This is a genomic window from Acholeplasma equifetale ATCC 29724, assembly GCF_000687735.1.
Lineage (GTDB): Bacteria > Bacillota_I > Bacilli_A > Acholeplasmatales > Acholeplasmataceae > Acholeplasma > Acholeplasma equifetale.
Genome location: NZ_JHXL01000010.1, coordinates 1 through 55,544 on the forward strand (window position 1 = coordinate 1; position 55,544 = coordinate 55,544).

A 55,544-nucleotide genomic window follows, 5' to 3' on the forward strand; every position below is an offset into this window, starting at 1 on the left:
CCTAAGGTAGCGAAATTCCTTGGCGGGTAAGTTCCGTCCCGCACGAAAAGCGTAACGATTTGGGCGCTGTCTCAACAACAGACTCGGTGAAATCAAGCTGCCGGTGAAAACGCCGGCTACCCGCGATTAGACGAAAAGACCCCATGGAGCTTCACTGTAACTTGATATTGGAACTGGGTGTAAGATGTACAGGATAGGTAGGAGACTTGGAAGTTGGTACGCTAGTATCGATGGAGTCAGCGTTGGGATACTACCCTTCGTGCATCTAGTTTCTAACTCGCCAGAGTGGATCTGGGAGGACAGTGTCTGGTGGGCAGTTTGACTGGGGCGGTCGCCTCCCAAAGAGTAACGGAGGCGCTCGAAGGTTCCCTCAGAATGGTTGGAAATCATTCTAAAGAGTGTAATGGCAGAAGGGAGCTTGACTGCGAGACCAACAAGTCGAGCAGGGACGAAAGTCGGACATAGTGATCTTACGGTACCGAATGGAAGGGCCGTGACTCAACGGATAAAAGTTACCCTGGGGATAACAGGCTTATCGCTTCCAAGCGTTCACAGCGACGAAGCGGTTTGGCACCTCGATGTCGGCTCGTCGCATCCTGGAGCTGGAGTAGGTTCCAAGGGTTGGGCTGTTCGCCCATTAAAGCGGCACGCGAGCTGGGTTCAGAACGTCGTGAGACAGTTCGGTCTCTATCTGTCGTGGGCGTTGGAAATTTGAAGGGAGCTGTCCTTAGTATGAGAAGACCGGGATGGACGCACCTCTGGTGCACCAGTTGGCCAGCCTTGGCCACAGCTGGGTAGCTATGTGCGGAAGGGATAAACGCTGAAAGCATCTAAGCGTGAAGCCCCCCTTAAGATGAGATTTCCCAATTAGTAAGACCCCTTATAGACGATGAGGTTGATAGGCTAGGTGTGTAAGCACAGCGATGTGTTGAGCTAACTAGTACTAATAGGTCGAGGACTTAACCTTTATAAAAAATATTAAACCTTAAACATCATTTATCTAGTTTTGAGAGTTTTGTCTGGTGACGATGGCGAAGTGGATCCACCTGTTCCCATCCCGAACACAGAAGTTAAGCACTTCAGCGCCGAAAATAGTTAATACAAATAGCGAAGATAGGTCGTTGCCAGGCAAATTATCTCATGAATGGAGACTTAGCTCAGCTGGGAGAGCATCTGCCTTACAAGCAGAGGGTCGGCGGTTCGATCCCGTCAGTCTCCACCACTCGTATATCTTTGAAATCATGTGCCGAAATAGCTCAACTGGCAGAGCAACTGATTTGTAATCAGTAGGTTGCGGGTTCAATTCCTGTTTTCGGCACCATTCTTTTATGTCCCGTTAGCTCAGTCGGTAGAGCACTTGACTTTTAATCAAGGTGTCAATGGTTCGATTCCATTACGGGACACCATTTAAATGCCCGGGTGGTGAAATCGGTAAACACGCAGGACTTAAAATCCTGTGAGTGAAAACTCTTGTCGGTTCAAGTCCGACCCCGGGCACCATATTTATTAAGATTCGGGGCTTTAGCTCAGCTGGGAGAGCGCCTGCTTTGCACGCAGGAGGTCAGCGGTTCGATCCCGCTAAGCTCCACCAATTCAATTAACATCAAATGGATTTCCATTGGATTCAACCACATATGGCGGTGTAGCTCAGCTGGCTAGAGCGTGCGGTTCATACCCGCAAGGTCGAGGGTTCAAGCCCCCCCGCCGCTACCAAAATTGGACCCGTAGCTCAGTTGGTTAGAGCTACCGGCTCATAACCGGTCGGTCGTTGGTTCGAGTCCAACCGGGTCCACCACCAAAGAACCCTAATTAAACGCTGTACGAAACACGGAGGAATACCCAAGAGGCTGAAGGGATCGGTCTTGAAAACCGACAGGGTGTAAAAGCCGCGGGGGTTCAAATCCCTCTTCCTCCGCCATTTCTAATATACCGCGGGATAGAGCAGTCTGGTAGCTCGTCGGGCTCATAACCCGAAGGTCGATGGTTCAAATCCATCTCCCGCAACCAAATAATTTAACGGTCCAGTGGTGTAGTGGTTAACATATCTGCCTGTCACGCAGGGGATCGCGGGTTCGAGTCCCGTCTGGACCGCCACTTAATAGGCTCTGTAGCTCAGTTGGTAGAGCAGTGGCCTGAAGAGCCTCGTGTCGGCGGTTCAATTCCGTCCGGAGCCACCACTTAAGTCTATTAAGAAGCCCAGTTTATACTGGGCTGTTTTTTTTATCTATAATAAGGTATAATAAAACTTACTTGAAAAAAGGGGTGAAAAAATGAGATTACTTGGAAATTTAGTTTGGTTTATTTTTGGAGGATTTTTTGCTGCGATAGTTTGGTTTTTAGCAGGGCTCATACTATGTATAACTATAATAGGTATTCCGTTAGGATTACAAATGTTTAAATTTTCTGGTTTAATGTTATGGCCAATGGGAAAAGAAGTATTTATTAATTTTGATAAACATCCAATATTAAATATTTTATGGTTAATCTTTTTCGGTTGGGAAACAGCAATTGGTTATTTAATTATAACTGCTTTCTTTTTTATAACAATTATAGGTATTCCATGGGGATTACAATGGTTTAAATTAACACGTTTAGCTTTATTTCCTTTCGGAGCTACTGTTCAATAATATATTTTGAGGTGATAAAATGAAAATTGCTTGGTTAGGTACAGGCATTATGGGTGCTCCAATGGCACGTCATATTGCTCTTGGTGGATATGAAGTTCATGTATATAATAGAACATATGAAAAAGCTTTAAAATTACAAGACGTAGCTTTTGTACATGAATCATTAGGTATTTGGATTAGTGACATGGATGTTATTTTCACAATGTTAGGCTATCCAAAAGATGTTGAAGAAGTAACTAAAGAAGTTTTCAAATATGCTAAAAAAGATACGATTATAATTGATATGACAACATCAGATCCAAGAATTGCCATCAAATTATATGAATTAGGACAAAGACTTGGATTGCATCTATTAGATGCACCTGTAACTGGTAGTCAAGATGGTGCAATTCATCAAACCTTATCAATTATGGTTGGTGGAGAACAGGAGATATTTAATCAAATGATGCCAATATTTAGTTTGCTTGGTAAAACAATTACTTATATGGGTAAAGCCGGTAATGGACAACTCACTAAATTATCAAATCAATTAGCTATTGCTGGGGCATTGAGTGGTGTTGTTGAAGCGTTTTATTTTGCTACATTAAAAGGATTAGATTTAGAAAAAGTTTATCAAGTTTTAAATGGCGGTAGTGCACAAAGTCAACAACTTAAAATCAATGGGTTAAAGATGATACAAAAAAATTACGAACCAGGGTTTTATGTTAAACATTTTTTAAAAGATCTTCGTTTAGCAAAAGAATCATTAGGAAAAGATCTCCATATAGCAAACAAAGTGATTCATATGCTTGAGACATTGGTTGAAAAAGGGTATGAAAATTTAGGGACACAAAGTTTAATTTTATATTATTTAGATTCATTAGTAACTATTGAATAAATTACATAAAATTGGTAAAATATCAATTGTGGTCCAGTGGTGTAGTGGTTAACATATCTGCCTGTCACGCAGGGGATCGCGGGTTCGAGTCCCGTCTGGACCGCCACTTTTTACCTTGCAAAGCATAATAACCATCCAATATGGATGGTTTTTAATTGGTTTAATATGTTAAAATGAAATTATATAATCCAAAATAGTGAAAAAGTTATAATAAATTACTTAAAAATTATAGATTTTATAGTATTTTTGCAGATTTACCTATAGAATAATGTATGGTAAGTGCTTTTTTATATCATAATATGTTACACTTATAATAAATACTTTGATTATCAAACTATTTATCATTTAAAGGGAGAAAACATATTATGAATAAAATTAAAATACTTATCACATCAACATCTGGTGTGGATTATTATGAAGCAAAAGATGATTTTAAGGTTGCACGTTTAACTGTATCATTTGATCAAAAAGAATATGTGGATTATGAAGAAATAAAAGCTGAAGACTTTTATCAACTTATGTTATCAAAGCCAAATGCTGATATACATACTTCGCAAGTTTCAACAGGTATGTTTCAACAACTTTATGAAGAAATAAAAGCTGAAGGTTATGATAGTGTATTAGTCATTACAATTTCATCAAAATTAAGTGGTACATATCAAAGTGCGATGATTGCTAAAGATATGGTTGAAGGAATAGATGTTCGTGTGTTTGATTCTAAAAGTGTATCTTATGGTGAATTAGCATTAGCAATAAAAGCAAAAGAACTTATTGATGAAGGTAAATCTTTAGATGAAGTCATTTACAATTTAGAACGTGTTAGAGATAAAACAAATATTTATGTGTTAGTTGATACGCTTAAATATTTAGTTAAAAACGGTCGTCTATCAGCAACAAGTGGTTTACTCGGTATGTTACTAAAAATAAAACCATTATTAAAAATAGAACAAGATGGATCATTAAAACCACACGAAAAAATACGCACTTCAAGTAAAGCTCAAAAACGTATTTTAGAAATAGTATTATCTGAAACAGAAAATAAAAAAGCAGATTACTTTATTGCATATACAACTAACGAATCATTAGCTTATTATTTTAGAGATGAAATTTTAAAAGCAAGACCAAACGCTAAAGTGACATTGTATCCGTTAACACCTGTTGTTGGAGCTCATGCCGGACCTGGAACTTTAGGTATCGGTTATTCTTTACATTAAGGAGGAATATCATTGTTAACACCCAAAGAAATCATCAATCAATTATTAGTTGATGTATTTAATCAAATATTAAGCATCGAAGAAGCGACCCTTAAAGAACGAGGGGTTAAGTTGTCTATGACTGAAGTACATGTTTTAGAGGCTATTCGTGATACAAAAATACCTACAATGGGCGAAGTTGCAAGAAAGCTTAGAGTTACTTTAGGCACTTTAACAACCTCAGTAAATATATTAGTTCGTAAGAAATTTGTTTATCGCTACTCAGATGATAAAGATCGTCGCAAAGTATATCTAAAACTAACGGATAGTGCGATTGAAGTACTTAAAATACACGATCAATTCCATGATGAAATGATTGAAGCGGTGTTTAAAGATTTAGAATTAGATAAAGATGTTATTCTTTTAAAATCACTTGAAAACATCATGAATTACTTTAAAGAAAAATACTAAAAAAAGAATTTTTAACCAAATTCTTTTTTTATTTTTCATGAAATTGTAACATTAAATAAAATTTATGAAGTTATAAATTGTATCTATATAAATATGGCAAATTTGTCGTAAAAAAACCATAATATGAGTTAAAAATTTATAAATTCAATCTAAAAAACATTCATTTTTAATAAAAAAACACAAGAAAACATCATTTTTTTATAAAAAGTAAAAGAAACTTTATAAAATTTGGAATAATCATAAAAAAGATCTCTAAATATATAATATTTAGTATAAAAATAAGCGAAAAATGTTGCATTAAAATATGTTTTCTAATATAATATAAGGGCTTGCGTATATACAAGTAAAGCGTTGATCTGGGAGGTTGTTGATACACGGACTGCCGTTGTCGATGTATCGGGTTTTCTCAGGGAGTAAATGTCTATGCAAGGATTATAGGCGAAAGGAGATTTAACAATGGCAAAAGAAATCATTAAAATCAGTTTAAAGGCTTATGATCATCGTTTAATTGATCAAGCTGCAAAGAAAATTGTTGAAAGTGTTGAAAAGACTGGGGCTCAAGTTTTAGGTCCAATTCCACTTCCAACTAAGAAAGAAGTCTTCACTGTGTTAAGAAGTCCTCACGTTAACAAAGATTCACGTGAACAATTTGAAAGAAGAACACACAAGAGACTTATCCAAATCATCGAACCAAATTCAAAAACAATCGATGCATTAATGAGAATTGATTTACCATCTGGTATTGATATTGTTTTAAAGAAATAAAGAAAATTAAAAAGAAAGAGGAATAACAATGGCCAAAGGAATCTTAGGTAGAAAAATTGGAATGACTCAAGTTTTCGATGAAAACGGAACACTCATTCCAGTCACTGTCATTTCCGTTGAAAACAACGTAGTGTTACAACAAAAGACTGTTGAAACAGACGGATACGTTGCAACTCAATTAGGATTTGAAGACAAACGTGACAAATTAAGTAACAAGCCTGAAATGGGGCATGTGAAAAAAGCTAATACAGCACCTAAGCGCTTCGTTAGAGAAATCAGATTTGAAGCACTAGAAAATGAATTAGCAAATTTAGAAGTGGGAGCATCTGTAAAAGCGGATTTATTCCAAGTTGGAGAAATCGTTGATGTTACAGGTACTTCAAAAGGTAAAGGATACGCTGGTGCTATTAAGAGACATAATCAATCACGCGGACCTATGGGTCACGGTTCTGGATACCACCGCGGTGCCGGTTCAATGGGTGCTATCAAAGGCAACATGAAAGGTAAAAACATGGCTGGTCAATTAGGTTTTGAAAAAGTAACTATCCAAAACCTAAAAGTTGTGATGGTTGATCCAGAAAAAGAAGTCATCTTAGTTTCTGGTTCAGTACCTGGACCAAATAAAGGTTATGTAATTGTAAAGACATCAGTAAAGAAAGGTAACTAAGGGAAAGAACTATGCCAAAAGTAAATTTATTTAATCAAGCTGGTGAAATTATTTCTGAAGTTGCTTTAAATGATGCAATCTTTGGAATTACACCAAACCAACAAGTTATTTATGACGTAGTTAATGCTCAATTAGCTGCATTACGTCAAGGAACACACAAGGTTAAAAACCGTTCAGAAGTTAGAGGTGGTGGTAAAAAACCTTGGAGACAAAAAGGTACAGGTAGAGCACGTCAAGGTTCAATCCGTTCACCACAATGGAGAGGTGGAGGCGTTGTCTTCGGTCCAACTCCAAGAAGTTATGCTGTTAAAGTTAATAAGAAAGTTAAACAATTAGCTTTAAAGAGTGCATTATCACACCACGTATTAAACAATCAACTCATCTTATTAGATGGTATTAAATTAGAACAACCAAAAACTAAATTATTTGTTGAAGTAATCAACAACTTAAAATTAGAAGGAAAAACTTTAGTATTAGGAACAAACTTTGAAGATAACGTTGTTTTAGCTTCAAATAACATTCCAAATGCAGAAGTTAGATTAGCATCACAAGTTTCAGTATACGAAATCTTAAAATTCAAGAATGTCGTATTATTACAAGATGCTGTCAACTACTTTGAGGAGGTATTAGGCTAATGGCTAAGACAATTGAAACTAAATACTATGATGTAATCTTAAGTCCAATTATTACTGAAAACTCAATGAAGTTAGTTGAAGAAGCAAATAGATATACATTCAAAGTTGCAAAGACTGCAAATAAAGTTGAAATCAAAAAAGCGGTTGAAGCAATCTTCGATGTAACTGTATTAAATGTTCATACAATTACAGTTAGCCCAAAAGCTAAACGTGTAGGTCGTTATGAAGGTTTCAAATCAGGATACAAAAAAGCTATCGTCCAATTAAAAGAAGGCGATAAGATTGCTGCATTTGCAATTTAATAAAAAAGTGAAAGATATAGGAGATTTAACTTATGGCAGTTAAAATTTATAAGAGAACGACAAATGGTCGTCGTAACATGAGTGTTTTAACATTCGATGAAATTACAACATCTACTCCTGAAAAATCACTACTTGCGCCAATTATTAAAACCGGTGGTCGTAATAACCAAGGTAAAATTACTGTGCGTCATATCGGTGGTGGGGTAAAGAGAAAATATCGTATCATCGATTTCAAACGTGATAAATTTGATATTCCTGGTCGTGTTGCAACAATTGAATATGATCCAAACAGATCAGCGAACATTGCACTCATTAATTATTTAGATGGTGAAAAGAGATATATCTTAGCACCTAAAGGATTAACAGTTGGACTAGAAGTTATTTCTGGTGACAATGTTGACATTAAAGTTGGTAACTCATTACCAATCGCAAACATTCCAGTTGGTACATTAGTACATAACGTTGAATTACACCCAGGTAAAGGTGGACAATTAGCAAGAAGTGCTGGTACATCTGCTCAAATCTTAGGTCGTGAAGATAAATATGTATTAATTCGCTTACAATCAGGTGAAGTTCGTAAAGTGTTAGGAACTTGCCGTGCAACTGTTGGTGTTGTAGGTAATGAATCACATGAGTTAGTAAGAATTGGTAAAGCTGGTAGAACTCGTTTATTAGGTATTCGCCCAACTGTTCGTGGTTCTGTTATGAACCCAGTTGATCACCCACACGGTGGTGGTGAAGGTAGACAACCTATCGGTAGAAAATCACCAATGACTCCATGGGGCAAGAAAGCTTATGGAATTAAGACTCGTGATACTAAGAAAGCGTCTAACAAATTAATCGTAAGACGTAGAAACGGATAAGGAGGAAAAATAATGGCACGTTCACTTAAAAAAGGTCCTTTTGCAGATTACCATCTCTTAGAGAAAATTGCAAAACAAAAAAATACAACTGACAAGAAAGTCATTCAAACTTGGAGCCGTCGTTCTACTATTTTCCCAGAATTTATCGGTTTCACAATTGCGGTCTATAATGGACGCGAACATGTTCCAGTTTATATCACAGAAGATATGGTTGGACATAAACTTGGTGAGTTTGCTCCTACGCGTACTTACTACGGACACAAAAAAGAAGATAAGAAAGTTTCTAAGAAATAGGGAGTGTGAATCATGGAAGCTAAAGCAATTGCAAGAACTGTGAGAATCGCTCCTAGAAAAGCGAGACTCGTTATTGATTTAATTCGCGGTAAAAACGTTAAAGAAGCTAAAGCTATCTTAATGTTTACACCAAAAGCAGGGTCACCAATTATTTCTAAAGTATTAGACTCTGCAGTTGCAAACGCAACAAACAATTTAAGCATGAATGAAGAAAAATTATATGTTAAAGAAGCATATGTAAACGAATCAGTGACAATGAAGAGAATGATGCCTAGAGCTAAAGGTTCAGGGTACGTTATCAATAAGAGAACATCACATATCACTGTAGTGGTTGCGGAAAGGGAGTAAAGACATGGGACAAAAGACAAATCCAAATGGCTTACGATTAGGTATAATTCGTACTTGGGAATCTAAATGGTATGCAAATCCTAAAGACGTACCTATGTTAGTCAAAGAAGATGCTTTAATTCGTGAGTATCTCCAAAGTACTTTCAAAAAAGCAGGTGTTGCTCAAATTGAAATCGAACGTATCAAGGCTAAAAATAAAGATCGTGTTACAATTCGTCTTCATGTAGCTAAACCTGGTATCGCTTTAGGCAAAGAAGGCGCAACTAAAAATGAAGCTGTTTCAACTTTAGAATATTTAACTAAGAAAGAAATCGTATTAAATATTATTGAAGTTAAGAGACCTGAAAAAGTTGCTGCATTAGTTGCTCAAAGCATCGCAGAACAATTAGAACAACGTGCGTCATTTAGACGTGCTCAAAAAATGGCTATTCAAAGAGCATTAAAAGCTGGTGTTAAAGGTATCAAAACTTCAGTATCTGGCCGTTTAGGCGGAGCTGAAATTGCACGTAGCGAAGGATACTCTGAAGGTAGAGTTCCATTACATACATTAAGAGCTGATGTTGATTATGCTACAGCTGAAGCATCAACAACTTACGGTATCTTAGGTGTTAAAGTATGGATCTATCATGGCGAAGTATTACCTGGACAATCAATTCTTGATACAAGAAAACCTTTTGAACAAGATCAAAAGAGAGGGGATAGAAGACGTGCTAAACAATCCCCAAAAAATAACAAGGAGGACTAATGACCTATGTTAATGCCTAAAAGAACTAAATATCGTCGTCCTCATCGTGTAAGTTACGAAGGAAAAGCTAAAGGTAGAAACGAAATCGTTAACGGCGAATTCGCTTTAGTTGCAAAAGAAGGCGCTTGGGTTAATGCTAGACAAATCGAAGCAGCTCGTATTGCAATGACTCGTCATATGAAACGTGTTGGTAAAGTATGGATCAACATCTTCCCACACTTAGCAAAAACTAAAAAACCTCTTGAAGTTCGTATGGGATCCGGTAAAGGTGCTCCAGACTCATGGGTTGCGGTAGTTAAAAACGGAAAAATTATGTTTGAAATTGCAGGTGTTTCAGAAGAAGTTGCTGTTGAAGCTTTAAGATTAGCATCTCATAAGCTTCCAGTCAAAACTAAAATTGTAAGAAAGGGTGAAGAAGCGTGAATACAGCTGAAATTAGAAATTTAAAAACTCCAGAAATTGAAAAGAAAATTGCTGAATTAAAAGCTGAACTGTTTAACTTACGCTTTCAACTCGCAGTAGGACAATTAGAAAACACAGCACAAATCAAAAAGGTTAAGAAAACAATCGCTCGTATGAAAACAATTCTTGCTGAGCGAGGCAATCAATAAGGGAGGATATGACGATGGAAAGAGTAAATAATAAAAAAGTTTATACTGGAAAAGTCGTATCCGACAAAATGGATAAGACAATTACCGTTTTAGTAGAAACATACAAAACTCATAGCCTATATGGTAAGAGAGTAAAACAATCTAAAAAATTCTACGCTCATGATGAAAACAATGATGCTAAAGTTGGCGACATTGTAACAATTATTGAGTCAAGACCAACATCTAAATTAAAACGTTTCCGTTTATTAGAAGTTGTTCAAAAAGTGGAAGAAATTGTATAGAGGGGCGGAATTAGAATATGATACAGCAAGAATCAAGATTAGTCGTTGCTGACAATTCAGGTGCACGTGAAGTTCTAGTTATTAGAGTTTTAGGTGGTACCCGTCGCCGTTATGCAAATATTGGTGATATTGTCACTGTAACAGTTAAAAAAGCAAGCCCAACAGGCATCGTTAAAAAAGGTGATGTTGTCAAAGCAGTTATTGTTAGAACTAAACAAGGTGTTAGAAGACCAGATGGTTCATTAATTAAATTTGACGACAACGCAGTTGTAATCATCAAAGATGATTTAAACCCAAGAGGTACTCGTATCTTTGGTCCAGTCGCAAGAGAATTAAGAGATAAAAACTTTATGAAGATTTTATCACTTGCGCCTGAAGTATTGTAAGGAGGTGGCCAACATATGAAAATCAAAACTGGAGACACAGTTGTAGTGATTGCTGGTCGCGATCAATTTACAGTCGATAAAAAAGGTGTCAAAACTCGAAAAACTGGCCGTGTATTAAAAGTATTACATGATGAAAATAAAGTTATCGTTGAAGGTGTTAACATGGTTAAGAAACATGAAAGACCTAAAACACAAAACGATAAAGGCGGTATTGTTGAAGTACCTGCTCCAATTCATGTATCAAATGTAGCTATTTTAGATCCAAAAACAAACAAACCTACTCGCGTTGGTTACCGTATTGAAAATGGTGTTAAAGTTCGCTACGCTAAAAAATCAGGAAGTCTATTAGACAAAGTTGAAAAAACTAAGAAAGAAAATAAAAAGGAAGGAGCTAAAGCATGAGTAACTTTAAAGAATTATACCAAGCAACAATCGTACCTAAACTCATGGAAGAATTTAAATACGATTCTGTAATGGAAGCTCCTAAAATTGAAAAGATTGTCGTAAATATGGGTGTAGGTGACGCAGTTGCTAACTCTAAATTATTAGATGCAGCAGTTGAAGAACTAACAGCGTTCACTGGTCAAAAACCTGTCGTTACAAAAGCGAAGAAATCTATTTCAAACTTCAAACTTCGTGAAGGACAAGCTATTGGTGCTAAAGTCACTTTACGTGGTGAACGTATGTATTACTTTTTAGAAAAATTAGTTTCAGTTGCATTACCACGTGTACGTGACTTCCGTGGGGTTTCAAAAGATGCATTTGATGGTCGTGGTAACTATACATTAGGTGTTAAAGAACAAATCATCTTCCCAGAAATCAATATTGACAAAGTTAACAAAGTTCGTGGTATGGACATTATCATTGTAACAACAGCGAAAACCGATGAAGAAGCAAAGAGCCTTCTTACACACTTTGGTTTTCCGTTTAAGAAGTAAGGAGACGATCCCATGGCTAAAAAATCAAAAATTGCAAAAGATAAAAAGCAACGTCAATTAGTTGCATTATATGCTGAAAAAAGACGTCAACTCAAAGAAGCGGGAGATTACGAAGGCTTATCTAAACTACCTAGAAATGCTTCTCCAGTAAGACTTAAAAATAGAGACGCTCTTGACGGTAGACCAAGAGGATATATGAGAAAATTCGGAATTTCTCGTATTACATTCAGAGAGCTTGCACACAAAGGTGAAATTCCTGGTGTCAAGAAAGCAAGCTGGTAGGAAGGAGAAGAACTATGGTTATGACAGATCCAATTGCGGACTTACTAACACGTATCCGTAACGCAAATAAAGAACGTCTTCCTAAAATTGAGGTTCCTGCATCAAAGATTAAAGTAGAAATCTTATCAGTTTTAAAACGTGAAGGCTACATTAAAGATTTTGCTGTAACTAACGATAAATTTTCAAAAATCGTTGTTACATTAAAATATACAGAAAACAATGAACGTGTTATCAAAGGTTTAAAGAGAATATCAAAACCAGGTCTTCGTGTTTATGCTTCCTTAGATAAATTACCTAAAGTTTTAAATGGTTTAGGAATTGCATTAATTTCTACATCAAAAGGTATCTTAACTGATAGAGAAGCACGTTTACAACAAGTCGGTGGCGAAGTACTCGCTTACGTATGGTAATAAGGAGGGAATAAAATTATGAGCCGTATAGGTAATAAATCAATTTTAGTTCCTTCAGGAGTTACTGTAACAATCAGCGATGCAAACATCGTCACAGTAAAAGGACCTAAAGGAACTTTAGAACAACAATTCAATGAAGTTTTAGATATCAAACTTGAAGACAATCAAATTGTCGTTAAGAGACCTGATAACGAAATCTTTACAAGAAAAATCCATGGTACAACTCGTGCATTATTACAAAATATGATCACAGGTGTTACTGAAGGGTTCAAAAAACAATTAGAAATCCGTGGGGTTGGTTATAGAGCACAACTTCAAGGTAAAAAGTTAGTATTACAATTAGGTTTTTCACATAACGTAGAAGTTGAAATTCCTGCAAATATTAACGTTGAAGTACCAAAAAATACTGATATTATTATTTCAGGTATTGACAAAGCAGCTGTTGGTCAATTTGCTGCTGAAATTAGAGCGTTCAAGAAACCAGAACCTTATAAAGGAAAAGGTATTCGTTATGTTGACGAATTCGTATTCCGTAAGGCTGGTAAGACTGCTAAGTAAGGAGTATAACGTATGATTAAGAAAATTTCTTCAAACGAATCAAGACAAAAACGTCACTTACGTATCAGAAAACATGTAGTTGGTACTAGCGAACGTCCTCGCTTAAATGTATTCCGCTCTAATACAGGTTTATATGTACAAATTATTGATGACCAAGCTGGCCACACACTCGTAAGTGCAAGCACTAAAGAATTAAAATTAGGTAAAAACCTTGAAGCCGCAGAAAGCCTTGGAAAATTAGTTGCTGAAAAAGCATTAAAACAAGGCATTACAAAAGTTGTCTTCGATCGTGGTGGTTATTTATACCATGGACGTATCAAGGCATTAGCTGATGCAGCAAGAGCTGCTGGCTTAGAGTTTTAAGGAAAGGAGTCTATCATGGCAGAAAAAGTATTTGAAAAACAAGAAGAAATGGCTTTTGAAGAAAAAGTTGTTGCTTTAAACCGTGTTACTAAAGTTGTTAAAGGTGGACGTCGTTTCCGTTTTGCGGCACTCGTAGTTGTTGGTAATAAACAAGGTTTAGTTGGATTTGGAACAGGTAAAGCATCCGAAGTTCCTGATGCAATTAAAAAAGCAGTAGAAAATGCTAAAAAGAATTTAATTCAAGTTCCAATCGTAGGACAAACAATTCCTCACGAAATCGTTGGACAATTCGGAGCTGGACAAATCGTTATGAAACCAGCTTCAGCCGGTACTGGGGTTAAAGCAGGTGGTGCTTCTCGTATCATCTTCGAATTAGCCGGTATCAATGACATCTTATCTAAAAACTTAGGTTCAAGAACAGCAATTAATGTTGTGCGTGCAACATTTGCTGGATTAAAAGAACTAAGAACTACTGAACAAGTTGCTAAAGTTCGTGGTGTATCATTAGAAAACGTGGTGTAAAAATATGGCAGTACAAATTACATTAAAAAAATCATTAATTGGTCGTCGTCCTAACCAAATTAAGACTGCACACGCATTAGGTCTTAAAAAAATTGGACAATCAGTTGTTAAAGAACAAAATGATGCAATCAACGGGATGATCCAAACTATCCAACATCTTGTTGAAGTAAAAGAAATTTAAGGAGGCCTGACATTATGATTTTAAGTAACTTAAAACCAGTGCCTGGTGCAAGAACTAACAGAAAACGTATTGGTCGTGGTCCTGGTAGTGGCACAGGTAAAACTGCAGGTAAAGGTCATAAAGGCCAAAATGCGAGATCAGGTGGAGGTGTTCGCCCTGGATTTGAAGGGGGACAAATTCCATTCTTCCAACGCATTCCAAAACGTGGATTCACAAATCATACACGTAAAGAGTATATTGTTGTTAATGTTGGTAGTTTAAATGACTTTGAAGACGGATCAGTAATTACTCCTGAAGTATTATTAGCAAATGGAATTATCTCTAAAGTTTTATCAGGCGTTAAGATTTTAGGGCAAGGCGAGTTAACTAAAAAATTAACAATCAAGGCTCATAAATTCTCAGAAAGTGCCATAAAAGCAATTGAAAAAGCTGGTGGAACAATAGAGGTGATCTAACGTGTGGACCCGATTAAAGAATGTATTAGCAAATCGAACAGTAATGCTTCGATTAGGAATCACTTTATTATTAATATTAGTCTATAGAATCGCAAGTTTTATTCCGATTCCACTCTTTAACGTGAAACTTTTCCAAAGTCAATCACAATGGGGTGAAGGCTTTTTAGGGATTTTAAATAGCTATACAGGTCAAGCGTTAGCACGTTTCTCTATTTTATCTTTAGGTATTTCACCTTATATTACAGCATCTATTGCTGTACAAATTCTTCAAATGATTATTCCTCAAATGAAAGAATGGAATGAAGAAGGTGAAGCCGGTAAACTTAAAGTTAATCGCTTAACAAAATATTTTGCATTAGTTTTAGGTTTGGCTCAAGCATTATTACTTATTTTAGGTACTGGTGTGAGAGGATCTCAAATCCAAGTGGGTGTTGAAGCTTCATTCTTCACATACCTATATATGGCTTTAGCAGTAACTGCTGGTACAGCTTTAACTATTTGGTTAGCTGACATGATTACTGCAAAAGGTATTGGAAATGGATCAAGTATTTTAATTGGTGTTGGTGTGTTAACATCAATTCCAATCATGATTTCAACACTTAATGACAAGTACTTAGGTACTGGTAATGGTTTAGACATTGCAACTTATGTATTTATCTTATTCTTATATGTTCTAATCTTACTCGGTGTTGTATACATGAACATTGCAAAAAGAAAAATTCCTATTTCATATTCAAACCGTCAAGGTTCAATGGGAAGAAGCGATTCAAATATCCCATTAAAGATTAACTCTGCTGGGGTATTACCAGTTATCTTTGCATCAACATTACTTTCTATTCCACTAACAATTGTTGGATTCTTAGAAGGATCAGTTGATTCAAATACACAAAGCTGGATTAGTTCAATCTTCTCATATAACCAACCAGTCGGTTTCATTCTCTACATTATATTAATTGTTATCTTCTCATTCTTCTATACATTTATGATGACTAATCCTCATCAAATGGCAGAAAACTTATCTAAGTCAAATGCTTATATTCCAGGTGTTAGACCAGGGGAAGATACCAAAAACTATATCGCTCGTATTTTATTTAAAGTCACAGTAATCGGTACAATCTATTTAGTTGTATTAGCAGCTTTACCAATTGTAACTGCTGCAATCTTCGGATTCACAGGTCAAGAAGCAGCTAATATTACATTAGGTGGTACAGGTTTATTAATCGTTGTTGGTGTTGCATCAGACACAACTCAACAAATGGAAGCTATGGCAAATCAGGAAACTTACCAAGGATTGTTCTAAAATGAAAACTCGTATGATATTTGTTGGTCCTCCAGGTGCTGGTAAAGGATCACAAGCTAAAATTCTATCTGAAAAACTCAATGTGCCACATATTTCAACAGGAGATATGTTCCGTGCACATTTGAAGAATGATACGAAGTTAGGCCTTTTAGCAAAGCAATATATCAACCAAGGGTTATTAGTTCCTGATGATGTTACGAACGACATGGTGAAAGAACGTTTTAATGAAAAAGATGTTCAAAATGGATTTATCTTAGATGGATATCCAAGAAATCCATTACAAGCTCAATTCCTTGATACGTTGTTGAAAGAACATGGAATGAGCTTAGATATCATCATCAATGTCACATCTGATGATGAGATTATTATTAAACGTATTACAGGTAGAAGATCTTGTCCCACATGTGGTGCAGTTTATCACATAGAAAATAATCCTCCGAAAGTTTTTGGCATTTGTGATAAAGACCAAACCCCTTTAGTACAACGTAAAGATGATACTGAAGAAACTGTGGTTAAGAGATTAAAAGTATATTATGAAGAAACATTCCCTTTAATTGAATACTACAAAAATAAAGGGTTGTTAGTTGATATTGACGGTAATGGCGAAATCTTAGAAATTACTGAAAAAATATTAGAAATTCTTGGAGCATAAATGGTTACAATTAAAAGCACAAGAGAAATAGAGCTCATGAGAAAGGCTGGTAGCATCTTAGCTGATACAAGAAAGTTCTTAGAACCTTATATCAAACCCGGTGTTACCACCTTAGAGCTTGATATCCTCGCAGATAAGTTCATTAGAGATCAAGGCGCAATTCCTTCGTTTAAAAACTATGAAGGATTCCCTGGCTCAATTTGTACTTCCGTAAATGAAGTCGTTATACATGGTATACCTTCTAAAACAAAAGTTTTAAAAGAAGGTGATATTATATCTATCGACTTAGGTGTAAATTATAAGGGTTATCATGCAGATTCTGCTTGGACATATCCAGTAGGCAATATTAGCCCAAAAGTTCAAAAGTTACTTGATGTAACTAAGGAAGCATTATATCGTGGTATAGAAATGGTTAAACCAGGAAATACTGTCAATGATGTTTCAAGAGCAATTGAATCTTATATAAGACCATTTGGTTTTGGAATCGTTGAAGAATTTACAGGTCACGGTATAGGAAAAAGTTTACATGAAGAACCTTACATTCCTAATTACGGAGAAGAGCCATTCCCAGTGATATTCAAACCAGGCATGACTTTTTGTATCGAACCAATGGTCAACATTGGAACAAAAAGAATTCGAATTTTACAAGATAACTGGACTACAGTTACCCAAGATAAATCTAAAAGCGCACATTTCGAACATACAGTATTAGTAACTGAGACCGGATTTGAAATATTAACTAAAAACGATAAGGAGATTATATGGCCAGAGAAGACTTAATTGAAGTTGAAGCCAAAGTGGTTGAAATTCTACCCAATACAAAATTTAAAGTAGAGCTTGATAATGGGCACATTGTTATTGCTCATGTTTCTGGTAAAATCCGTATCAACAACATACGCATTTTACCTGGTGATAAAGTAACTGTTGAATTATCACCATATGATTTGACACGCGGACGTATTACGTACCGTAAAAAGTAAGGAGAAGCTATATGAAAGTAAGAGCATCAGTTAAAAAACGTAGCGCAGATGACATTATCGTGCGTCGTAAAGGTCGCGTTTACGTGATCAATAAGAAAAATAGAAGACATAATCAAAGACAAGGTTAAGGAGAAAAACTATGGCAAGAATTGCAGGGGTTGACATTCCATCCCAAAAACGCGTTGTAATTTCACTTCAATACATCTATGGTATTGGTGAACCAACTGCTAAGAAAATTTTAGAAGATGCAAATGTGTCAGAAGACGTTAGAGTTAAAGATTTAACAGAAGAACAATTAAACGCTATCCGTAACGAAGTCTTAAAATACACAACTGAAGGTGATTTAAGACGTGAAGTTACATTAAACATTAAGCGTTTAATGGAAATTGGTTCTTATCGCGGTATTAGACACCGTAAAGGTTTACCTGTTCGTGGTCAAAATACTAGAAATAATGCACGTACAAGAAAAGGTAAGGCTAAACCAATTGCCAATAAGAAGACAGGTGGTAAATAATCATGGCAACTAAAAAGAAAACTACAAAAAGAAAAGTTAAAAAGAATATTCCAGTAGGAATCGCACATATTCATACAACTTTCAATAATACAATCGTTACCATTACCGATCCTGCAGGAAACGCTGTTTCTTGGTCAAGTGCCGGAGCATTAGGTATTAAAGGTTCAAGAAAATCTACACCATTCGCTGCTCAATTAGCTTCAGAAGCTGCTGCTAAAGGTGCTATCGACAATGGTATGTTAAAAGTTGAAGTCAATATCAAAGGACCTGGTCCTGGTAGAGAAGCTGCTATTAGAAGTTTACAAGCAGCTGGATTAGAAATTACTGCGATTAAAGACGTGACACCTGTGCCTCATAATGGTTGCCGTCCTCCAAAACGTCCACGTAATTAATCATTAAACCAAATTAAGGAGGTACACTTGTGAAAGACTTAAAATTTGAAAGACCAACATCAGTCGAAGAAATTTCAAAAGATGGAAATCTTGGGAAATTTAAAATAGGACCACTTGAACGTGGTTATGGCATTACATTAGGCAATGCATTAAGAAGAGTTTTATTATCTTCATTACCGGGTACTGCTATTGTTAATGTCAAAATTGAAGGTGTTGAGCACGAGTTTACTACAATCCCTGGTGTTTACGAAGACGTTATGGGTATCGTATTAAACTTAAAGAAGATTGTATTTAAAACTGATTCACAAGACCCGCAATATGAACAAAAGTTAGAATTATATGCTGAAGGTCCAATGGATGTTAAAGCTTCTAACTTTAACTTAGTAGATGATTTAGATATTGTGAATAAAGAACAACATATCGCTACATTAGCTGAAGGTGCAAAATTAGCAATGACTGTGACAGTACGTCGTGGTATTGGTTATGTATCTGCAGATAAAAACAAACAATATTCAAAATATGAAGTAGGATATATTCCAATTGATGCAATCTACACACCAGTAGAACGCGTTATGTATCATGTTGAATCACAACGTAACGATAAAGAAGAATTAACTCTAGAAATCGAAACTAACGGTTCAATTGATACAAAAGATGCTTTAGGTTTAGCATCAAAAATCTTAGTTAACTATTTTGAAACAGTTGTTGAGATTTCTGACAAAGCTAAAGAAGCAAATTTCATTCGTGATGTCGAAGAAGAACCTGCTAGCAAGAAATCAGATACTAAAATTGAACAACTTGATCTATCAGTTAGATTATTCAACTCACTTAAACGTTCTGGTATTACAACTGTAGGAGAACTCTTAAAGTTATCTGAAGAAGAAGTAATGCGCTTAAGAAGTTTAGGTAGAAAATCATTCAAAGAACTTAAAGAGAAATTAGCAGAACATGGACTTGAATTTGAACATTCATCAAGCAAAGATAATAAGTTCGAATTAGAGTCTGATGAAGATAAGGAGTAATAAACATGGCAACACCATCAAAACTTCGTCGTACAACCGATCAAAGAAAAGCGTTATTACGCGATTTAATCACTGATTTAATCATCAATGATCGTATTATGACTACTGAAGCAAAAGCAAAATCATTACAACGTTTAGCTGATGAAATGGTTACACTTGCTAAAGAAAATACTTTAGCATCTCGTAGAAAAGCAGCTCAAACAGTTCGTTTTGAAGAAGTTAAAGACGGACAAAATGCTTTACAAAAATTATTTAATGAAATCGCGCCTCGTTATGCAGATCGTAATGGTGGATACACAAGAATTATTAAAACTGTGCCTCGCCGTGGTGATGCTGCTCCAATGGCAATCATTGAATTTATTTAATTTTATAAAAACGAAACCATCCTATAAGGATGGTTTTTTTTGTTTATGTGATTAAGTTCAATATTTTTTTTATTGTCTTAAAATAACCTTATACCATGTTATAATAGGCGTGATTAGTTTTTATGATTTTTTAGGGGAGCATATATGAAAAAACAACTTATCTTTTTAAATTTTGTATTTCTTATTTTTCTTACAGCGTGTACAATACCAGAATTACCCTTTTTAACGAAAGAAACATACGAAATTACACTTAAATATAATGACACAATCATTGATACTTATACATATGAAGAAGGTTCTATTCATAATTTTAATGAAAGTCATAAATATGAATTAGATGGATATACATTTAAAGGTTATTATTATGATTTAGAATATAAAAATTCTTATCAAAACAGTGATGTGATTCAAAAATCATTGACACTTTATGCATGGATGGAAAAAAATGTTGAAGTCATTGAATTTGATGTAACATTTGAAGTTATAGATTCAATGTTAACTTGGAATACATTAGAAAATGTTACAGAATATAAATATCAGATTGGAGATCTTGATTTTGTTTCAACTCATCATACATCAATTGATTTATCAAATTATTTAGAAGCACTCATCGATGAAAAACAAATTTTAGTCTATGCTGTATATAACAATACGGATTATTTAATAATTGATGAAAAATTTCAATTCAAAAATTTAAATTTAATATATTCCAATGATTTTGAAGCAGAAACAAATACACATACAACTTACAACAATAATTCAACACCAAGAATCATTGGAACTGAGCCATTCAGTTTTCAAATATATAATGGGGCTGTTTCTACATCAAATCCAGTTAATGGTTTAAAAAGTGTTCAATTAAGACACTATCAAACAACGACACAAACACCAAGATTAGAGTCATTATTTACATTAGAAAATGTTGATTATATGACTTTGAATGCTTTAAGTGAAAGACATTATTTAAAGATTTATACGATAACATCAACTGATAAAATATTAATTGATACGCTTACTTTAAGTAAAGAATTAAAAACATATGAAATTAAATTTCATATCAATGAACCATTTAAATTAAGTTTTGAACTTGATGCACAATCGAATGATTATGGTATACCTGTTTTTATTGATGATATTAAAATATATCAAAATACAGATCAATATACGTTAATTCATTATCCAAAACAAGATGAAGGATTTATTACAGATCCAGAAGAATTACTCAAAATTAAACAAAAATTCCAAAATCAAAGAAGCAAATTAGGCGCACCTACATTTACTAACGCATTATCAGATGAAGGTTTAATTGAATATTATGCATCACTCAATGGATTAAATGGAGAAGACTTTAAAAAAGAGTTACAAAATATTTTAAAGAATACACATCAACGTTTAATCTCATATGATGAAGCAAGATTTGTATTAGAACTATCTGATTTAGTGGAAGAAAATAATATATTATATTTAGATGGTATTTATTCAGGACATAAAATCATCCCTTATTGGGATGGTGGTGCAACTTGGGCAAGAGAACACGTATGGCCTAACTCAAGATTGGGTATTCCAAGAGTTCAAGGAAGTTCAAAAAACCAAGGTTCGGATGTTCATAATCTACGTGCAATTAATCCAAATGTGAATAGTAGTCGTTCAAATCGCTATTTTTCAGATGCTGTTGAAGGACACTTAAATCATACAGTTGGAAAAGATGCATATTATCCAGGAGATAATTATAAAGGAGACGTTGCAAGAATCATATTCTATATGGCAACTCGTTATCACGATATTTTAACACTTATAGACTCCAATATTGATGATGGTAATGCATATGAAAAAAGTGGCGCTAAAATGGGATTATTAAGCATTTTAATTCAGTGGCACGAAGAAGATCCAGTCAGTTTATTTGAGATAAATCGTAATAATATTATTTATTCTTATCAAGGTAATAGAAACCCTTACATTGATCATCCAGAATATGTACAACAATATTTTGTATCCTAATTGATAAAATCGTTTATAATAATATGTAGGTAGGAAAGGGAGATTATATATGACATTTAGTGAATATCCTTATGTTAGACCGAATATAGATGAAATTAAAGACCAATTAACAAAACTAGTGGATGCGTTTAAGGATGCGACAACACCATTTAGTCAAATTTTAATTGTTAAACAATTTCATGACATATACGATGAAGTTGATTCAATGAGTCAACTATGTTACATTCGTCACTCATTAAATACAAGTGATGATTTTTATAAAGCTGAACAAGAGTACCTTGATGAAGTCGGTCCACAAATTCAAGAGTTTGTTGTAAATTTTAAGCAAGTTTTACTTCAATCTAAATTTAGAAAAGACTTAGAAAAAGAATTTGGGACACTTTTATTTAAACAAGCAGAATTAGAAAATAAAGTTTTTAAACCAGACATTATTCCACTACTTCAACAAGAAAACAAATTAAATACTGAATATTCAAGATTAATTAGTTCAGCAAAAATTGAGTTTGAAGGTAATATCTATAACTTATCTCAAATGAGAAAATTTACGACAGATTTAAATCGCGATACGCGTAAACGTGCAAGTTTAGCTACTTCAAAATGGTTTGAGTCTCATGAAGCTGAATTTGATAAATTATATGACGATATGGTTAAGATTCGTCATGAAATAGCATTAAAACTTGGGTACAAAAATTTTATTCAATTAGCATATGATCGTTTCCAAAGAGTAGATTATGATGCAAAAGATGTTAAAGGTTATAGAGATCAAGTATATCAAGAAATTGTACCTTTTGTTGCAAGTTTAGTTGAACGTAAAAAAGCGCGTTTAGGATTGGATGAATTAAAACACTATGATTTAGGCTTAACGTTCTTATCTGGTAATCCAACACCTAAGGGAGATAAAGTTTTCCAAGTTGAAAAAGCACGTAAAATGTATGAAGAAATGAGTCCTGAAACACATAAATTTTTTGAGTTTATGGTACAAAACGAATTAATGGATTTAGATTCTAAACCAAATAAAGATGGTGGAGGATATTGCACATTTATTCCTAAATTTGATTCACCATTCATCTTTGCAAACTTCAATGGTACAAGTGGTGATGTTGACGTTTTAACACACGAAGCAGGACATGCTTTCCAAGTTTATATGTCAAAAGACTTATTACCTGAATACCGTTGGCCAACAATGGAAGCAGCAGAAATTCATTCAATGAGTATGGAATTCTTAGCGTGGCCATGGATTCACTATTTCTTTGAAGAAGATACACCAAAATATAAATTTGATCATTTATCAGGTGCGATTGAATTCTTACCTTATGGCGTATTAGTGGATGAATTTCAACATCAAGTATTTGAAAATCCAAATCGCACACCAGAGGAAAGAAAAGCATTATGGCGTGAACTAGAGAAAAAATATTTACCGTTTAAGGATTATAGTGAAGATCCATTCTTAGATAAAGGTACTTATTGGTTCCGCCAATCACATATCTTTACTGCACCATTCTATTATATTGACTATACATTAGCTCAAGTATTAGCATTCCAATTTTGGAATCTATCTCAAGAAAATTATGAAGAAGCATTCAATAAATATTTAGAATTATGTAAATTAGGAGGTTCATATAGTTTTGTTGGATTAGTTCAAAAAGCCAAACTGGATAATCCATTCCAATCAGGAACTATTAAACGTACTATGGAACCAATTAAAGCTTATTTAAATTCTATCGACGATAAAAAGTTATAAAAATAAGGCTCTATAAAAAAGATGGTGTACTACCACCACCTAATTGATAGGCATATAGATTACACCATCTATTTTATACATCTAAAAAAGACACGAGAGTGTCTTTTATTTTAAACATAAATTTAAATATTTCTAAGATAATCTAAAATGCCAATAGATGCCCCTAATGCGTCATTTAATGCTTTAGTAATTTGCATCATACCACCTATACAATCACCTGCAGCAAAAACACCTTTAATATTTGTTTCATAGTTATTATCAACGATAATATTTGAATTTTCTGTAATAATACCTAATTTTAAAGCTAAGTCATTAGCTTGTGGAAAACCTACTGCACAAAAAGCACCAAAAACCTCATATGTATTGTTGATCGTTTCAATTTTATTTAATCGTTTTTCTCCAATGAATTCAAGAATTTCTTCTTTAACAATTGGGTAATTTAATACATAATCAACATCAGCTCCATCTGTAAATATTGTGATGTCAGTTGTAAAATTTTCTAAAACTTTCAACTCTTCAAGCATATATGGCCCAGAGCCTATTAAAGCGATTTTTTTATTTTTATAGAAAAAACCATCACATGAAGAGCACATATGTATTCCACGACCTCTAAAACTTAAAAAACCTTTTTTCTTTAAAGGAATTCTAGGCTTTCCTGTTGCAAGTAAAACAGTCAAAGTTTCGTAAGTATTTTTTGTTGTAATAACTTTAAAGTGATTATTCATCTTTTCAATTGATAAAACAGATTCTATATTGACTAAAATACCTTGATTTTGTGCTGAAAGAATCCCACGGCGCATAAGTTCAGGACCACTAATTTCATCAAAACCATATAAATTTTTTATTAAGTCAAGATCGTTTAATCCGTTAGTCTCTTGTCCTAAAACTAATATATTTTTATGTTTTAGGTAAAGTGATGTCTGAATACCGGCAGGACCTGATCCGACAATTATACAATCAAACATGTAATATCCATTCCTTTATCGTATCGATTTTATGTAAACCTGTTTTTCGATCATATTCTTTACCATCTTTAAAAAGTATCATAGTTGGTAATGTGAATACGTCAAATTCATCTGCAACTGATGGTGTATTTTCAACATTAACTTCAAAAATTTTAACCAGATCGAACAAATCTTCAGAAAGTTCTTCTAATAAATCTTCTAATGCCTCACATGATCGACACCATGGCGCACCAAATTTAATAAGTACTAAATGATGTTTTTTAATGTGGTCATAAAATAATTTTTCATCTAATTCAAATAACATGATGTCTCACCTTTTCTTTCACTCCTATTATATCGTAAAGTTTATTAAAAATATCATTAATCAATGATATAATATGTAAGATAAGATAGGTGATTATATGATTAAGGTAGAAAATCTCAAATTTCAATATGATGATAAAAAGGAAGTTATTCAAGACATCTCTTTTTCTATTCCTAAGGGTTCTTGGGTTTCCATATTAGGTCATAATGGAAGTGGGAAGAGTACATTAGCTAAACTTTTAATAGGATTAGTTAAAGCTGAAAGTGGTACGATTGAAATTGATGGATTATTAATGAATGAAGAAAACATCAACGAAATTAGAAAAAAGGTTGGAATTGTATTTCAAAATCCAGATAACCAATTTGTTGGTGTTACTGTGCGTCATGATATCGCATTTGGTTTAGAAAATTTAAGATTACCACAAGAAGAAATTAAAAAACGTGTTGAACATTATGCAAAATTAGTAGGTATGGGCGAATATTTATATAAAGAACCTCAACAACTATCAGGCGGTCAGAAACAAAGGGTTGCTATTGCGGGGGCACTTGCAATGCATAAAGATATCATTATATTTGATGAGGCAACTTCAATGTTAGATCCAGAAGGTGTAAGAGAAGTATCTCAACTTATTAAACAATTAAATGAAACAACCAAACAAACCATTATTACAATTACACATGATTTAGATTTTGCATTAAAGAGTGACTATGCAATTATTTTAAAAGAAGGTCAAATTATAGGTGAAGGAAAGCCAGAAGAATTATTTTTAAATGAAGAACTTTTAAAATCTTCAAATTTAACAATACCTGAAGGCTTAAGAGTGTATTTAGACGTTTTAAATGATGAAAAACTAAAAGAAAACAAGAGATTGGTGGACGAATTATGGACATTCAATTTAAAAATGTAGGCTACAACTATTATGGGTTCAAGAAAGTTTATCCAGCCTTAAAAAATATTAATTTAAAAATAGAAAAAGAAGGCGAAATGGTAGCTATTCTTGGTCAAACAGGAAGTGGTAAATCAACACTTTTACAACATATGAATGCATTGATGCGTCCAAGTCGTGGAACAATCAATATTTTAGGTACTGAACTACCAAGTAAAAAGAAAATTAAGGTGAATCATTTAAGAAAACACGTAGGATTAGTATTCCAATTTCCTGAATATCAATTATTTGAGGTTGATATTTTAAAAGATGTTGAATTTGGACCTTCAAATTTTAAAGAGTTAAAAGATAAAAAAACAGAGCTCGCTAAAGAAGCATTAACACGTGTTGGTATTGATGAATCACTATATCATGAAAGTCCATTTAGAATATCTGGTGGACAAATGAGAAGGGTAGCAATTGCTGGTATACTTGCAATGAATCCTGATATTATAGTTCTTGATGAACCAACACGTGGATTAGATCCTCAAGGTAAAATTGATATCATGGATATTTTCTTAGATATTCACAAAAAAGAAAATAAATCGATTGTTATGATTTCACATGATATGGATGTTGTTTCTAAATATGCAAAACGAGTTGTTGTATTAAAAAATGGTGAAATTGTATTTGATGGTACTAAAGAGGATTTATTTAATCATCCAAATTTCAATGAATTCCATTTAGATTTTCCAACACCAATGAAAATTATGAATCATTTACATGAAACGCTCAATATACCTAAAAAATTAGTATTAACTAACGAAGAACTCCTTACTTATTTAAAGGAGGTCTTATCATGAATATTAAAATTGGACAATATATAGCAGGTGAATCTTTCTTACATAAGTTAGATCCGAGAATTAAGTTACTTTCTATGATGATTTTAATCATCTCAATTTTCTTAATTCCAATTGAGGTAAATGTATTTTATATTTCATGGATGATAGGATTATTTTTATTCACGATTGGATTAATTTATTTATCGGGTATTCCATTAGGTAAAGTATTAAGTGGAATTAAAGCAGTTGTCTTCTTATTAACATTTACGTTTATCATCCAGTTATTTACTATAAGACCTGCAAATGAAACACCAATTATAAATATACCAATGACTCTAAGTTTAGTGAGTGTTATTTTAATTATTATATTAACGGTTATTTATCAACTCGTTAAAGCCCGTATTAAAAAATTTAGAACAACATGGTTTTTCACATATGTTGTATTAATTTTTGTTTTACAATGGTTTTCATTTAAATATTTATCTATAAGTTTTATGAGTTTAGATTATGATTTTATCGTAATGCCATCGGGGTTGATTAGAGCTGGATTTATTTTCTTACGAATTATTTCTGTAATGATTGTTGCAAGTTTATTAACGTTTACAACATCAACGATAGAACTTAATGATGCATTAGAATCGCTATTAAAACCTTTACGTTTCATTGGTATTCCAACGTATATTTTCTCAATGATGATTTCATTAACATTAAGAAGTATTCCAACCTTATTAGAAGAAGCAGAAAAAATCTTAAAAGCTCAGACATCACGTGGTGCTGATTTTAATGAATCTAAATTAAAAGATAAAATTGGACAAGTAATCGCATTATTAATACCTGTTTTTGTGATTTCATTTAATAGAGCAGATGATCTATCAAATGCGATGGAAGCTAGAGGCTATGTCATTGGTCAAGAACGTACCAAAATAGATACATATCAAATCAAAGCAAGAGACTGGATTAGTTTAACATTTGTATGTGTCATAATGATTAGTTTTTTGGTGATGCGTTATGCGTTATAAAGCTATTATTGAATATGATGGCTTTAGTTATTTAGGTTACCAAAAACAACCCAACCATAAAGAGACTATTCAAGAATATGTTGAAAAAGCTTTAAGACTTATGACACAACTTGATATTAAAACCTTTGCAGCATCAAGAACAGATAAAGGTGTACACGCTAAGGGTCAAGTCATACATTTTGATACACATATTAATTTAGATAGTGATGCTTGGGTAGAGGCATTAAATCTTAGACTTCCAGGTGATATTCGATTTAAAAAAGTCATTAAAGTGAAAGAAAATTTTCATTCAAGATTAAGTTCTAAATCAAAAATTTATACATATCATATATCCAAAAAACCACTATCAGCATTTGAAGCAAGATATATGATTTATGATAAACACTTTAATTTTGACCTTATAAAGGATAAAATTAAAGTACTCGAAGGCACTCATGATTTTAGTGCGTTTAGCCCTAATAAAGAAAACAAACCACCCATTAAAACAATTTATGAATTTAGCGTAAAAGAATATAAAAATAAATATGTTTTTAAAATTCATGGAGATTCATTTTTACGTTATCAAGTTAGAAGTATGATGGGAAATATTATTGAAATTTCAAAAGGTAAAAAACCAATTAATCATTTGGAAACTTTATTAGAAACTAAGAATAGAAATTTCACAGCTAAAACAGCACCAGCTTCAGGGTTATATTTAGAAAAAATATTTTATTGAAAGGGCATAAGTATATGTTTATTACTTTTGAAGGCGGCGAAGGCAGCGGAAAAACAACATTGATCAAACGCCTCGCAGAAGCGTTAATTGAACGTGGATATGATATTGTTCAAACAAGAGAACCAGGGGGCTCTCGTATTGCAGAAAAGATTAGAGAAGTTCTATTAGATAAGAACAATACAGAGTTAAAACCCCATACAGAAGCTTTACTTTTTGCTGCATCACGTGCACAACATTTAGATGAAGTGATTATTCCAAATTGGGATAAAATAATTCTTTGCGATAGATATATTGATTCATCTTATGCCTATCAAGGTTATGCAAGAGATTTAGGTTATGATTATATATCAAAAATTAATGCCTACGCATTACGCTACATGCCAGATTTAACATTTTATATTGATATTGATCCGTCAATTGGTATGGGCCGTGTGAATTCAAAACGTGGACATAAAATTGATAGACTTGATTCTGAAACATTTAATTTCCATGAACGTGTAAGAGAAGGGTACTTAAAAATGAAAGAACTTGATCAAAAACGTTTTATTGTTGTTGATGGTAACAGAACAATTGATGAAATTTATAGTGAGGTAATGAATATTATTTTAGAGCGCTTATGAACCATATATTCGATATATTTAAACAAGCTATTTTACACCATCGCTTGTCACATCTTTATATATTAAGTGGTTCCAAAGGTCAAATCACAAAAGACCTCATTTTTGAACTTGTCTATTTATTGTTAGGTGACGGTAATGAGGATCCAATTTTAGAGTCTAAAATTAAAAACCAAAATCATCCTAACTTTTACTATATTGAAAAAGAAGGTCAAACTATCAAAAAAGAACAAGTTTTAGAACTTCAACGTGAGTTTTCAAAAACTTCATTAGTTGAAGGAAGAAGAGTTTTTATTGTTGAAGGTTCTGACACAATGAGCGTGAGTGCTCAAAACTCACTATTAAAATTTTTAGAAGAACCAAAAAATAATGAAACAATAGGTATTCTATTAACAGATAATGTGAATGCCTTATTACCAACGATATTATCTCGTGCACAAGTTGTACGTATATTTGATCAAGAATTGACAATTGAAAAACTTTTAGAAGAAAATTTAAGTTTAGAACATGCAACATTAGTATCCCTTATGACAAAAAACTTAAATGAAGCTAAAAGTTTAAGTCAAGATGTATTCTTTTTAGAAACATTAGAATGTATTCGTGATTGGATAGATTGGTTTAACAATCACAAATTAAGTTATATATACATTCAACAATCAATATTTAACATTCTTCAATATGATAAAAAATATTTAGAATTAATTTTTGAGACATTGTTGTATCTTTGTTTAGATATTATGTATTATCATATGAATCAAAAATTATTTTTATCATTTTATCGAGAAAAAATTCAGCTTATTTCAAATAATATATCAATTATAAAAGCCCAAAAGATGATGGATATTGTTAAAGAGTATTCAAATCGCTTAAAGTATCCAGTAAATACACAATTACTTATTACATCATTTTTAATTGAAATGGATGGTATCAAACATGCTTAAACGTGATTTACTTGGAACGAAACTTTCAATCGTATCTGAAATAGGAAAAGCGTTTAATATGGATACTATTCTTATTTCAGATTTTACAAGAATAAATAAAAATACCAAACGAATACTTGATATTGGTACTGGAAATGGTGCGATTTTACTTTATTTAAGTCAAAAATTTAAGGGTGAATTAATAGGCGTTGAAATCCAAGAAAATCGATATAAGGTTGCATTAGAAAATATCAAATTAAATGAATTAGAAGAGCAAATCAAAATATTTAATGAAGATGTTAAATCATTTAATTTAAAGAAGAAAGCGGATATCATTGTTTCAAATCCCCCATATTTTAAAGTGAATGAAGAAACGAAACAATCAATTGATTTAGATATGAGAATTGCTAAGCATGAGCTTACATTAACTTTAGAAGAATTAATTATCGCAGCAAGAAAAAACATTAAGCATGGTGGACAATTCTTTTTTGTACATAAAGCTGATCGATTAGATGAAATTATGCATTTACTTTATCAATATGATTTTAGTGTTAAAAGAATTCGTTTTGTTCATCCGAGAATTGATTTAAGTCCTAACCAAGTTTTAATTGAAGCGCATTTTAAAGGTAGACAACATCTAACAGTTTTACCACCACTTATTCAGTATCATTCTGATCAAACATTAACCGAAGAAATGAAATCCATTTATGAGGGTAGAAGTTATAAAAATGAATATACAAACTTTTGATGAAACTAAATCAACGTTATATATCGTTTCAACACCAATTGGTAATTTGAAAGATATTACTTTAAGAGCACTTGATGTTTTAAAAGAAGTGGATTTAGTTTTGGCTGAAGACACGAGGGTAAGCTTAAAACTGCTTAATCACTATGATATACATAAACCTCTTTTGAGTTATGAAAAATTTAATGAGAAAGAACGTGTTGATACAATTATCAGCCGTTTAAAAGAAAATCAAAATATTGCGTTAATCTCTGATGCTGGAACACCACTTTTATCAGATCCCGGTTCAATTTTAGTAAATAAAGTGATTGATGAAGGATTTAATGTTGTTGCAGTACCAGGTGCATCGGCACTTTTAACAGGATTAGTGATAACAGGTATAAGAACTGAACCATTTACGTTTTTAGGTTTTCTTCCAAGAAAGCAAAGTGAAGCAAAAAAAATCTTAATAAATTATTATAATCGAATTGAAACATTAGTTATTTATGAATCACCACTCAGAATTAATGACACTTTAAACTTACTTTATGAAACATTAGGTAATAGATATTTAGTCTTGACAAGAGAATTAACAAAAAAATTTGAAACAACATATCGAGGAGAATTAAAAGATATTAAAGATGAAATCTTTGATACACGTGGTGAATATGTCATATATGTTGAAGGAAAATTAGAAGAAATCATTGTAAGTGATGATATCATCTTAAAAAAGATGGATGAATATATTAAAAAAGGACTTCTTGAGAAGGATGCAATGAAGATGGTTGCCAAAGATTTAAACATCTCAAAAAAGGAAGTTTATCAAGTGATAAAAATTAAGTAATCAACGCAAATTAAGTGATAAATTAAGAAAATATATCATATATAGTTTTCTTTTTAATTTTAAGTTATAATAATATTAGAAAACTGAATCATACGACGAAAAAGAGATAGTATGGAAGTTATTTTAAAGAGAGTCTTATATTGGTGGAAGTAAGACAAATAACCCATATGAATGGCTTTTGAGTATTTTATTCGATATGTAGAATAAAACGATGAGTCTTGCGTTAAAGACGAAAAGAGTGCTATAGAACAAAACTATAGAACTAAGGTGGTACCGCGAATTTAAGTTCGTCCTTAGATTATTTTTTAATCTATGGGCGGTTTTTTTTAAGGAAGTTTAAAGGAGGATTATTGTGAAAAAACCATTTTATATTACTACAGCTATTGCATATGCATCCGCGATTCCTCATATAGGAAACGTTTATGAAGCGATTTTAAGTGATGCAATCGCACGTTATAAACGTTTAGACGGTTATGATGTATTTTTCCAAACAGGAACCGATGAACACGGACAAAAGATTGAGACAAATGCGAAAAATCAAGATTTGGACCCACAAAGTTATGTTGATGTCATTTCAAATGAAATCAAAAGAATTTATGACATGATGGACGTTTCTTATGATAAATTTGTTCGTACAACAGATAAAAAACATAAAGAAGTTGTTCAAAAGATGTTTGAAAAACTTATTGAAAATGATGACATCTATTTAGGCAAATATGAAGGTTGGTATTCAATTGCTGATGAGTCATTCTTATCTGAAACAGAAATTGTTGATGGTAAAGGACCAAGTGGGGACATTCCCGTCTGGATGAGTGAAGATGCGTACTTCTTACGATTAAGTAAATATCAAGATCGTTTAATTGAACATATTAAAAATAATCCTGGTTTTATTGAACCAGAATCAAGAAAAAATGAAGTACTTCAAAATTTCTTATCAGAAAAATTACCAGATTTATCTGTATCAAGAACCTCATTTAAATGGGGTATTCCAGTATTAAGTAATTCGAAGCATGTTGTTTATGTTTGGGTTGATGCATTATCAAATTATATTACAGGATTAGATTTTGATTTTGAAAATCCAGGTGAATTATATAAAAAATATTGGCCAGCAGATGTTCATATGATTGGTAAAGATATTGTAAGATTCCATGTTATTTATTGGCCGATTATCCTTATGGCATTAGGATTACCGTTACCAAAGAAAATATTTGCTCATCCATGGGTTTTATTTGATAAAAATAAGATGAGTAAATCTCGAGGCAATACAATTTATACAGATAAACTTGTTCAACATTTTGGTGTTGATGCAGTTCGTTACTATGTATTACATGAAATACCTTATGCACAAGATGGTAATTTAACTTATGAATTATTAATTGAACGAAACAATAGTGATTTAGCAAACACGCTCGGTAACTTAGTAAATCGTACCATTGGTATGTTAAATAAATACCAAGAAGGTAAAGTTATAAAATCAGATAAAGTTGCATCACATATTGAAGCATTTTATAAAGAAAATCCTTCATTAAAAGACATATCATTAAATCTATATACAAAAATGACTAAATTAATGGATGATTATAGAGTATCTGATGCGTTAGAAGAATTAATGATATTAGCTCGAAGTGCGAATAAATTTATTGATGTTGCTGAACCATGGAATTTATTTAAAGAAGGTAGAAAAGAAGAATTAAGCTATGTATTATATCAACTTGTTGAATCTATTCGATTTATTGCAATCTTCTTACAACCATTCTTACCACAAACAGCTAAAAAGATATTTGAACAATTAAACATTGATCCGCAAGGCTTTGATAAAGTTCATGAATTTGGTTTATATGACAAAGAAATGATTGGTGTTGCAAAACCTTTATTTGAGCGATATGATTTAAATAAGAAGATGGAAGAAATTTTAGGGTAATTGTTATGAAAAAATTAAAAGCTTATATGCAAACCGAAAACTATCAAATGAAAGTTAAACCTGAACTTAAACGTTTGTTTGCAGTTGTGTTTTTCACAATCATTTATGGTTTTGGTGTGAAATGGTTTTTAGAATCATCTGTGATACCAATGTACACAGGTGGTATTCCGGGTTTAGGTCAGTTAGTCCGTGACTTTATGAAATATGCACTTCATATTGATACAACACCATGGGAAGGTGCATTCTTAGGTATATGGGTATTTGTTGTTAATATTCCAATTCTAATTTTAGGTTGGGTTGGTGTATCTAAAAAGTTCGTTATTTATTCATTAATCTCTGTATTAATTCAATCAACCATGTTAGGATATATTCCAACAATTAACATTGGATTAAATAGTGAATCTCAAGCCTTAACAGCTACTATACTTGGAGGTATTTTAGTTGGTATTGGTACTGGTGGGGCTTTAAAATATGGTACATCAACAGGTGGATTAGATATTGTTGCACAATATATTTCACTTAAAAAAGGTCAATCTGTGGGATTCATTTCAATGATTATGAATATTAGTACAGCGGTATTAGGTGGTATTATTTCTGCTCAATATTTAGTTGATAACCAAGTATTAGTTGGAGTTGATCAAGTCACAGCAGCAGCTGGAATTGTCATTTCATATACAATATTACGTATTATTGTTTCAACAATTATGACTGACCGTTTACATACTGCATACCAATTCTTATCTGTTGAAATTATTACTGAAATGCCTGATCAAATCATTGGTGATATTTTAGTTAAGATTCATCGCGGTGTCACATTGCTTAATGTTAAGGGTGGGTATACACATAAAGAAAAAACATTACTTAAAGTAATTATTTCAAGTTATGAGTTAACAATTCTTACACAACTTGTTCATCAAGTCGATCAAAAAGCATTTATTGTAACACAACCTGTAAGACAAGTTATTGGAAACTTTAAAAAGAAAACGATTGCTTAACAAAAAGCTAGAACCATTCTCTGGTTCTAGCTTTTTTTAACATAATTATATAAATATAAGTTTTATTTTTTGACAACAATCAACAAATAGCGTAAAATAACAGTTGAACAGTTGCTCAACTGATAAAGAGGTGATTTTATGAATTGTGGTAAATCATGCAATTGTACAGTATTTCATTTAGATACAATTAAAAAAGTTGAAGAAAAGTTAATTTCAAATGATGAAATTCATTTAATTTCGAATTTATTTAAAGTATTAAGTGATTTTACACGTGTAAAAATTTTAAAAGCGATTGAATCTGAATTTTTATGCGTATGTGATTTAGCACATGTCGTAGGTGTTACTAAAAGCGGCATCTCACATCAAATGAAACTACTCAAAAAATATCATATGGTTAAAGAAAAAAAAGAAGGCAAGATGGTTTATTATAAAGTAAGTAATCCATATATTGTTAAATTATTAGATGATGTGCATCAATTCATTAAAGGAGAAAATCATGCGTAAAACTGTGAAAGTTAGCAACATTACATGTGCTCAATGTGCAAAGACAATTGAATCTCATTTTAAAGCGTTAGATATTGATGTAAAAGTACTAGTTCCAAGTAAAAAAGTAATTATAGAAAATGATCAACCATTAGAGGATGAATTTATTCATGATGAACTATTAAAGATTGGATATTATCCACTCATTGATAATTTAGATCAAAAAAAAGCAAAATTAAAAGATAGAATCGATTTGTTGATTGCATTTGTTTTTTCATTACCACTTTTATATACGATGTTTTATCACTTTGGTATTAATGTACCAATGCCAAATATTTTACTTAGTGGGTATTTTCAATGGATAATTACAACACCAGTATTGTTTATAAGTGGTAGAAGATTTTTTGTTTCTACATTTCATCAACTTAAATATAAAAATACTACAATGGATACACTTGTTGTTATAGGAACATTAAGTGCATATATTTATAGTATATATTTAACACTTACATCGAATGCACATCACTTATATTTTGAAACAACAGCAGTCATTATCTTTATGGTTCTTCTAGGAAATGCATTTGAAAATCGCGTTAAAGAAAAAACAAGTGATGCACTACAACAATTAGTATCATTAAGTTCTAAAACTGCTAAAGTAAAAGTAGATAATACATTTGTTGTAAAACCAATTGAAGATGTTAAAGTTGGTGATACGATTATCGTTTTATCAAATGAAAAAGTACCTCTTGATGGTATTGTTTCAAAGGGTATGACATATGTTGATGAATCCATGATTACAGGTGAACCAATGCCGGTATTAAAAAATGAAAAAAACTCTGTCATTGGTTCAACATTAAATATTCTTGATACGATTGAAGTTTTAGTTACTAAAGGTTATCAAGATACAGTACTAGCAAAAATCATTGAAACTGTTGAAAATACATCATTAATTAAACCAAAAGCTCAAAGAGTTGCAGATAAAATTGCACAATTCTTTGTACCAAGTGTGATAGTTATTAGTATAATTACCTTACTAACGTATTTACTTATAAGTAAACCAATTGATGAAGCATTTAGTGCCGCAATTGCTGTGTTAGTGATTTCGTGTCCATGTGCTTTAGGGCTAGCAACTCCTACAAGTGTGAGTGTTGCAAGTGGTATAGCATTTAAAAAAGGTATTATGTATAAGGGTGGAGAATTTTTCGAAGTTGCTCATAAGATTAATGCCATTTTATTTGATAAAACCGGAACTCTAACTCATGGAAAGCCAGAAATGATTGATTTTTTAGGTGATAAAGAAACGCTTAAATATACTGCTTCACTCGAGTATCATTCAAATCACCCAATCGCCAAATCAATTACATCTCAATATCAAGGTGAGTTATTAGAAGTTAAGAATTTTGAAACTTTATTAGGTCTTGGTATAAAAGGTAATATCGATGGTAAGTTAGTTTATGTTGGAAGTAAAAAGTTAGTTAATGAATTAAATGTTGATCCAACATTTGATGAAACCCCTTATATTAAAGAAGGTAAGACTATTTTTTATACCGTTTATGATGGAAAAGTTGTTAATCTAATTACGGTATCAGATACATTAAAAGAAGATGCAAAAACATTAATTGACATCTTAAAAGAAAGAAAAATACAACCAATTATGGTGACCGGTGATAACAAAACTACAGCAGAGTATATTGCAGGATTAGTTGGTATTCATACAGTTTATGCAGATGTATTACCACATGAGAAAGCTTTAATTGTAAATAAAGTCCAAAAAGAAGGAAATGTGGTTGCATTTATAGGAGACGGAATTAATGATGCACCAGCATTAAAAATGGCTGATGTGGGTATATCTGTTCATTCTGGGCACGATATTGCATTAGACAGTAGTGATGTAACGCTCATGCAACCTAATTTAGATTTAGTGATTGATGCAATTGATCTTTCTAAAGCGACCCTTAAAAATATATACTTAAACTTTTTATGGGCATTCTTGTATAATGTATGTATGATACCTTTAGCAGCTTTAGGATTTTTAAATCCAACACTAGCAGGTATTGGTATGGGATTTAGTAGTATAGCAGTTGTTATAAATGCGTTAAGCTTAAATTTATTTAAATCCAAAATTAAAAAGGAAGTGAAATCATGAAAATTAAAGTAAATGATATGACATGTGCACACTGCGCAGCAACCATTCAAAAATCATTACTGTCAAAAGGTGTTGTTGGTACAGTAAGTCATGTTGACAAAGTCGTATCTATTCAAGATAAGGACTATGATAAAGCAATTTCAGCAATTAAAGATGCTGGATATACACCCGAAGAATAAGTAAAAGAACTTGCAATTTTTTGCAAGTTCTTTTTTTTATTAAAAATAAAATATAAAAAAAGTTATAATTTATGTGTTAAAATGAAAGTGTAACAAGACTATATAATGAAAGGAGTAATTGATGGATCAAAAGAAAAGAGATATATTGTTCATGATAAGTATCGTGAATGTTACATTACTATTTATCATAAATATTATAGGATTGGTAGCGATTAATCTAACAGACATTATTCATAATGAATATCTACAAGCATTAGCTGAAATACCAATGTTAATGTCTTTAAGTTTAGGTATCGTTACATTAAGTAATGCCCATAAAATTAAACGTAATGAAGAAAAAGAACTATCATATTCAATCTTAAAAATTTTAACTTCGGTTTTAAGTATAATTTTTCTTATGTTAGTCTCAAGTGGTATTTTATTAAAAGGCTTACAACAAATTCATGATTTTACATTTATTGACATTGAACAATTTATTCTTTCACTTGTGATTCTTATTCCAAATGCATATATGATATATCTTGTTATGAATATTAAGCAACATTTAATTGAAATGCGAAAAATGATTGAAAACAGTATAAAAGAAAAAGAAGCATCAAGCGAGGATTAATTATAATACCATCTAAAATCGCTTAATAAAGCAAAAAAATGAGTTGTTCAATACAACTCATTTTTCATTAAACACTTTGGAAAACTCTTGCATCAACTAATGGTAATAAAATTGGTTGAATATAAGAACTTGCAGTTAAACTTGAAACCAAACTGCGCAAATGTGGATAAATAATTTGTACAGCTGGAATTTGTAAAAAATCTTCAATTGCATTTTCAGGTGTTCCTGGTTCAAATGTGAATACACCTGCAACACTTACTGTAAGATCAATTGGAAATGGTTGCTCTTTCGTATTTAACACAGAAAAATTAAGTGTTAGAGTGTAGTTGTTGTCATCATTTTTTTCGATGTTTTTAGTATATATTGGAAACATTTGAAAATTACCTTTTAGCATATGGTTGACTAAAGATGCTCTTTTAACATGGATTACTGTATTTATTACTCTCATATCAACAAAACCTCCTTACGGGTTATCTTTATTTTACCATAGTAAAGTGATTATTTTTTGATAATTAACGGAAAAGATGAAAGAAGCTATAGATATATCTATAATTAAAATTATTTTATCGTATTTCTATTGACTTTTTAGGTTGTTTATTATAATATACTTAACGGTACATTTTAAACACAAAAAAATTTCCACGAAAGCCCTTATGTGAGAAAATATAAGGAGAGAATTCAAAATATGAAAACATTTATGGCAAATGAATCAACCATTGAAAGAAAATGGTATGTTGTCGATGCTGAAGGTCAAACTTTAGGTCGTCTTGCAACTAAGGTTGCTGCTGTATTACGCGGAAAACATAAACCAAGCTACACTCCACATGTAGACACAGGTGATTATGTGATCGTTATTAATGCAGACAAAATTGTTTTAACTGGTAAAAAATGGGATGGCAAAAAATACTATCGCCACTCAGGATATCCAGGCGGTTTATATGTTAGAACTGCAAAAGAACAATTAGAAAAATTCCCAACTTCATTAGTTGAAAAAGCAGTTAAAGGTATGATTCCAAGAACATCTTTAGGTGCGGCTCAATTAAAGAAATTATTTGTATATGCTGGTCCTGAACATAAGCACCAAGCACAAAAACCAGAAAGATTAGAGGTGTAAATAGATGGCTAAAGAACTAGTGCAATACTTCGGTACCGGACGCAGAAAGTCATCTGTTGCCCGTGTAATCTTAACTCCAGGTAATGGAAATATCACAATCAATGGTAGAACATTTGAAGAATACCTACCAAGTGCTGCTGTACGTTTAGACGTATTACAACCATTAGCACTTACTGAAAACGAAGGTAAGTTTGATGTTGTTGCTAACGTACGTGGTGGTGGATTAACTGGTCAAGCTGGAGCAATCCGTTTAGGTATTACAAGAGCTTTATTAGAAGTTAACGCTGATTTACGTAAGACATTAAAACCTGCTGGTTTAGTAACACGTGATTCACGTACTAAAGAACGTAAAAAATACGGTCTTAAGAAAGCACGTAGAGCTCCTCAATTCTCTAAGAGATAATTTGTGGATTTTAAAAAGAAGCTTATGCTTCTTTTTTTCATTTTTAAACAAATATTATGTATATGAATTAAATAAACTTGTTTATTTACTATAAATAACATATAATTATACTTGCGAAACGAGGTATTAAAATGAAAAAGGTAAGAGCTAGATACGCACCGTCACCAACCGGATTATTACATATCGGAAATGCAAGAACTGCATTATTTAACTATTTATTTGCTCGCCATCATGGTGGAGATTTTATTATCCGTATTGAAGACACTGATACTGCAAGAAACGTACCGGGTGGGGAAGAAAGCCAATTAAAATATTTAAAATGGCTTGGTATGAGTTGGGATGAAGGTCCAGATATTGGTGGACAGTATGGCCCATATCATCAATTAAAAAGATTAGACTTATATCAAGAATATGCACAAAAATTACTTGATATGGGATTAGCATATAAAGAATATAAAGAAGGATCAGACAAATTTGCTGTTCGTTTTAAAGTACCTGAAAATATGGTATATACATTTAACGATTTAATTCGTGGCAAACTTGAATTTCAATCTAAAGAAATTGAAGACTGGATTATCTTAAAAGAAAATGGTATTCCAACATATAATTTCGCGGTTGTTATTGATGATCACTTTATGGAAATTACACACGTATTCCGTGGGGAAGAACATATTACAAATACTCCAAAACAATTAATGGTTTATGATGCATTTGGTTGGGATTATCCAGAATTTGGTCATATGACAATTATTGTAAATGAGCAAAAGAAAAAATTATCTAAACGTGATACATCAACACTACAATTTATTGGTGATTATGAAAGATTAGGTTATTTACCTGAAGCAATGATTAATTTCCTAGCACTTTTAGGATTTGCTCCAGATAAAGAAATTCTTTCTCATGATGAATTAATTGAAGTATTTGATGAACATCGTTTATCAAAAGCACCAAGTTACTTTGACCGTCAAAAGTTAGCATTTATTAACTCACAATACTTAAAGAAACTTGATGATGCAACAATGAAAACATTTTTAATACCATTCTTAAAAGATGCAAATATAGAAATTAAAAATGATGTATGGTTAACAAATTTAATTTCTGTATTAAGAGATCGTCTTGATTATGGTGCACAAATTGTTGAATACTATCATACATTCTTCAGAGATGAATTTGAAATTAGTGAAGAAGCTAAACAAGAATTAAATCAATTTGATCGTATGCAAACAATGAATTTAGTTGAAACATTACTTACAAAAATTCAAAGTTTATCATTTGATGATGCAACAGAAATTGAAAGTTTAATTAAAGATCTGGGTAAAGAGTTAGGTATTAAAGGGAAGGCATTATTTATGCCGATCCGCATTGCAACAACAGGTGAAGCACATGGTCCAAGTCTCCCTGTGTCAATGCTATTATTAGGCAAAGATGTAATTACAAAAAGATTAAATGAAACCATCAAGGTTATGAAGGAGCAAACGGTATGAAAAAAATTATAGGGGTAGTAACATTTTTATTGCTCATTGTATTAGCGGCATGTGATACAGTTATCACATCTAATGCACGTGCTGTGATTTCTAACATCACACCTAAAACACAATCAGCAAGTTTTAGAGTTGAAGTCAAAGATCCAAGTGAAGAACTTGATAATCGTAATTTCAAAATCACTTTATCAAGCGGTGAACATACAGTATCAATAGATGTTGAAATCGCAAAATCTCAAATTAAATTAGTTGAATTTACTGAATTAAATCGAGAAACATCATATAAGATTTCTATTATCGGTACATTAAATGGTTCATCTTATGAGTTATATCATAGTGATGAAACAATAAAAACATTAGCGATTGGTGACACAGAAGAAGATCCAATTTCTATTACAACAGTTGAAGAATTTAAAGAGATGGAAGCTAAGAAACATTATAAATTAATGAATGACTTAGACTTTGAAAATGCGTCAATCCAACCATTATTCTCTGCTGGTACACCATTTAATGGTTCATTTGATGGTAATGGTTTTACAATAAAAAATATCAACATCAAAGAAAGTGCTGATACATATAAACCATATCTATCAATTTTCGGATATGCATCTAAATCAAAAATTACAAATCTAAAATTAGATAATGTCCATATTAACAATGCTGATCGTCAATATACAGGACATCACTATGTTGGATTATTAGTATCAAAGGTAAGTAATAATGATTTTGAAATTTCAAATATTGAAATTACAAATTCATCAGTTACAATTTCTCACAACCTAAACCAAACAGTTACAAATCGTAACCTTTATGTTGGTTTGCTTGGTGGAAGTTTACAAGGTAAGATTTCAAATATTGTTATTAAAGATTCAAAACTTAACGTTACACAAAATAGCGTAAACGGTACATATGGTGGATCTGATGTTTCAACTGCGGGTACTTACGTTGGTGGTGTTGCTGGTTTAATTGAACAAGATAAAGGTAAAGGTATTTCAAAACTTGCTGTTTTAGATACAGAAATCAATCTTGAAGTTAAACAAGATAAAAAATCAAACGGTTCAGGATTATATTATGCTGGATCAATTTTTGGAGCTTATCGTTCAGATACAAATATTTCAGAAGTTGTTTCAAATGCAGATTTATCATTTAACTATAATACATATCCAGAAACAGAAATATCAAACAAAGATATCATTTATATTGGGGGTTTAATTGGTCACCAATCAAAAGCAAACGCAAGTGATTTCTATTTCTTTGGAAATGTTGATGTGTTAACTGATTTACCTGTTCGTCAATTAAATGTAGGTTTATTATCTGGGTATGCAAATAAATCAAGTATCCGTTTATTAGCATCAGGTACATTAAATGTTACAACAGCTAATGGGCCACAAAACTTAATAGTTGTATCTGTTTATAGTTATTCATGGTCTCAACTTTATGCAAATGTCAAAGTGACAAATTCAACAAGTATTATGGTTGAAGGCACACCGTTTGACATTTCAAAATTTGAAGTTGTTGAAAACATTAATGAATTTATCTTATCACCATTTATTTTGAATTTAATAAATTAAGGTGTGAGCCATTCACACCTTTTTTATATTATAATAAGAAAAACGAGGTGATATCTATGATTAAAAATATCTCCAAAACAAAATTTATACAAGGTTTAAATTGTCCAAGATTTTTCTATTATTATCAAGAGGATTTAAAAAAGAATAATAAATTAAATGAAGTGAATACTCTAATCGAAGAAGAAAGAAAAAACGCCATTTTAACATTAGTTAATGATAGTGAAGAAGAACCTATAGAAATCTTTGATGACTTATATATGGATATGATGAATGTCTATTTTAAGAAAGAAGAAGCTTTAACAAAAGCTTATTTAGAATATCTTTTTAAAGAAAAAGTATTCAGTGGAGAAAATACATATGATCAAATTAAAGTAATTAAAGAATATAAAGGATATCATTTTTATGCTTTTTTAGATCATTATCAACCATTAAAATCCATTGAACATATTGTTGAAACAAAAGGTACAACAAGTAAAAAATTTTTAGATTTAAAATTTAAAAGTGAAAAAAATGAATTACCTATATTTATAAAAAATCATGAGGGTATTTATCAAACTCAAAAAGCTTTTGGAAATTCAATAAATGAAAATTATGAAAAAACAATCGGAAAAATATTAAACAGAGAAAATAGTGTTGGTCAATATTTATATGATTTAACCTATCAACGTTGGATTATTAATGATGTATTTAATAAAGATAAGAAAAAACGTTATATGTTAGCTGTATTAAACGATCAATATATTTTTGATGGTGTCTATAAAGCAAATGAACCAGACTATTTAAAAGATATAAAAAATGATGAGTTTATTATTTCATTATTTGATGTTACAGATTTAACAGAAATGCTTTTAGAAAAAGTAATAAAAGATGTTGAAGTTGTAATTGATCGAATTGAAAACAAACACTATAAAGATTCTAAAGAATTATGTCCAAATTCTAAAACAAAACAATGTCCATATCATGATAAATGTTATAAAGATTTTCCAAAAGATAATTCCATATTGACATATTTACTAAAACAACATGGATTTAAAGGCCCTAATGGTACATTGCATGTTGAAGATTTCATTAAAGAGGGTAAGTATCATATGTTAGATGTACCATATGATTACTTAAAATATCAAAATCAACGTATTCAATATGAAACAGTTAAAACACATCAAACGTATATGAATGAATCAAGAATGAAGGATATTATTAAACATTTAGAGTATCCACTATATCATTTAGATTTTGAAAGTTTTCCACGACCACTACCTAAATTTAAAGGTGAAAACCCATATAGTCAATCTGTCTTTTTATATAATTTACATATAGAATATGAAAATGGCACTTTAGAAAGCCATCATTTCTTAGCAAGACCTGATTTTGATGATAGATATGACCTTATTAAGACTTTATTAAGCCAAATTCAAGATAAAGGTCATATCATTGCATGGCAAGATTCATTTGAGAAAAATGTTTTAAAAAATTTTAGTGAACTATATCCTGAATTTAAAGAAAAAATTGAAAGATTATTACCAAGAGTGTATGATTTATCGTATATTTTTAGAGGATATAAACATCCAATTTATGAATCTTGGGGATTAGATGAAAATAAAGGAATTAATTATTATCATGAAAAACTCAATGGATCATTTTCAATTAAAAAAGTATTACCAATTTTTGAACCTAATTTAACCTATGACAATCTTTTAATTAAAAATGGCGTTCAAGCGTACATTTATTATGATTTACTAAGCCATATGTCAAAAGAAGATGAAAATCGCTACAAAAACGCTTTAATCGCATATTGTCACCAAGATACATTAGCAATGGTGAAAATATTACGACAATTAAAGGAAACTTTATCATTAAATAGTTTAAAATTATAGGTATTTAAAGTATAATAAATAAAAGAGGTATAAATATATATGCTAAAAATTTATAATTCTTTAACAAAAAGAAAAGAGCCATTTCAACCCATTCACGAAAATAGAGTGAATATGTATGTATGTGGTCCAACAGTCTATGATGATATCCATATTGGTAATGGTAGACCTGTTGTCTTTTTTGATATGTTAAAGCGTTATTTAATAAGCTTAGGTTATGATGTTATATATGCATCAAATATTACCGATGTTGATGATAAAATTATCAATAAAGCTAAAGAATCAAACCGTACAGAAAAAGAAATTGCAACGAAATATGCGAACGAATTTTTTAGAATAAGTGAAAAAATTGGTAGTTTAAAACCGGATATTACACCTTATGCAACAAACTACATTGAAGAAATGATCACATATATAGGTGAACTTATTGAAATGGGTTATGCATATGTTACTAATTCTGGTATTTATTTTAGTGTTTCAAAAATTGATGATTACGGTATTTTATCAGGTCAAAAAATTGAAGATTTAAGAAGTAATGTTCGAATTGAAAATGAAGACGATAAAATTGATAATGCAGATTTTGCACTTTGGAAATTTACAGAAGAAGGTATTAAGTTTGATACACCATGGGGTAAAGGTAGACCCGGATGGCATACTGAATGTGCTGTCATGAATCATGTATTGTTTCAAGATGAATTAGATATTCATGGTGGTGGATTTGATTTAAAATTTCCACATCATGAAAATGAAATTGCTCAAGCTAAAGCACATGATGGACATCACTTAGCAAAATACTGGATGCATGTTGGTCGATTAGATTTTGGTCAAGAAAAAATGAGTAAATCGTTAGGTAATATCATTAAAGTTAAAGATTTACTTGAAAAATATGATGCTGGTGCATATCGATTAATGATTTTTGCACATCATTATCGAAACCCAATTGAATTTAGCTATACACTCATGGACCAGTATCAAAAAACATATGATAAAATATCATATACACTTAATAAATGGAAATTTATGTTCCAACTTAAAGGCCTTGATGTTAAGACAGATATTAAAATCTTAGAAGATGAGTTTAATGAAATTATGTATGATGACATTAATACACCTAATGTCATTACACTCATTGAAAAATACGTAAAAGAACTTAATAAAAATCAAGATTTGGCATATCTTAGAATGATTGAAAAAATATTAAACATTTTAGGTGTGGAACCTAAAGTAAATGTTCCAACAAGAGATGATTTAGATATGTATCTTAAATGGGAAGAAGCTAGAAATCAAAAAGATTTCAAGCGTGCGGATGAATTCAGATCATATTTAAGTGAAAAAGGATGGATTTAATTGAACGGATTAGCATTAGCCTTTCTAGGTGATGCATATTATGAACTTTTTGTTAGAAAATATTTAATCAGCGAAGGCATAACTAAAATTCATGAATTACATCAACAAAAAGTTAAATATACTTCAAGTGTGGCTCAAACTAAAATCATAACTTATTTTTTAAGTGAAAATATTTTAAATGCTGAAGAAATCACTTATTTTAAAAAAGGTAGAAATAGTGCACATTTTGGAAGAAAAAACGTTGATGTATTAACGTATCAAATGGCCACCGGTTTTGAAAGTTTAATTGGATATTTAATGCATAACGATACAAATCGTTGTGAATATCTTATGCAACTTGGTATTGAATTTATAAAGTTAGGTGAAAAAGATGGCAAAAGAACAACAAAATGAACTTTTAGCATTGTTAGAATCAGATGATGATATTGTTGAAAAGAAACCTAAAAGAAAAGGTCCTCAAACAATTTTAGTTGAAGAACCACTTAAAATGAGTGGGGATCCATTAGGTATCATTCAGACAAAACAAGAAGAAAAACAAGCTAAAACGCCAAAACGTGTAAAATCTAAAGGCGACATTGTCGTTGAACGTTATAACCCAGAGGTGACTATGGGTCTTTTAAGCGATGATGTTGAACAACGTCAACTTGCCGGATTAGCAAATATTTCTACCAAAGGTTCTACAAAATCTATTAGTTCAATTATCTTTTCTAACGTATTTACATTTTTTAACCTTTTAATTATTGCAATATCAGCCCTCTTAATTTGGAGTGGAGCAAGTTTAACACAACTTGCAGCATTGATTATTGCATCGATTAATACAACAATCGGTATTATCCAAGAGATTAATGCGAAAAAGATGATTGATAAATTATCATTACTATCAGCACCTACAACAAATGTTATTCGCGATGGCATTGAACAAGAAGTATCTGTTTCAGAAGTTGTTATTGATGAAATTATTAAATTATCAGGTGGGAAGCAAATTACAGTTGATGCTGTAGTAAGAGAAGGAACGATTGAAGTTAATGAATCATTATTAACGGGTGAATCTGACCCAATTATTAAAAAACCTGGTGATACATTATATTCAGGATCATATGTAATTTCTGGAAACTGCGTTGCACAAGCAACCGCTATTGGTAAAGATATTTATATTGAAAAATTAACAAGCCAAGCTAAAAAATACAAAAAACCTAAATCAGATATCTTTAAGTCATTAGGTATTATTATTCGTACTGTTGGTATTATCATTATTCCAATCGGTATTACATTATATTTACTAGCACCAGGTGAATGGAATGATACAGTCTATGTAGGTATTAATATTGTTAAAAGTGCTGGTGCGATGTTAGGTATGATTCCATCCGGATTATTCTTATTAACATCTGTTGCATTAGCAGTGGGTGTCGTAAGACTTGGGCAAAATAACACATTAGTTCAAGAATTATACTGTATTGAGATGCTTGCCCGTATTGATACATTATGTTTAGATAAAACGGGTACAATTACAGATGGTACAATGACTGTTAAATCAGTAATTGAATATGAATCAATTGCAGGTTTACCATTAAAACAATTAATTTCAGCATATTTAAATGCATTAAATGATCAAAACTTAACAAGCCAAGCGTTACTTGAACGCTTTGGTAATCAAAAACGAATTCGTCATAAACGTGTAATTCCGTTTTCATCTCAAAGAAAATATTCGGCAGTTGAATTTGAAAAATATGGTACATTTGCGTTAGGTGCACCTGAGTTTGTATTACGTGATTATTACCATTTGGTAAGTAAAGATGTTGAACAACAAGCAAATGAAGGTTATCGTGTATTAGTGATTGCTCAAAGTGATTTACCAATCGAAGGTAAAGAGTTAACACAAGAAATGAAACCTATTGCATTAATTATGGTTGAAGATACAATCAGAGTTGATGCACCTGAAACCATTAAATATTTTAAAGATAATGGTGTGAGAGTCGTTGTTATTTCAGGAGATAACCCATTAACAGTTTCACGTATTAGTCAACGTGCCGGTATTGATCATGCTGAACAATATATTTCGTTAGAAGGCATGACTGATAAAGAAGTTGTTCGTATTGCAAACAAATACACCGTTTTTGGACGTGTATCACCACATCAAAAGAAATTATTAATTGAATCAATGAAATCATCAGGACATGTTGTCGCAATGACTGGTGATGGTGTCAATGATATTTTAGCTTTAAAAGAAGCAGATACATCGATTGCTATGGCATCAGGTAGTGAAGCTGCAAGAAACGTATCACACTTAGTCTTGATGGACTCAAACTTTGCATCTATGCCTAAGGTTGTTTCTGAAGGAAGACGCGTTATTAACAACATTCAAAAAGTATCTAAACTTTATTTAACAAAGACATTATTCACAATATTATTGAGTATTACAGTTATTATTCGTGGATTAATGGGATATGATGCATTATATCCACTTAAACCATCACACTTACTCATTATGGAATTTTTAGTTATTGCAATTCCATCGTTTGTGATTGCATTAGAGTACAACAATAATCGTATTTCAGGTAAATTCTTAAGTCAAATTGTTAAAGATGCATTACCAGGTTCATTAGTAGTATTAATTAATGCATTAATTGTTTATGCACTAGCTGGGCCACTGGGATTAGATATTTCAGATCCAATGGGCGAACAAGCAATCGCATCATTAATTGGTATTAGTGCAACTGCAACAGCATTTATGGTTTTATTCACAGTTTCAAAACCATTAAATGTGAAACGTGGTGTGATGTTTTATGGTACATTGGCTTTCGCTGTACTTGCAGTATTCTTATTACCAGAGTTATTAGAATATACTCCAATTATTGGTATTCAAAATGTGACACATTCAAAACCGCTTGAATTACCACAAATTTTATTACTCATCGTTTTAGTATATTCATCATATCCGATGATGTATATCTTTACGAACTTATTTAAATGGCTTAAATTATTAGCTAAAAAGACTGTTCATGTCATATCAGACATGAAATAAAAGCGCTTATTTGCGCTTTTTTTAAGGAGGAAACATAATGATTGTTTACGGTAAAAACGTCATTAAGGAAGCCATTTTAAATGGTCGACCAATATATAAACTTTATATAGATCAAAAATCAACAGATAGAAAATTTATTGAGTTTGTTGAAAATAAAAAAATACCCTTTGAATACAAAGATAAAGGATTTTTAAATAACATTACAAATCAAGGTATTCATAATGGTGTTGTAGCAGATGTTAAAGATTATAAAATTTATGAGTTGGATCAAGTAATTTTAGAAAATAAAACGCAAAAGTTTTTAATGCTTGATGAAATTCAAGATCCACATAATTTAGGTGCTATTATGCGTTCTGCTGAAGCAACCCAAGTTGATGGTATTATTATGTCTAAAAAACATCAAGTGCCGTTATCAGGTGTCGTTGCAAAAACATCAAGTGGAGCAATCGAATATGTTAAAGTGATTGTTGTTTCAAACCTTCATCAAGCCATTTTAAAACTAAAAGAATATGGCCATACAGTTGTTGGAACATCCGATAAAGCTAAAGCGAATTATAAAGATATTCCAAAATCAGGTAATATTACAATTATCATGGGTAATGAAGGTGTTGGATTACGCCCACTTATAGAAAAAAATTGTGATATGCTTGTATCAATTCCAATGCTTGGAAAAGTAAATTCTCTAAATGTAAGTGTTGCAACAGCGTTATTACTCTATGAACTCATTTAGATAGGATTTGATGGTTTTGAAAAATGATTATGAATTAATTTACCTTTATAAAAACACACAAGATGATGATATATTTCAAATCATGATTCAAAAGTACTCACCCCTAATTTGGAAAAATATATACCAGATGTATATTGAACCTAAAGATTATGATGATTTTTATCAAGAAGGTGTCATTTTACTTCACCAAGCAATGCTAACGTTTGATGATACCAAAAACAAAACATTTACAAGATATTTTGAACTTATATTAGTTCGCAGGTTTGTTTATTTAAAAAATAAAACAAAATCACTTATTTTATATCCTAAGCCTGAGTTATTTGAATCGGTATATGAAGAAAATTTTGATAGTATTCAAGAACCTGAAAATTTAGCTCCTTTAGAAAAAATGATTTATGATAATTATTTTATTGAGAAAAAAATTGTAACAACAATTGCAGAAGAACTTAAAATATCAGAAAAATCTGTAAAAAATGCAATATATAGAATAAAAACAAAGATGAAATGATATTTTATGTTATAATAAAATACGATTGACTTATGTGGTTTATTTGTTGTAAAATGTTTATGCAACTTACCACTTAGAAGGAGTGGTTTTTAAATGAGAGAAAAGGTTATCTTAGTATGTAGTGAATGTTTATCACGTAACTACAATACAACCAAAAACAAATCAATATCTAAAGAACGTTTAGAATTAAATAAGTATTGTCCAAGGTGCGATAAACACACCATACATAAAGAAAGTAAATAGGAGTTAATTGATATGGCAATTAAGAAAAAAGAAAAAGAACAAAAATCAAAATTAGTTGAAATCCTTACTACTGAATATAAGGGTGAATCTTTAATTTTAGGTATTCTAGCAACAATTACAGCTGCATTAGCTGTTATGATTATTGGACGTGTACAAGGAATTCATATTCCTGAAGATTTCCCTGTATTAGGTGGATCTCCAAATGATATGATTTTTGCTTGGACAGTATTAGTTATTGCAATTCTTGGATTAAGTTTAGTTATATATCCATTCTTCTTACCGGCATTTCCTGAATTAAGAAAAATTTCCTGGGCAGGATTAAAAGATTTCTTAGATGAAGCAGTACGTGTTATTTTATTCGTATTAATCGTGACATTATTTGTTTCAGCGATAGATGTCATTATTATTCGTATTATCGAGGTCATTGCTAAATGAGTGAAAGAAAACCAACTAAAAAGTGGTATATTGTTCAAACTTACTCAGGAAAAGAAAACTCTGTTAAAGAAGACTTAGAGCATCGTATTATTTCTTTAGGGATGCAAGATTATATCTTCCGTGTTTTAGTACCAGAAGAAACAGTAATCGAAAAAACTAAAGACGGTAAAGAAAAAGAAAAAGTACGCCAAATGTATCCAGGGTATGTTTTTGTTGAAATGATTTTAACAGACAACAAAGACAACAAAGAAAAAGACCCATGGTTCGTTGTACGTAATACACCAGGTGTTACAGGATTTTTAGGTTCTTCAGGCGGTGGAACTAAACCAGTTCCATTATTAGAAGAAGAAATTCGTCCAATTCTATTAAAAATGGGCGTTATTAGTAAACCTAACTATAACCACTTAATTGGTAAAAAAGTTGAACTTACTCAAGGTTCATTAATGGGCCAAGTAGGTATTGTGACACACGTTGATCATGATCGTGAAATCTTAATTGTTGAAATTGAAGTATTTGGTGGTCGTGCAGTGCCAACTGAAATTTCATTCGATCAATTCAAAGAAGTATAATAAAAACACCCTATAAAACATAATTTCAAGTTTTATAGGGTGTTTTTATTATTATATCTTTTCTATTGCATTTAAAAAAGCTTCAATCGGTTGATTACCTAAAAATTCATATATATCATTAATAATAATTTTAGGTACACTACTTACGTTGTATTTCATTGATAATTCATAAAATGTTTGAGTTTCATATGCATCTGCTTTAATATTATTATTTGTCATAGCGAGTCTAAAGGCATTAGAAACTGCACCTGGACAATGTGGACAACTTAATGTTACAAATACTTTAATATGAATATCTTTATTTATTTTACTTAATCTTTCTAATATTTTTTCATCAAAAAATGGATTAGAAGAAGAACTATCAATTAATGCAGTAATTAATGAATTGATTTCATGTCCTGCGGGAATTCCGTTAAATCTAAAGTTTTTAAAGTTATTGTTTTGATCTAATATTACAAATGTAGGCGCATGTACTACATCATACATTTTAGCTTCTGTCTCATCTTCAAATAATGATTTTTCTTCATAACTTAATCGTTTGTTTTTTCTCAAAATAAAATACCTCCAAGTATTAACAGTAATAATATATATTTCTTTATATTATTTCCTGTGTCTACTTTAGAGGTATCATATCAAAATGTCCTTTTTTTATTCTTGCTTTTTTATTTTCAGTGTTTTTTTGATATAATCAAAGAGAGATATAAGAGTAGGTGAATGTGTATGAATTACTTAATTGCAGGCATAAAAATCGATTTTAATTATAAGTATGATCAATATTTTAAAGACAACATTGAACACTATCTTTATGATGGAAAAGATGTTGATCATAGACTTCATGTTCATTATGAAGAAAACTTAAAAGAACCAAGCGATAAACTATATCGTGTTTTCTCACGAAACGTTCATAGTATTAAAGCGATGATGACACATAATGAGTCATTTACTGAAGTAGATATTTATATCGATCCTAAACAGTTTACTGATCTTGCAACAGCAGAATATATTTACTCTGGAATGATGTTTTTAGAAATGGCACAAAGAAAAGGTTTATTACCTCTACATGGTTCAGCAATTAGTTATAAAGGGGACGTTATTTTATTTTCTGCACCATCTGGAACAGGTAAATCAACACACGCTCGCATGTGGAAACGTCTATACCCAAATGAGGTTGAATGGGTTAATGACGATAAACCATTAGTTGAAGTAACTGATGAAGGGATCTTTGTATATGGTGCACCATTTAGTGGACAGTATTCAACAAATACGAATCAACGTTTACCGCTTAAATCAATTGTTTTCTTAGAACAAGGCATCACAGATAAAGTAACACGCTTAAGTGATAAAGAAGCATTAAAACAATTAATGACAAATACACTTCGCCCACAAGAAGAAAAAGTATGGGACTTGATGATTTCAAAATTTGAGGCTATACTAAAAAATATATCAATCTATCACTTGGAGGCATCGCTTTCTACAAATGCGGCTTTACAAGTTAAAAAAACTATATATGGGGAGTAAAACATAAAAATGACTTATAGGGTAAAGGATGAGTATGTTTTAAAAACTGTCGCTGGTGAACATATTGTTGTACCAGTAGGTAGTGAAGCTGTTAAGTTTCACGGCATGATTTCACTAAATGAAACAGGTATGTTCTTATTTAGTTTGCTTAAAGAAAAGAAAACTTTAGAAGACTTAGTAAGAGCAGTTTTAGATGAATATGAAATTAATGTTGAATTAGCTTATAAAGATGTATTAGATTTCATTGAAAAGTTAGATGAACATCGTATATTGGAGCACTTTGATTGAAAAGCATAGAACTTAATAATACTGAATTTATAAAATATATTGAGTCACATTTAAATAACAATCAAACGGTTGAACTTAAAGTAAAGGGGCGTAGTATGGTCCCTTTTTTCCATGATTCTAAAACAATCGTTATTGTTAAAAAAGAAGAAACTTATCAAAAATATGATGTGATTTTATTCAAATATGAAAATCAAATATATTTACACCGTATTATTAAAATAAAAAAAGATTTGATTATTGCCCAAGGCGATGGAGCACTTAAAAAAGAATATATTAAAAAGAGTGATATATACGGTAAGGTGATTGATTATCATACAAATGGTAAAAAAATAAAAAGTTATCGTTTTAAAGTTAAACTTTGGCGTATATTTAGACCAATTCGACGTATTTTATTAAAATTTTTTAAACATATGTGATAAAAACATATGTTTTTTTATTTTTTTATATAAAAATGTTCATGATAAAATAATAAAAAAATAACATCTTTATTAAAGGGGGATAAACGATGGCTGTTTTTTTAGTTTCTTATGAAGTTGGTTTTAATAACCCATATTTAAAATCTGATATTGAAGTTATTGTAAAAAGGAGTGCTTATGCCTTTTGTAAGTATTTGGATAACGCATTATTAATCTATTATCCAGGTAACATTGAACGATTAATTGACGAGTTAAATAGATTAGGTTTAAGTCCTAATGATAAACTTTTAATTATTCAAGTTGATAATAAATTTTATGCACATTTAGATGAAGCGGAGAAAAAAAGTATTGAAAGTATTTTTTCATATATGAATAAATCATTTTAATTCAATTTTTATAAATTTATGATAGGATATAGACAATATAATTTTTTAAAGGAAGAGAAAAATGAAGAAAATTTATATCGTATTAAGTATGTTACTTATTGGATTATTGGCAGCATGTGGAAATACTGATACACGCCATCCAATCCATGACGTATATGATGCACTTGATATCACTTTGAGTGAGGGAGATTCAAAAAATCAAGTGACTAAAAACTTTGATTTAGTGACTGTATTAAATGGGGCAGTTATTGAATGGTTCACTTCTAAAACAAGTGTTATAAAAATTCAAGATGGTGAAGCGATTGTTTTAAGAGGGGAATCTGATCAAACCGTAACATTAACTGCCATTATAAAACTTGATGGTGAACAGTTAAACAAGCAGTTTAATTTAACTGTTTTAAAGAAAGAAGCAGATCCAATCGATCCTGTGGACCCGGTAGACCCAGTAGATCCGGTAGACCCAGTAGATCCTGTTGATCCAGTAGATCCGGTAGACCCAACAGATCCTGTTGATCCTGTGGACCCAGGCGATTTGAATTCAGTAACATTTACTGAAACTTTTGATAATCTCGGTTTAACATTAAGCAGTTATGAATCAACAACATTCGAAGGTGCTTACGGTATTGAATGGATTGTAACGGGTGCTAGAGGCGATGTTGACCTCAATGGAAAAGCTTTAACATTTGGTGGTAAAGCGGATGATCAATCCAGTTTATTTGCTGTTTTAGATGGTGGTATTACATCATTCTCACTTAAACATAAAATGGCATTTAGTACAATTGTTCCATACGGTGTTTATATTAATGGCGTTAAAGTAGTAGATATTGTTGCAACTTCATCAGTTCAAACATTAACATTTACTTTACCAACACCTATTCAAGGTGAGTATACATTTGAAATTAAACCAAACACTGAAGAAAGCAGCCGTAAACAATTAACAATCGATGATTTAACAATTACAACATATGATGGTGCACCTTCAAATGGTTCATATGTACCTGTTGATCCAGGAAATCCTGATCCAAGTGATGGATATCAATCACACACTGATGCAATCGAAGATATCGTTTATTCATTAACTGGTAGTTTTGATTACGTATCCATTAAAAATGAATCAAAATACTTAGATTACATTTATGGAACAACAAGTTATCAAGAGATTATGTCCATGTATAATGACCAAATGGATATGGATTCAATTGAATTTTACTATGTTGATGTTGCTGATATTGATGTTTATGTAGGCGTTGCAAAATTAGGTGATATTTATTTCGTATTTGATTACTTTGTATTAGGTACAAATGCAGTTGATGTTATTAAGGTTGCAACTGGATTTAGTGAATATCATGTAAGTAGTACTGAATTAACAACATTAGCTCAATTAGAAGCACATGAATTATTATCAACATATGTTGAATATTATGAATTAACAACATTTAATGAATTCTTAGAAATTTGCACATACTATCCAGAATTAGCAAAAGTTTATGCAAATACTTGGACAGCTGATTACCCATATGGTGATGATGCAGTTGTATTACTTTTAATTGATGGTATGTACTTATTTGATTATTATTTATGGTTTTAATTGAAAAGAGCATCTAAAAATGCTCTTTTTTGTTTAAAAATGATTATTTTGGAACAATAACTATATCATTTGAATGATTATGTGAAAATATGATATGATATTATATATAAAATATAATACAAAGGGGAGTCAAAAATTGATGAAAGACGAAGCAACAAAGAAAGATT

General features: G+C 31.6%; 73 protein-coding genes, 12 tRNA genes, 2 rRNA genes and 1 other annotated feature (1 of these 88 running past the window's edge). Of the genes, 83 read left to right on the top strand and 4 right to left on the bottom strand.

The window, feature by feature from the left end:
- The 50 genes from T434_RS0105085 to T434_RS0105330 all read left to right on the top strand — a co-directional run.
- A 23S ribosomal RNA gene (locus T434_RS0105085) occupies positions 1 to 967 on the top strand; the annotation flags it as partial.
- Between the two features lie 51 nt (positions 968 to 1,018).
- A 5S ribosomal RNA gene (rrf, locus tag T434_RS0105090) occupies positions 1,019 to 1,130 on the top strand.
- Positions 1,131 to 1,146: 16 nt separating this feature from the next.
- Positions 1,147 to 1,222, top strand: a tRNA-Val gene (locus tag T434_RS0105095).
- Between the two features lie 23 nt (positions 1,223 to 1,245).
- A tRNA-Thr gene (locus tag T434_RS0105100) sits at positions 1,246 to 1,321 on the top strand.
- 9 nt (positions 1,322 to 1,330) lie between these two features.
- A tRNA-Lys gene (locus tag T434_RS0105105) sits at positions 1,331 to 1,406 on the top strand.
- A 7-nt stretch (positions 1,407 to 1,413) separates the two neighbouring features.
- A tRNA-Leu gene (locus tag T434_RS0105110) sits at positions 1,414 to 1,500 on the top strand.
- A 15-nt stretch (positions 1,501 to 1,515) separates the two neighbouring features.
- Positions 1,516 to 1,591: transfer RNA gene (locus T434_RS0105115), tRNA-Ala, on the top strand.
- A gap of 45 nt (positions 1,592 to 1,636) precedes the next feature.
- Positions 1,637 to 1,713, top strand: a tRNA-Met gene (locus tag T434_RS0105120).
- Between the two features lie 5 nt (positions 1,714 to 1,718).
- Positions 1,719 to 1,795: transfer RNA gene (locus T434_RS0105125), tRNA-Ile, on the top strand.
- 34 nt (positions 1,796 to 1,829) lie between these two features.
- Positions 1,830 to 1,918 (top strand) — tRNA-Ser (locus tag T434_RS0105130).
- A 12-nt stretch (positions 1,919 to 1,930) separates the two neighbouring features.
- Positions 1,931 to 2,007 (top strand) — tRNA-Met (locus tag T434_RS0105135).
- 11 nt (positions 2,008 to 2,018) lie between these two features.
- A tRNA-Asp gene (locus T434_RS0105140) sits at positions 2,019 to 2,094 on the top strand.
- 7 nt (positions 2,095 to 2,101) lie between these two features.
- A tRNA-Phe gene (locus T434_RS0105145) sits at positions 2,102 to 2,177 on the top strand.
- A 93-nt stretch (positions 2,178 to 2,270) separates the two neighbouring features.
- Entirely contained in the window at positions 2,271 to 2,627 is a 357-nt protein-coding gene (locus T434_RS0105150; RefSeq protein WP_026400177.1) for a YccF domain-containing protein, read from the top strand.
- Positions 2,628 to 2,646: 19 nt separating this feature from the next.
- On the top strand, positions 2,647 to 3,504 hold the full coding sequence (locus T434_RS0105155) for an NAD(P)-dependent oxidoreductase (protein WP_026400178.1): 858 nt from the start codon (positions 2,647 to 2,649) through the stop codon (positions 3,502 to 3,504).
- Positions 3,505 to 3,534: 30 nt separating this feature from the next.
- Positions 3,535 to 3,610 (top strand) — tRNA-Asp (locus T434_RS0105160).
- A 259-nt stretch (positions 3,611 to 3,869) separates the two neighbouring features.
- The gene (locus T434_RS0105165; RefSeq protein ID WP_026400179.1) at positions 3,870 to 4,718 is read left to right on the top strand and encodes a DegV family protein; all 849 of its coding nucleotides are present in this window, start codon (positions 3,870 to 3,872) and stop codon (positions 4,716 to 4,718) included.
- A 12-nt stretch (positions 4,719 to 4,730) separates the two neighbouring features.
- A complete protein-coding gene (locus T434_RS0105170) occupies positions 4,731 to 5,168 on the top strand; it encodes a MarR family winged helix-turn-helix transcriptional regulator (protein ID WP_035358482.1) in 438 nt (145 codons plus the stop codon).
- Between the two features lie 456 nt (positions 5,169 to 5,624).
- Entirely contained in the window at positions 5,625 to 5,933 is a 309-nt protein-coding gene (gene rpsJ, locus T434_RS0105175; RefSeq protein ID WP_026400181.1) for a 30S ribosomal protein S10, read from the top strand.
- A gap of 28 nt (positions 5,934 to 5,961) precedes the next feature.
- Positions 5,962 to 6,600, top strand: coding sequence for a 50S ribosomal protein L3 (rplC, locus tag T434_RS0105180; protein ID WP_026400182.1), 639 nt, complete (start codon positions 5,962 to 5,964; stop codon positions 6,598 to 6,600).
- Positions 6,601 to 6,611: 11 nt separating this feature from the next.
- Positions 6,612 to 7,235: a 50S ribosomal protein L4 gene (gene rplD / locus T434_RS0105185; protein WP_026400183.1), complete on the top strand. Its 624-nt coding sequence runs from the start codon at positions 6,612 to 6,614 to the stop codon at positions 7,233 to 7,235.
- Complete coding sequence (gene rplW / locus T434_RS0105190; protein WP_026400184.1) at positions 7,235 to 7,537, top strand: 50S ribosomal protein L23; 303 nt, start codon at positions 7,235 to 7,237, stop codon at positions 7,535 to 7,537. Before rplD ends, rplW begins: the two co-directional genes overlap by 1 nt.
- 32 nt (positions 7,538 to 7,569) lie before the next feature.
- Positions 7,570 to 8,400 carry a 50S ribosomal protein L2 gene (gene rplB / locus T434_RS0105195; protein ID WP_026400185.1) on the top strand — a complete coding sequence of 277 codons (831 nt, stop codon included), beginning with the start codon at positions 7,570 to 7,572 and terminating at the stop codon, positions 8,398 to 8,400.
- 12 nt (positions 8,401 to 8,412) lie between these two features.
- Positions 8,413 to 8,694, top strand: a complete 282-nt coding sequence (gene rpsS, locus T434_RS0105200; RefSeq protein WP_026400186.1) for a 30S ribosomal protein S19 — start codon at positions 8,413 to 8,415, stop codon at positions 8,692 to 8,694.
- A 12-nt stretch (positions 8,695 to 8,706) separates the two neighbouring features.
- Complete coding sequence (gene rplV / locus T434_RS0105205; protein ID WP_026400187.1) at positions 8,707 to 9,042, top strand: 50S ribosomal protein L22; 336 nt, start codon at positions 8,707 to 8,709, stop codon at positions 9,040 to 9,042.
- A 4-nt stretch (positions 9,043 to 9,046) separates the two neighbouring features.
- Positions 9,047 to 9,787: a 30S ribosomal protein S3 gene (gene rpsC, locus T434_RS0105210; protein WP_026400188.1), complete on the top strand. Its 741-nt coding sequence runs from the start codon at positions 9,047 to 9,049 to the stop codon at positions 9,785 to 9,787.
- A 6-nt stretch (positions 9,788 to 9,793) separates the two neighbouring features.
- Positions 9,794 to 10,210 carry a 50S ribosomal protein L16 gene (gene rplP / locus T434_RS0105215; RefSeq protein WP_162150754.1) on the top strand — a complete coding sequence of 139 codons (417 nt, stop codon included), beginning with the start codon at positions 9,794 to 9,796 and terminating at the stop codon, positions 10,208 to 10,210.
- Positions 10,207 to 10,398: a 50S ribosomal protein L29 gene (rpmC, locus tag T434_RS0105220; protein ID WP_026400190.1), complete on the top strand. Its 192-nt coding sequence runs from the start codon at positions 10,207 to 10,209 to the stop codon at positions 10,396 to 10,398. Before rplP ends, rpmC begins: the two co-directional genes overlap by 4 nt.
- Before the next feature lie 14 nt (positions 10,399 to 10,412).
- Positions 10,413 to 10,679, top strand: a complete 267-nt coding sequence (gene rpsQ, locus T434_RS0105225; RefSeq protein WP_026400191.1) for a 30S ribosomal protein S17 — start codon at positions 10,413 to 10,415, stop codon at positions 10,677 to 10,679.
- Between the two features lie 17 nt (positions 10,680 to 10,696).
- Positions 10,697 to 11,065: a 50S ribosomal protein L14 gene (gene rplN / locus T434_RS0105230; protein WP_026400192.1), complete on the top strand. Its 369-nt coding sequence runs from the start codon at positions 10,697 to 10,699 to the stop codon at positions 11,063 to 11,065.
- A gap of 15 nt (positions 11,066 to 11,080) precedes the next feature.
- The gene (rplX, locus tag T434_RS07110) at positions 11,081 to 11,467 is read left to right on the top strand and encodes a 50S ribosomal protein L24 (RefSeq protein ID WP_162150755.1); all 387 of its coding nucleotides are present in this window, start codon (positions 11,081 to 11,083) and stop codon (positions 11,465 to 11,467) included.
- Positions 11,464 to 12,003, top strand: coding sequence for a 50S ribosomal protein L5 (gene rplE, locus T434_RS0105240; RefSeq protein WP_026400193.1), 540 nt, complete (start codon positions 11,464 to 11,466; stop codon positions 12,001 to 12,003). Before rplX ends, rplE begins: the two co-directional genes overlap by 4 nt.
- Positions 12,004 to 12,015: 12 nt before the next feature.
- On the top strand, positions 12,016 to 12,285 hold the full coding sequence (gene rpsN / locus T434_RS0105245) for a 30S ribosomal protein S14 (protein WP_026400194.1): 270 nt from the start codon (positions 12,016 to 12,018) through the stop codon (positions 12,283 to 12,285).
- 14 nt (positions 12,286 to 12,299) lie between these two features.
- The gene (gene rpsH / locus T434_RS0105250; protein WP_026400195.1) at positions 12,300 to 12,695 is read left to right on the top strand and encodes a 30S ribosomal protein S8; all 396 of its coding nucleotides are present in this window, start codon (positions 12,300 to 12,302) and stop codon (positions 12,693 to 12,695) included.
- 18 nt (positions 12,696 to 12,713) lie between these two features.
- Positions 12,714 to 13,253, top strand: a complete 540-nt coding sequence (gene rplF, locus T434_RS0105255; protein ID WP_026400196.1) for a 50S ribosomal protein L6 — start codon at positions 12,714 to 12,716, stop codon at positions 13,251 to 13,253.
- Between the two features lie 12 nt (positions 13,254 to 13,265).
- Positions 13,266 to 13,616 (top strand): 50S ribosomal protein L18, encoded by a 351-nt coding sequence (gene rplR, locus T434_RS0105260; protein ID WP_026400197.1) that lies wholly within the window; start codon positions 13,266 to 13,268, stop codon positions 13,614 to 13,616.
- Between the two features lie 48 nt (positions 13,617 to 13,664).
- Positions 13,665 to 14,138 carry a 30S ribosomal protein S5 gene (gene rpsE / locus T434_RS0105265; protein WP_281172691.1) on the top strand — a complete coding sequence of 158 codons (474 nt, stop codon included), beginning with the start codon at positions 13,665 to 13,667 and terminating at the stop codon, positions 14,136 to 14,138.
- Positions 14,139 to 14,142: 4 nt separating this feature from the next.
- On the top strand, positions 14,143 to 14,319 hold the full coding sequence (rpmD, locus tag T434_RS0105270; RefSeq protein ID WP_026400199.1) for a 50S ribosomal protein L30: 177 nt from the start codon (positions 14,143 to 14,145) through the stop codon (positions 14,317 to 14,319).
- Between the two features lie 14 nt (positions 14,320 to 14,333).
- Positions 14,334 to 14,774, top strand: coding sequence for a 50S ribosomal protein L15 (gene rplO / locus T434_RS0105275; protein WP_026400200.1), 441 nt, complete (start codon positions 14,334 to 14,336; stop codon positions 14,772 to 14,774).
- Between the two features lies 1 nt (position 14,775).
- Positions 14,776 to 16,074, top strand: coding sequence for a preprotein translocase subunit SecY (gene secY, locus T434_RS0105280; RefSeq protein ID WP_051614449.1), 1,299 nt, complete (start codon positions 14,776 to 14,778; stop codon positions 16,072 to 16,074).
- Position 16,075: 1 nt separating this feature from the next.
- Entirely contained in the window at positions 16,076 to 16,726 is a 651-nt protein-coding gene (locus T434_RS0105285; protein ID WP_026400202.1) for an adenylate kinase, read from the top strand.
- Positions 16,727 to 17,506 (top strand): type I methionyl aminopeptidase, encoded by a 780-nt coding sequence (map, locus tag T434_RS0105290; RefSeq protein ID WP_026400203.1) that lies wholly within the window; start codon positions 16,727 to 16,729, stop codon positions 17,504 to 17,506.
- Positions 17,488 to 17,706 carry a translation initiation factor IF-1 gene (gene infA, locus T434_RS0105295; protein ID WP_026400204.1) on the top strand — a complete coding sequence of 73 codons (219 nt, stop codon included), beginning with the start codon at positions 17,488 to 17,490 and terminating at the stop codon, positions 17,704 to 17,706. Before map ends, infA begins: the two co-directional genes overlap by 19 nt.
- Positions 17,707 to 17,717: 11 nt before the next feature.
- The gene (rpmJ, locus tag T434_RS0105300; protein WP_026400205.1) at positions 17,718 to 17,834 is read left to right on the top strand and encodes a 50S ribosomal protein L36; all 117 of its coding nucleotides are present in this window, start codon (positions 17,718 to 17,720) and stop codon (positions 17,832 to 17,834) included.
- Positions 17,835 to 17,845: 11 nt separating this feature from the next.
- Entirely contained in the window at positions 17,846 to 18,220 is a 375-nt protein-coding gene (gene rpsM, locus T434_RS0105305; protein ID WP_026400206.1) for a 30S ribosomal protein S13, read from the top strand.
- Between the two features lie 2 nt (positions 18,221 to 18,222).
- Positions 18,223 to 18,612: a 30S ribosomal protein S11 gene (rpsK, locus tag T434_RS0105310; protein ID WP_026400207.1), complete on the top strand. Its 390-nt coding sequence runs from the start codon at positions 18,223 to 18,225 to the stop codon at positions 18,610 to 18,612.
- Between the two features lie 29 nt (positions 18,613 to 18,641).
- Entirely contained in the window at positions 18,642 to 19,634 is a 993-nt protein-coding gene (locus tag T434_RS0105315; protein WP_026400208.1) for a DNA-directed RNA polymerase subunit alpha, read from the top strand.
- A 5-nt stretch (positions 19,635 to 19,639) separates the two neighbouring features.
- Positions 19,640 to 19,999, top strand: a complete 360-nt coding sequence (gene rplQ, locus T434_RS0105320) for a 50S ribosomal protein L17 (protein WP_026400209.1) — start codon at positions 19,640 to 19,642, stop codon at positions 19,997 to 19,999.
- Positions 20,000 to 20,143: 144 nt separating this feature from the next.
- Positions 20,144 to 21,997: an endonuclease gene (locus T434_RS07550; RefSeq protein ID WP_051614451.1), complete on the top strand. Its 1,854-nt coding sequence runs from the start codon at positions 20,144 to 20,146 to the stop codon at positions 21,995 to 21,997.
- Positions 21,998 to 22,046: 49 nt separating this feature from the next.
- Entirely contained in the window at positions 22,047 to 23,738 is a 1,692-nt protein-coding gene (locus T434_RS0105330; protein WP_026400210.1) for a M3 family oligoendopeptidase, read from the top strand.
- Positions 23,739 to 23,860: 122 nt separating this feature from the next.
- On the opposite strand, the gene T434_RS0105335 is transcribed toward T434_RS0105330, so the two are convergent.
- Both T434_RS0105335 and T434_RS07120 read right to left on the bottom strand, forming a co-directional pair.
- Positions 23,861 to 24,703, bottom strand: coding sequence for an NAD(P)/FAD-dependent oxidoreductase (locus T434_RS0105335; protein ID WP_026400211.1), 843 nt, complete (start codon positions 24,701 to 24,703; stop codon positions 23,861 to 23,863).
- Complete coding sequence (locus T434_RS07120; RefSeq protein ID WP_162150756.1) at positions 24,696 to 25,007, bottom strand: thioredoxin family protein; 312 nt, start codon at positions 25,005 to 25,007, stop codon at positions 24,696 to 24,698. Before T434_RS07120 ends, T434_RS0105335 begins: the two co-directional genes overlap by 8 nt.
- Positions 25,008 to 25,104: 97 nt before the next feature.
- On the opposite strand from T434_RS07120, the gene T434_RS0105345 reads away from it, so the two are divergent.
- From T434_RS0105345 to T434_RS0105410, 14 genes are all read left to right on the top strand, one after another.
- Positions 25,105 to 25,914, top strand: a complete 810-nt coding sequence (locus T434_RS0105345) for an energy-coupling factor transporter ATPase (protein WP_035358486.1) — start codon at positions 25,105 to 25,107, stop codon at positions 25,912 to 25,914.
- Positions 25,890 to 26,735 (top strand): energy-coupling factor transporter ATPase, encoded by an 846-nt coding sequence (locus T434_RS0105350; protein ID WP_162150757.1) that lies wholly within the window; start codon positions 25,890 to 25,892, stop codon positions 26,733 to 26,735. Before T434_RS0105345 ends, T434_RS0105350 begins: the two co-directional genes overlap by 25 nt.
- Positions 26,732 to 27,733, top strand: coding sequence for an energy-coupling factor transporter transmembrane component T family protein (locus T434_RS07555; RefSeq protein WP_051614455.1), 1,002 nt, complete (start codon positions 26,732 to 26,734; stop codon positions 27,731 to 27,733). The genes T434_RS0105350 and T434_RS07555 overlap by 4 nt, the downstream gene beginning before the upstream one ends.
- The gene (gene truA / locus T434_RS07130; RefSeq protein WP_035358503.1) at positions 27,723 to 28,448 is read left to right on the top strand and encodes a tRNA pseudouridine(38-40) synthase TruA; all 726 of its coding nucleotides are present in this window, start codon (positions 27,723 to 27,725) and stop codon (positions 28,446 to 28,448) included. The genes T434_RS07555 and truA overlap by 11 nt, the downstream gene beginning before the upstream one ends.
- Before the next feature lie 14 nt (positions 28,449 to 28,462).
- Entirely contained in the window at positions 28,463 to 29,068 is a 606-nt protein-coding gene (gene tmk, locus T434_RS07135) for a dTMP kinase (protein ID WP_035358505.1), read from the top strand.
- Positions 29,065 to 30,006, top strand: a complete 942-nt coding sequence (locus tag T434_RS0105370) for a hypothetical protein (RefSeq protein ID WP_026400214.1) — start codon at positions 29,065 to 29,067, stop codon at positions 30,004 to 30,006. The genes tmk and T434_RS0105370 overlap by 4 nt, the downstream gene beginning before the upstream one ends.
- On the top strand, positions 29,999 to 30,733 hold the full coding sequence (locus tag T434_RS07140) for a tRNA1(Val) (adenine(37)-N6)-methyltransferase (protein ID WP_162150758.1): 735 nt from the start codon (positions 29,999 to 30,001) through the stop codon (positions 30,731 to 30,733). Before T434_RS0105370 ends, T434_RS07140 begins: the two co-directional genes overlap by 8 nt.
- Positions 30,714 to 31,553, top strand: a complete 840-nt coding sequence (gene rsmI, locus T434_RS0105380) for a 16S rRNA (cytidine(1402)-2'-O)-methyltransferase (protein ID WP_051614464.1) — start codon at positions 30,714 to 30,716, stop codon at positions 31,551 to 31,553. The genes T434_RS07140 and rsmI overlap by 20 nt, the downstream gene beginning before the upstream one ends.
- 86 nt (positions 31,554 to 31,639) lie before the next feature.
- Positions 31,640 to 31,851 (top strand) — a binding site (T-box leader).
- Positions 31,852 to 31,905: 54 nt separating this feature from the next.
- On the top strand, positions 31,906 to 33,474 hold the full coding sequence (metG, locus tag T434_RS0105385) for a methionine--tRNA ligase (protein WP_026400216.1): 1,569 nt from the start codon (positions 31,906 to 31,908) through the stop codon (positions 33,472 to 33,474).
- 5 nt (positions 33,475 to 33,479) lie between these two features.
- Positions 33,480 to 34,469 carry a YitT family protein gene (locus T434_RS0105390; protein WP_026400217.1) on the top strand — a complete coding sequence of 330 codons (990 nt, stop codon included), beginning with the start codon at positions 33,480 to 33,482 and terminating at the stop codon, positions 34,467 to 34,469.
- A gap of 138 nt (positions 34,470 to 34,607) precedes the next feature.
- A complete protein-coding gene (locus T434_RS0105395; RefSeq protein ID WP_026400218.1) occupies positions 34,608 to 34,973 on the top strand; it encodes an ArsR/SmtB family transcription factor in 366 nt (121 codons plus the stop codon).
- Positions 34,966 to 37,098: a heavy metal translocating P-type ATPase gene (locus T434_RS07145; RefSeq protein WP_162150759.1), complete on the top strand. Its 2,133-nt coding sequence runs from the start codon at positions 34,966 to 34,968 to the stop codon at positions 37,096 to 37,098. Before T434_RS0105395 ends, T434_RS07145 begins: the two co-directional genes overlap by 8 nt.
- Entirely contained in the window at positions 37,095 to 37,277 is a 183-nt protein-coding gene (locus tag T434_RS07150; protein WP_035358489.1) for a heavy-metal-associated domain-containing protein, read from the top strand. Before T434_RS07145 ends, T434_RS07150 begins: the two co-directional genes overlap by 4 nt.
- 121 nt (positions 37,278 to 37,398) lie before the next feature.
- Positions 37,399 to 37,887, top strand: a complete 489-nt coding sequence (locus T434_RS0105410; RefSeq protein ID WP_026400219.1) for a hypothetical protein — start codon at positions 37,399 to 37,401, stop codon at positions 37,885 to 37,887.
- Between the two features lie 67 nt (positions 37,888 to 37,954).
- Here the strand turns inward: T434_RS0105410 and T434_RS0105415 are convergent, their stop codons facing one another.
- Entirely contained in the window at positions 37,955 to 38,335 is a 381-nt protein-coding gene (locus T434_RS0105415) for a protein-export chaperone SecB (protein ID WP_026400220.1), read from the bottom strand.
- 237 nt (positions 38,336 to 38,572) lie between these two features.
- Between T434_RS0105415 and rplM the strand changes: the two genes are divergently transcribed.
- The 13 genes from rplM (at position 38,573) to nusG (ending at position 51,181) form a co-directional block, all read left to right on the top strand.
- A complete protein-coding gene (gene rplM, locus T434_RS0105420) occupies positions 38,573 to 39,001 on the top strand; it encodes a 50S ribosomal protein L13 (RefSeq protein WP_026400221.1) in 429 nt (142 codons plus the stop codon).
- Between the two features lie 4 nt (positions 39,002 to 39,005).
- Positions 39,006 to 39,404 carry a 30S ribosomal protein S9 gene (rpsI, locus tag T434_RS0105425; RefSeq protein ID WP_026400222.1) on the top strand — a complete coding sequence of 133 codons (399 nt, stop codon included), beginning with the start codon at positions 39,006 to 39,008 and terminating at the stop codon, positions 39,402 to 39,404.
- 131 nt (positions 39,405 to 39,535) lie between these two features.
- Positions 39,536 to 40,888 (top strand): glutamate--tRNA ligase, encoded by a 1,353-nt coding sequence (gene gltX / locus T434_RS0105430; RefSeq protein WP_162150760.1) that lies wholly within the window; start codon positions 39,536 to 39,538, stop codon positions 40,886 to 40,888.
- Entirely contained in the window at positions 40,885 to 42,456 is a 1,572-nt protein-coding gene (locus T434_RS0105435) for a hypothetical protein (protein ID WP_026400224.1), read from the top strand. Before gltX ends, T434_RS0105435 begins: the two co-directional genes overlap by 4 nt.
- Before the next feature lie 56 nt (positions 42,457 to 42,512).
- Complete coding sequence (locus T434_RS0105440) at positions 42,513 to 44,330, top strand: DUF2779 domain-containing protein (RefSeq protein ID WP_026400225.1); 1,818 nt, start codon at positions 42,513 to 42,515, stop codon at positions 44,328 to 44,330.
- A 39-nt stretch (positions 44,331 to 44,369) separates the two neighbouring features.
- On the top strand, positions 44,370 to 45,674 hold the full coding sequence (gene cysS, locus T434_RS0105445; RefSeq protein ID WP_026400226.1) for a cysteine--tRNA ligase: 1,305 nt from the start codon (positions 44,370 to 44,372) through the stop codon (positions 45,672 to 45,674).
- Positions 45,675 to 46,067 carry a Mini-ribonuclease 3 gene (locus tag T434_RS07155; RefSeq protein ID WP_162150761.1) on the top strand — a complete coding sequence of 131 codons (393 nt, stop codon included), beginning with the start codon at positions 45,675 to 45,677 and terminating at the stop codon, positions 46,065 to 46,067.
- On the top strand, positions 46,045 to 48,696 hold the full coding sequence (locus tag T434_RS07160) for an HAD-IC family P-type ATPase (protein WP_084301109.1): 2,652 nt from the start codon (positions 46,045 to 46,047) through the stop codon (positions 48,694 to 48,696). The genes T434_RS07155 and T434_RS07160 overlap by 23 nt, the downstream gene beginning before the upstream one ends.
- 37 nt (positions 48,697 to 48,733) lie before the next feature.
- Entirely contained in the window at positions 48,734 to 49,426 is a 693-nt protein-coding gene (gene rlmB / locus T434_RS0105460) for a 23S rRNA (guanosine(2251)-2'-O)-methyltransferase RlmB (protein WP_026400227.1), read from the top strand.
- A gap of 16 nt (positions 49,427 to 49,442) precedes the next feature.
- The gene (locus tag T434_RS0105465) at positions 49,443 to 49,934 is read left to right on the top strand and encodes a sigma-70 family RNA polymerase sigma factor (RefSeq protein ID WP_162150762.1); all 492 of its coding nucleotides are present in this window, start codon (positions 49,443 to 49,445) and stop codon (positions 49,932 to 49,934) included.
- Positions 49,935 to 50,027: 93 nt separating this feature from the next.
- Positions 50,028 to 50,177, top strand: coding sequence for a 50S ribosomal protein L33 (gene rpmG, locus T434_RS07730; protein ID WP_084301110.1), 150 nt, complete (start codon positions 50,028 to 50,030; stop codon positions 50,175 to 50,177).
- A 12-nt stretch (positions 50,178 to 50,189) separates the two neighbouring features.
- The gene (gene secE / locus T434_RS0105470; RefSeq protein ID WP_162150763.1) at positions 50,190 to 50,612 is read left to right on the top strand and encodes a preprotein translocase subunit SecE; all 423 of its coding nucleotides are present in this window, start codon (positions 50,190 to 50,192) and stop codon (positions 50,610 to 50,612) included.
- The gene (gene nusG / locus T434_RS0105475; protein ID WP_026400230.1) at positions 50,609 to 51,181 is read left to right on the top strand and encodes a transcription termination/antitermination protein NusG; all 573 of its coding nucleotides are present in this window, start codon (positions 50,609 to 50,611) and stop codon (positions 51,179 to 51,181) included. The genes secE and nusG overlap by 4 nt, the downstream gene beginning before the upstream one ends.
- 51 nt (positions 51,182 to 51,232) lie before the next feature.
- On the opposite strand, the gene T434_RS07165 is transcribed toward nusG, so the two are convergent.
- Positions 51,233 to 51,733 (bottom strand): thioredoxin family protein, encoded by a 501-nt coding sequence (locus tag T434_RS07165; RefSeq protein ID WP_245588325.1) that lies wholly within the window; start codon positions 51,731 to 51,733, stop codon positions 51,233 to 51,235.
- A gap of 168 nt (positions 51,734 to 51,901) precedes the next feature.
- Between T434_RS07165 and T434_RS0105485 the strand changes: the two genes are divergently transcribed.
- The 6 genes from T434_RS0105485 to T434_RS08060 form a co-directional block, all read left to right on the top strand.
- Positions 51,902 to 52,699, top strand: coding sequence for a hypothetical protein (locus tag T434_RS0105485; RefSeq protein WP_026400231.1), 798 nt, complete (start codon positions 51,902 to 51,904; stop codon positions 52,697 to 52,699).
- A 9-nt stretch (positions 52,700 to 52,708) separates the two neighbouring features.
- Positions 52,709 to 52,987, top strand: coding sequence for a PqqD family protein (locus tag T434_RS0105490; protein WP_162150764.1), 279 nt, complete (start codon positions 52,709 to 52,711; stop codon positions 52,985 to 52,987).
- Positions 52,984 to 53,403: a S24/S26 family peptidase gene (locus tag T434_RS0105495; RefSeq protein ID WP_162150765.1), complete on the top strand. Its 420-nt coding sequence runs from the start codon at positions 52,984 to 52,986 to the stop codon at positions 53,401 to 53,403. Before T434_RS0105490 ends, T434_RS0105495 begins: the two co-directional genes overlap by 4 nt.
- An 89-nt stretch (positions 53,404 to 53,492) precedes the next feature.
- Complete coding sequence (locus T434_RS0105500) at positions 53,493 to 53,789, top strand: hypothetical protein (RefSeq protein WP_026400234.1); 297 nt, start codon at positions 53,493 to 53,495, stop codon at positions 53,787 to 53,789.
- 61 nt (positions 53,790 to 53,850) lie between these two features.
- Positions 53,851 to 55,377 carry an immunoglobulin-like domain-containing protein gene (locus T434_RS08020; protein WP_035358494.1) on the top strand — a complete coding sequence of 509 codons (1,527 nt, stop codon included), beginning with the start codon at positions 53,851 to 53,853 and terminating at the stop codon, positions 55,375 to 55,377.
- A gap of 139 nt (positions 55,378 to 55,516) precedes the next feature.
- Positions 55,517 to 55,544, top strand: the 5' portion of a protein-coding gene (locus tag T434_RS08060) for a hypothetical protein (protein ID WP_281172690.1). It continues 101 nt past the right edge of the window; only the first 28 of its 129 coding nucleotides appear in the window; it begins with the start codon at positions 55,517 to 55,519; the stop codon falls past the right edge of the window.

Excerpts from the sequence above, each read along its gene's own strand:
- T434_RS0105435 (WP_026400224.1), top strand. The coding sequence starts at position 40,885 with ATGAAAAAAATTATAGGGGTAGTAACATTTTTATTGCTCATTGTATTA.
- map (WP_026400203.1), top strand. The coding sequence starts at position 16,727 with ATGGTTACAATTAAAAGCACAAGAGAAATAGAGCTCATGAGAAAGGCT.
- rsmI (WP_051614464.1), top strand. The coding sequence starts at position 30,714 with ATGAATATACAAACTTTTGATGAAACTAAATCAACGTTATATATCGTT.
- T434_RS08020 (WP_035358494.1), top strand. The coding sequence starts at position 53,851 with ATGAAGAAAATTTATATCGTATTAAGTATGTTACTTATTGGATTATTG.
- rpsE (WP_281172691.1), top strand. The coding sequence starts at position 13,665 with ATGGCTTTTGAAGAAAAAGTTGTTGCTTTAAACCGTGTTACTAAAGTT.
- T434_RS07120 (WP_162150756.1), bottom strand. The coding sequence starts at position 25,007 with ATGTTATTTGAATTAGATGAAAAATTATTTTATGACCACATTAAAAAA.
- rplF (WP_026400196.1), top strand. The coding sequence starts at position 12,714 with ATGAGCCGTATAGGTAATAAATCAATTTTAGTTCCTTCAGGAGTTACT.
- rplM (WP_026400221.1), top strand. The coding sequence starts at position 38,573 with ATGAAAACATTTATGGCAAATGAATCAACCATTGAAAGAAAATGGTAT.
- rplV (WP_026400187.1), top strand. The coding sequence starts at position 8,707 with ATGGAAGCTAAAGCAATTGCAAGAACTGTGAGAATCGCTCCTAGAAAA.
- T434_RS0105155 (WP_026400178.1), top strand. The coding sequence starts at position 2,647 with ATGAAAATTGCTTGGTTAGGTACAGGCATTATGGGTGCTCCAATGGCA.
- rpsK (WP_026400207.1), top strand. The coding sequence starts at position 18,223 with ATGGCAACTAAAAAGAAAACTACAAAAAGAAAAGTTAAAAAGAATATT.
- cysS (WP_026400226.1), top strand. The coding sequence starts at position 44,370 with ATGCTAAAAATTTATAATTCTTTAACAAAAAGAAAAGAGCCATTTCAA.
- rpsS (WP_026400186.1), top strand. The coding sequence starts at position 8,413 with ATGGCACGTTCACTTAAAAAAGGTCCTTTTGCAGATTACCATCTCTTA.
- rpsH (WP_026400195.1), top strand. The coding sequence starts at position 12,300 with ATGGTTATGACAGATCCAATTGCGGACTTACTAACACGTATCCGTAAC.
- rplC (WP_026400182.1), top strand. The coding sequence starts at position 5,962 with ATGGCCAAAGGAATCTTAGGTAGAAAAATTGGAATGACTCAAGTTTTC.
- T434_RS0105330 (WP_026400210.1), top strand. The coding sequence starts at position 22,047 with ATGACATTTAGTGAATATCCTTATGTTAGACCGAATATAGATGAAATT.
- nusG (WP_026400230.1), top strand. The coding sequence starts at position 50,609 with ATGAGTGAAAGAAAACCAACTAAAAAGTGGTATATTGTTCAAACTTAC.
- rplO (WP_026400200.1), top strand. The coding sequence starts at position 14,334 with ATGATTTTAAGTAACTTAAAACCAGTGCCTGGTGCAAGAACTAACAGA.
- T434_RS07145 (WP_162150759.1), top strand. The coding sequence starts at position 34,966 with ATGCGTAAAACTGTGAAAGTTAGCAACATTACATGTGCTCAATGTGCA.
- truA (WP_035358503.1), top strand. The coding sequence starts at position 27,723 with ATGCGTTATAAAGCTATTATTGAATATGATGGCTTTAGTTATTTAGGT.
- rpmD (WP_026400199.1), top strand. The coding sequence starts at position 14,143 with ATGGCAGTACAAATTACATTAAAAAAATCATTAATTGGTCGTCGTCCT.
- T434_RS0105410 (WP_026400219.1), top strand. The coding sequence starts at position 37,399 with ATGGATCAAAAGAAAAGAGATATATTGTTCATGATAAGTATCGTGAAT.
- T434_RS0105370 (WP_026400214.1), top strand. The coding sequence starts at position 29,065 with ATGAACCATATATTCGATATATTTAAACAAGCTATTTTACACCATCGC.
- rplP (WP_162150754.1), top strand. The coding sequence starts at position 9,794 with ATGTTAATGCCTAAAAGAACTAAATATCGTCGTCCTCATCGTGTAAGT.
- T434_RS07555 (WP_051614455.1), top strand. The coding sequence starts at position 26,732 with ATGAATATTAAAATTGGACAATATATAGCAGGTGAATCTTTCTTACAT.
- T434_RS0105345 (WP_035358486.1), top strand. The coding sequence starts at position 25,105 with ATGATTAAGGTAGAAAATCTCAAATTTCAATATGATGATAAAAAGGAA.
- rplQ (WP_026400209.1), top strand. The coding sequence starts at position 19,640 with ATGGCAACACCATCAAAACTTCGTCGTACAACCGATCAAAGAAAAGCG.
- T434_RS07550 (WP_051614451.1), top strand. The coding sequence starts at position 20,144 with ATGAAAAAACAACTTATCTTTTTAAATTTTGTATTTCTTATTTTTCTT.
- T434_RS0105395 (WP_026400218.1), top strand. The coding sequence starts at position 34,608 with ATGAATTGTGGTAAATCATGCAATTGTACAGTATTTCATTTAGATACA.
- rplN (WP_026400192.1), top strand. The coding sequence starts at position 10,697 with ATGATACAGCAAGAATCAAGATTAGTCGTTGCTGACAATTCAGGTGCA.
- T434_RS0105350 (WP_162150757.1), top strand. The coding sequence starts at position 25,890 with ATGGACATTCAATTTAAAAATGTAGGCTACAACTATTATGGGTTCAAG.
- gltX (WP_162150760.1), top strand. The coding sequence starts at position 39,536 with ATGAAAAAGGTAAGAGCTAGATACGCACCGTCACCAACCGGATTATTA.
- rpmJ (WP_026400205.1), top strand. The coding sequence starts at position 17,718 with ATGAAAGTAAGAGCATCAGTTAAAAAACGTAGCGCAGATGACATTATC.
- T434_RS0105490 (WP_162150764.1), top strand. The coding sequence starts at position 52,709 with ATGACTTATAGGGTAAAGGATGAGTATGTTTTAAAAACTGTCGCTGGT.
- rpsN (WP_026400194.1), top strand. The coding sequence starts at position 12,016 with ATGGCTAAAAAATCAAAAATTGCAAAAGATAAAAAGCAACGTCAATTA.
- rlmB (WP_026400227.1), top strand. The coding sequence starts at position 48,734 with ATGATTGTTTACGGTAAAAACGTCATTAAGGAAGCCATTTTAAATGGT.
- T434_RS07160 (WP_084301109.1), top strand. The coding sequence starts at position 46,045 with ATGGCAAAAGAACAACAAAATGAACTTTTAGCATTGTTAGAATCAGAT.
- T434_RS0105150 (WP_026400177.1), top strand. The coding sequence starts at position 2,271 with ATGAGATTACTTGGAAATTTAGTTTGGTTTATTTTTGGAGGATTTTTT.
- T434_RS0105165 (WP_026400179.1), top strand. The coding sequence starts at position 3,870 with ATGAATAAAATTAAAATACTTATCACATCAACATCTGGTGTGGATTAT.
- T434_RS0105440 (WP_026400225.1), top strand. The coding sequence starts at position 42,513 with ATGATTAAAAATATCTCCAAAACAAAATTTATACAAGGTTTAAATTGT.
- rplR (WP_026400197.1), top strand. The coding sequence starts at position 13,266 with ATGATTAAGAAAATTTCTTCAAACGAATCAAGACAAAAACGTCACTTA.
- rpsI (WP_026400222.1), top strand. The coding sequence starts at position 39,006 with ATGGCTAAAGAACTAGTGCAATACTTCGGTACCGGACGCAGAAAGTCA.
- T434_RS0105415 (WP_026400220.1), bottom strand. The coding sequence starts at position 38,335 with ATGAGAGTAATAAATACAGTAATCCATGTTAAAAGAGCATCTTTAGTC.
- T434_RS0105390 (WP_026400217.1), top strand. The coding sequence starts at position 33,480 with ATGAAAAAATTAAAAGCTTATATGCAAACCGAAAACTATCAAATGAAA.
- T434_RS07140 (WP_162150758.1), top strand. The coding sequence starts at position 29,999 with ATGCTTAAACGTGATTTACTTGGAACGAAACTTTCAATCGTATCTGAA.
- rpmG (WP_084301110.1), top strand. The coding sequence starts at position 50,028 with ATGAGAGAAAAGGTTATCTTAGTATGTAGTGAATGTTTATCACGTAAC.
- infA (WP_026400204.1), top strand. The coding sequence starts at position 17,488 with ATGGCCAGAGAAGACTTAATTGAAGTTGAAGCCAAAGTGGTTGAAATT.
- T434_RS07150 (WP_035358489.1), top strand. The coding sequence starts at position 37,095 with ATGAAAATTAAAGTAAATGATATGACATGTGCACACTGCGCAGCAACC.
- tmk (WP_035358505.1), top strand. The coding sequence starts at position 28,463 with ATGTTTATTACTTTTGAAGGCGGCGAAGGCAGCGGAAAAACAACATTG.
- rplD (WP_026400183.1), top strand. The coding sequence starts at position 6,612 with ATGCCAAAAGTAAATTTATTTAATCAAGCTGGTGAAATTATTTCTGAA.
- rpsJ (WP_026400181.1), top strand. The coding sequence starts at position 5,625 with ATGGCAAAAGAAATCATTAAAATCAGTTTAAAGGCTTATGATCATCGT.
- T434_RS0105485 (WP_026400231.1), top strand. The coding sequence starts at position 51,902 with ATGAATTACTTAATTGCAGGCATAAAAATCGATTTTAATTATAAGTAT.
- rpsM (WP_026400206.1), top strand. The coding sequence starts at position 17,846 with ATGGCAAGAATTGCAGGGGTTGACATTCCATCCCAAAAACGCGTTGTA.
- rpsC (WP_026400188.1), top strand. The coding sequence starts at position 9,047 with ATGGGACAAAAGACAAATCCAAATGGCTTACGATTAGGTATAATTCGT.
- rplE (WP_026400193.1), top strand. The coding sequence starts at position 11,464 with ATGAGTAACTTTAAAGAATTATACCAAGCAACAATCGTACCTAAACTC.
- rplB (WP_026400185.1), top strand. The coding sequence starts at position 7,570 with ATGGCAGTTAAAATTTATAAGAGAACGACAAATGGTCGTCGTAACATG.
- rplX (WP_162150755.1), top strand. The coding sequence starts at position 11,081 with ATGAAAATCAAAACTGGAGACACAGTTGTAGTGATTGCTGGTCGCGAT.
- T434_RS0105335 (WP_026400211.1), bottom strand. The coding sequence starts at position 24,703 with ATGTTTGATTGTATAATTGTCGGATCAGGTCCTGCCGGTATTCAGACA.
- rpsQ (WP_026400191.1), top strand. The coding sequence starts at position 10,413 with ATGGAAAGAGTAAATAATAAAAAAGTTTATACTGGAAAAGTCGTATCC.
- T434_RS0105285 (WP_026400202.1), top strand. The coding sequence starts at position 16,076 with ATGAAAACTCGTATGATATTTGTTGGTCCTCCAGGTGCTGGTAAAGGA.
- rplW (WP_026400184.1), top strand. The coding sequence starts at position 7,235 with ATGGCTAAGACAATTGAAACTAAATACTATGATGTAATCTTAAGTCCA.
- T434_RS0105500 (WP_026400234.1), top strand. The coding sequence starts at position 53,493 with ATGGCTGTTTTTTTAGTTTCTTATGAAGTTGGTTTTAATAACCCATAT.
- secE (WP_162150763.1), top strand. The coding sequence starts at position 50,190 with ATGGCAATTAAGAAAAAAGAAAAAGAACAAAAATCAAAATTAGTTGAA.